The sequence below is a fragment of the Streptomyces sp. NPDC005574 genome, assembly GCF_040605435.1.
Taxonomy (GTDB): domain Bacteria; phylum Actinomycetota; class Actinomycetes; order Streptomycetales; family Streptomycetaceae; genus Streptomyces.
In genome coordinates, this window is the sequence record NZ_JBEXCW010000071.1 from 1 (window position 1) to 43,602 (window position 43,602).

The window sequence follows — 43,602 nt, forward strand, 5'->3', positions numbered from 1 at the left end:
CGGACGGCGGGGCCCGGGATCCACTCCCGGGCCCCGCCGTCCGCGTGCGCGACCACCCCGGTTCCGCCGCCGGACCCCGGCGCGATCCGGCCTGAGCGACCGGGCAGACCGAGCCGGACGGACGGCCGAACCGGACGGGCGGACGGGCGGACGGCCGAGCCGAGTCGGACGGACGGGCCGCGAGGCCGAGCCGGCCGGAATCGCCGGAACGGCTAGTGCCGTGACCGGGAAGGTTCACCGGCTCGCGACGCCCGGCACGGCACGGCACCTCGCCGCGCTGTCGCATCACCCGAGTACATCCAGTACGCGGGCGATGCTCCGCACCGGACGCCGCGAGCTTCCCGGCAAACCCTTCCGGTCACGGCACTAGAGGCGGCCCACCGCGGCCCTGACCCGCTCGTCCGTGGCCGTCAGCGCCACGCGGACGAACCGGTCTCCCGCCGTGCCGTAGAAGTCGCCGGGGGCCACCAGGATGCCGAGGTCGGCGAGGTGGGCGACCGTGCTCCAGCAGGACTCGTCCCGGGTGGCCCAGAGGTAGAGGCTGGCCTCGCTGTGCTCGATGCGGAAGCCGTGCCCGAGCAGGGCCTCGCGCAGGGCGCCGCGCCGGGCCGCGTACCGGTCGCGCTGCTCGCGCACGTGGGTGTCGTCGCCGAGGGCCGCGATCACGGCGGCCTGGGTCGGCGCCGACGTCATCATGCCGCCGTGCTTGCGGATCTCCAGCAGGGGGCCGAGGACCGCCGGGTCACCGGCCAGGAAGGCGGCGCGGTAGCCGGCGAGGTTCGAGCGCTTGGAGAGGGAGTGCACGGCCACGATGCCGTCGAAGGAGCCGCCGTTCACGTCGGGGTGCAGGACCGAGACGGGTTCGGCGTCCCAACCCAGCTCGAAGTAGCACTCGTCGGAGAAGAGCAGGACGCCGTGTTCGCGGGCCCAGGCGACGATCCGCGTCAGTTCCTCCCGGCCGAGCACCTTCCCGGTCGGGTTCGACGGCGAGTTGAGCCACAGCAGCTTCAGGCCGGCCGGGTCCAGGTCCGTCGGGTCGTCGTAGACCGCGTACTCCGCGCGCGCCAGCCGGGCGCCGACCTCGTAGGTCGGGTAGGCCAGCCGCGGGTGTGCGACCCGGTCGCCGGGGCCGAGGCCCAGCTGCGTGGGCAGCCAGGCGACCAGTTCCTTGGAGCCCACGATCGGCAGGACGTGCCGGTGCGTGACCCCGCGGGCCCCGAGCCGGCGCTCCACCCAGCCGGTGATCGCGTCCCGCAGTTCGGGCGTGCCCCAGACGGTCGGGTAGCCGGGCGAGTCGGCCGCGGCGATCAGCGCCTTCTGGACCAGCGCGGGGACCGGGTCGACCGGGGTGCCGACGGACAGGTCGACGATGCCGTCCGGGTGTGCCTCGGCCGTCGCCTTGTACGGCGCCAGCTTGTCCCAGGGGAAGGTGGGGAGACGGTCGGAGACTGCGGACACGGGATCGGGCTCACTTTCTCGTACGGACGCGTACGGACGTACGGACGGCAAACGCCTCGGCCCCGCGCGGCGATCGAAGGCGATCAGGCCGTACGGGACCGAGGCGACGAGGGCCCCCGGCTCGGGCTGGGCCCGGACACCGGGAAGGACGCGGGCCGGGCTTGCCGGGCTTACTGGTTCTGCGGCGGGAGCGCGGCGACGAAGGGGTGGTCGCGCTCGATCAGGCCCAGCTTGCTGGCGCCGCCGGGAGAGCCCAGCTCGTCGAAGAACTCGACGTTCGCCTTGTAGTAGTCCTTCCACTCCTCCGGAGTGTCGTCCTCGTAGAAGATCGCCTCGACCGGGCAGACCGGCTCACAGGCGCCGCAGTCGACGCATTCGTCCGGGTGGATGTACAAGGACCGCTGGCCCTCGTAGATGCAGTCGACCGGGCACTCCTCGATGCACGCCTTGTCCTTGACGTCGACACAAGGCTGCGCGATGACGTAGGTCACGCTGTCGTTCCTCCTCGATAGGGCGCTGGCGGGCCTCCACAGGCTCCGCCGCCTGGCGCGCTGGAGCGCGGCGTCGTCGATGCCCGCCTCTAGTATCTCCGTTCCGGGACATGATCCGAACAGGAGGGGTGAACCGACCTGTGGAAATCTCAGCGGCAGGCCGTCTCGAGGTCCGTGTCACCACTGCTGACGTGGGCAAACGAGTCTCCGTACGGTCCATGATCGAACATGCGGCGGCGGGTGAGAAGTTCACCGACACGGTCGGTGTTCTCACATCATGGGACAGGGGTGTGCTGCGGATCACACGCAAGGACGGCCGAAGCGTCCGCATTCCGGAATCGGCGCTGGTCGCGGGCAAGATCGTGCCGCCCGCACCGGCCCGCCGCCGTGGTCCCGCCGCCTCCTACGAGGAGCTGGCGCGGGTCTCCTCCCGCGCGTGGCGGCCACTGGAGAGCGAACGGCTCGGCGAGTGGGAGCTCCGGGCGGCCGGGGGGTTCACCCGGAGGGCGAACTCGGTGCTGCCGCTCGGCGACCCCGGGCTGCCGCTCGACGCGGCGCTGACCGCCGTACGGCGCTGGTACGGCGAGCGGGACCTGCCCGCCTACGTGCAGACCGCGACCGGCGCCGCGGGCACGCAGGAGCTGCTGAGCGCGGAGCTGGAGCGGCGCGGCTGGACGCGTGAGGTGACCGCCGAACTGTGGACCGGCGCGCTCGCGCCGGTGGCCGACCGGGACGAGACCGCGCAGGTCGCGCTGGACCGGACCGCGGACCAGGCGTGGCTCGCGCGCTACCGGCGCAAGGGGGTCGGCGAGGTGGCCCTGAGGGTGCTGGGCGGCGGCCCCTCCGTGTGGTTCGCGACCGTGCCGGGCGACCGGCCGGGCGCCGCGCCCGCCGCGATCGGGCGGTGCGTGGTCGACGGCCGGTGGGCGGGCTTCGCCGCCGTCGAGGTCGATCCCGCGCTACGGCGGCGGGGACTGGCCGGTGCCGTGATGACCGCGCTGGCGCGGCGCGCGCTGGCCGAGGGCGCGTCGGCGGGGTGGCTCCAGGTCGAGACGGACAACGTGGGGGCGCAGGCGCTGTACGACCAGCTGGGTTTCACGGCGCACCACGCGTACCACCACTACCGCGAACCGGTGGGCGCCGGACCCGGAAGTGCCGCCGGCGGCCGGTACCGATCGTCCTGAGGGGGCACGAGCCAGCTATGCGTCCTCCGTGTCCCCCGCCGCCCGAGCGCTCCGCCGAACTGCGGCAGCGGTTCGCCGAAGAGGCCCGGTCCGAGCGTCCCGACCTGTCCACGCTGTGCCTGCTGCTCGGCGCGCAGGCCGACGGGGAGCTCGACGACGCCGGTCTGGACACCGCCCAGATCGAGCTGGACAAGCTGGCCGGCCGGCTGCCCTTCCGGCCGGGCGGGCCGCGCTCCTGGGCGGTCGCGCTGCGGGAGCTGCTGGGCGAGCGGTGCGGGTTCCGCGGGCTGCCCGCGGACTACCAGCGGCTGGAGTCGTCGCTGCTGCACCAGGTGCTGGCCCGGCGGCGGGGGCTGCCGATCCTGCTGTCGGTGCTGTGGATGGAGGTCGCGAGACGGGCCGGGGCGCCGGTGTACGGGGTGGCTCTGCCAGGGCACTTCGTGGTCGGGTTCGGCACCCAGGATCAGGTGCTCGCCGACCCGTTCGACGGGGGGCGGGTGCTCAGCGGGTCCGACGCCGAGTTGCTCGTGGCGGGCGCGACGGGGGCTCCGCTGCACCCCTCGATGCTCGGTCCCGCGGAGCCGCTGGAGGTGGTGGTGCGCATCCTGAACAACGTCCGGGCGTGGGCCGCGGCCCGGCCGGAGCGCTCCGACGTGTCGCTGTGGGCCGTCGACCTGTCGCTGCTGCTGCCCTCGCATCCGGCGCGTCTGCGCTACGAACGGGCCCAGTTGCTCGTGCAGCGCGGCGAGTTCGTCGAGGGGGCTGCCGAACTCGACGCCTACGCCGAGGTGGTGGGCGCGGTGGACCAGCCGGCCGCGGCGCGCGTCCGCGACCAGGCGCACGCCGCCCGCGCGATGCTGAACTGACCGGCCGGCGCCGGGAATCCCGCCTCGGGCGGGGTCACAGCCAGCCCTTCTCGCGGGCCGTGCGGACCGCTTCGGCACGGTTGCGGACGGCCAGTTTCTGGATCGCCGTGGAGAGGTAGTTGCGGACCGTGCCCTGCGACAGGTGCAGGGCCGCGGCGAGTTCGGCGTTGGTGGAGCCGTCCGCCGCCGCTCTGAGGACCTCGCGTTCGCGGTCCGTCAGGGGGTTGGCGCCCTCCGCGAGGGCCGCCGCGGCGAGCGTGGGGTCGATGACCCGTTCGCCGGCCAGCACCCGGCGTACAGCAGCGGCGAGTTGGGCGGCGGGGGCGTCCTTGACGAGGAACGCGTCGGCGCCGGCCTCCATCGCGCTGCGGAGGTAGCCGGGCCGGCCGAAGGTGGTGAGGACGACCAGCTTCACGCCGGGAAGCGCGCGGTGCACCTGCCCCGCCGCCTCGATGCCGGTCGCGCCCGGCATCTCGATGTCCAGCAGGGCCACGTCCACGTCGTGGGCGCGGGCGGCGGCCAGCACCTCGTCGCCGCGCGCCACCTGCACGACCACCTCGATGTCGTCCTCCAGGCCGAGCAGGGCGGCGAGCGCCTCGCGGACCATCGACTGGTCCTCGGCGAGCAGGACCTTGATCGTGCGGCTCATGCGCCGGATCCTACGTCGGCCCGGTCGCCGGCCGGCACGCGGGCGACGAGCCGGAAGCCGTGCCTGGTGCGGCCCGCCTCCAGGGAGCCGCCCGCCTTCTCCAGTCGCTCGGTGAGGCCGGTGAGACCGTTGCCGGGCCCCTTCCCGGCGCCACCGGAGCCGTCGTCCTCGACGGAGAGTTCGCACACCCGCCCGTCGAGGGTCTGGCGGTGCAGCAGTTCGACCGTGCAGCGCCCCGCGCCGCTGTGCCGTACGACGTTGGTGACGGCCTCGCGCAGCGACCAGGCGAGGGCCGACTCGCTCTCCTCCGGGACGCCGGTGAGGTCCGGTTCCGCGGGCAGCGCGGCCGTGACGCCTGCCGCCGTCAACGCGACCTGGGCGCCCGCGAGTTCCTCACGCAGGCGCGGGCGGCGGTAGCCGCTGACGGCCTCGCGGACGTCGACGAGGGCCTGGCGGCTGACCTGTTCGATGTCGGCGACCTGCTGGGCCGCCTTGTCGGGGTGGCCGGGGAGCATCCGGCCGGCGAGTTCGCTCTTCAGCGTGATCAGGGACAGCGAGTGGCCGAGCAGGTCGTGCAGGTCGCGGGCCAGCCGCAGCCGTTCCTCGTTGGCGGCGAGTTGGGCGACGGTGGCCCGGGCCTTGCGCAACTCTATGGTCGTCCGCACGAGTTGGCCGACGCCGGACATCGCGAACCCGATCAGCAGCACCAGCACGACCAGGTCCATGGCGTCCCGCTCGCCGACCCGCAGACCGGCGAGCAGCATGACGGCGGCGGTCAACGGGATGGTCCAGTACGCCATGCGCAGCGGCAGCGCGGCCCCGCAGGCGACGGAGACGTACACGTAGAGGCCGAGCCACTCCCCGCCGAGCGTCAGGCACAGCACGGTGCCGACGACCGCGAGGCCCAGGATCAGGGCGCCGAGGGTCCGCCCGGAGTACGCCCGGCCGCCCATGTTCCTGAAGACCAGCGTCAGGTAGACCGCGACGAAGACGAGCAGGCCCAGCCAGCCGGCCACGGTGGCGCCCGTGGTGTGGTTCCCGGACGCCAGGTCGTGGACCGGCGAGCTGAGGAAGACGAGCCAGACGGCTATCCACCCGGTCTTGCGCAGCCCCTCGCGGAGGTTGCGGGGTGCCTGCCCCAGGCGTGTCAGCGGAGCCGGCCGGGCCGTGTCGGGGTTGCAGCTCACGCTTTCAGCGTGTCCTTCCGGTACAGACAGGCCGCGCCGCCCGCGAAGAGGGCGAAGAACACGGCCAGGATGGCGATGTCCTTGGCGTGCGGGGCCTGACTCTGCTCGATCGCCCGCCCCAGGGCAGCGTACGCGTGCGTGGGCAGCCACTGGGCGATGTCCTGGAGCCACTGCGGGAACGTGGTCGACGGCATCCAGAGGCCGCCGAGCATCGACAGGCCGAAGTAGGTGATCATCGTGATCGGGCGGACAGCGTCCCCGGACGCCAGGTAGCCGATGGCGACGCCGAGCGCGGCGAAGACGAGGCTGCCGGCCCAGATCGCGCCGGTGAGGGCGAACCACTGCCAGGCGTCCAGCCGTACGTCCTTCACCACCGCCGCCACGACGAACACGATGACGATGGAGGGCAGGCTGACCACGGCGGCGCTCGCGGTCTTCGCGAGGACGTAACCGCGGCCCGGCAGGGGCGTGAGCCGCAACTGCCGTACCCAGCCGCTCTCCCGCTCCTTGGCTATCCGCTCGCTGTTGCCCATCAGAACGGCCGTCAGGGCGCCGAAGGAGGCCATGGAGACCATCATGTACGTCGGGATGGTCAGGCCCGTGCCGTCGACCCTGGTGGTGGCGTCGGCGTTGCCCGCGATGAGCAGGAACAGGGCCGAGGGGTAGATCACCGAGAAGAACAGGAACTTGCGGTTGCGCAGGGCACGGACCAGTTCCAGCTTGATGAGGCTGTTCACAGCGACTTCGCCTCCTCGGCGGACGTGATGGCGACGAACGCCTGCTCCAGACCGAGCCCGGCGACCTCCAGGTTGCGGGGGTAGACGCCGAGGCCGTAGAGGGCGTGCACGGTCGCGTCGGCGTCGGTGGACTGGATGCGGACGGTCTGCCCGGACACGTCGATCGTGGTGAGGAACGGCAGGGCGCGCAGCGCGGTGTCGTCGACCGGGTCCGCCAGGTCGAAGGAGATCCGGCGGGCGCCGGCCTTCGCCTTGATCTCGGCGGCGGTGCCGTCGGCGAGGAGCCGGCCCCGGTGCAGGACGAGCACGCGGTCGGCGATGGCGTCGGCCTCTTCGAGGTAGTGGGTGGCGAACAGCACCGTACGGCCCTGGTCGGCCTGTTCGCGCATGGTGGCCCAGAACGCCTGGCGGGCGGAGACGTCCATGCCGGTCGTCGGTTCGTCCAGGACGATCAGGTCGCTGTCCCCGGCGGTGGCCAGGGCGAAGCGGACGCGCTGGGCCTGGCCGCCGGAGAGCTTGTTGACCTTGCGGCCGGCGATCTGGGTGACGCCGGCCCGGGCCAGCACGTCGGTCACCGGGTAGGCCCTGGGGTGCAGCGAGCAGGCCAGCGTGACCAGTTCGCGGACGGTGACCTCGTCCATCAGGCCGCCGCTCTGCAGCATGGCGCCGACGCGTCCGGCGACGATCGCCTCGCGCGGGCCGGTGCCGAAGATCCGTACGGTGCCGCTGTCGGCCTGCTTGAGGCCGAGCAGCAGGTCCAGTGTGGTCGACTTGCCGGCCCCGTTGGGGCCCAGCAGTGCCACGGTCTCCCCCGGGTGCAGGCGCAGCGTCAGACCGTCCACGGCCCGGACGTCCCCGTAGCTCTTGCTCACCTGCTCGAACCCGACCACCTCGGTGGTGGCCGTCGTTGTCGTCGTCATGCGCACCATCGTGGCGGGCCGGGCCCGCCGCCCGGCAGTGTCAGCGGTCCTGAGGGGCGCATGACAGATGTCATACGGGAGGGGCGGCCCGCTACGAGAAGGGGGAACCCGGCGTGTGCCGGGTTCCCCCTTCTCGGTCGAGCTTGGCGCGACTAGCTCGGGTCGGTGTCGATGACGGCCACCCGGTTCGTCGAGCTCATCAGGGCCAGCCGCAGGGCGCCGTAGACGTCCTGGACGGTGACGGCCGTCTTCTGCCCGGTGCCCCGGGTGATCAGCACGCCGTCGAAGGTCTGGCCGTAGAGCGTCTTGAGCGCGGCCGGGTCGTAGGAGTCGACCAGTTTGCCGTCGACGGCCTTCACCTTGAGGAACTTCCACAGGGACTTCTGCGGACTGAAGGCGACCGAGTGCACGGCGTCCGTCTGCACGGTGACGTTGGCCGACATGGCGGGCTCGGCGAACTTCTTCATCATCCGGTCGACCTCGGCGTCGGAGACCGTCGGCTTCCTGGTGGTCGTCGCGACCGCCACCGGCGTGGAGGCGTCGGTCTTCACCTGGGTGCGGTAGGCCTCCTCGACCGCGAGGGTCGACTTGCCGACGTCGATGGTCTTGCCCGCCTTGCCGTACACGGCGACGGCCTTGCCGGACTTGAACTCGATCGTGCCGTCCGTCGCCGAGCCGGAGCCGCCGGCGGCGTCCTCCAGGGCGGCGTGCAACTTCTCCTCGTCGACCGGCATGACCGGGTCGACGACCCGGTGGTTGCCGAACAGCGAGCCAATGACGGAGACGGGGTTGTAGTCGCTCTGCGCGGCCGCCCGCACGGTGGCCTGGGTGTCGAACTGGAGGCCCGCCTGGTCCGGCTTGAGGGCGACGGTGTCGCCGTCGACGGACAGCTTCAGCGCCTTGTTCACCCGGCCGCCGAAGGCGTCGTCGAGCTTCTTGACCGCGTCGTCGCGGGTGCCGCCGCCGATGTCGACGCCGAGCACGGTGGTGCCCTTGGGCACGTCGGAGTGGTTCATCAGCAGCCCGGCGCCGTAGGCGAGGCCGCCGATGACGAACACGGCCACGAGGAGCAGCACCAGCTTGCTGCGGCCCTTCTTCTTTTTCTTCTTGGACGAGGTGGCCGCGGGCCTGTTCGGGGTGACCGGTTCGGGCAGCTTGGGGGGCGTGTGCGGCAGCGGCCCGTCGGTGTGGGCGCCCGGACCGAACGGCGCGTTCTGGCCGGCCGGCGGCACGACGGGGATACCGCTGGTGACGGTGTGTCCGGAGACGTTGTCCATCGGGCGGTGGCCGGGCGTGCCGGGTCCGGGGGCCTGCTTCTGCGGGGTCAGGATCGCGGTGTCGTCGCTCAGGCCGCCGCCGGGGGCTCCGGGGCCGCGGCCGGTGCGGGGGGCGCCGGGGGCACCGCCGGCCGGCGGCACCAGGGGGCCGTCTCCGGTGACCGGGCCACCGGTCGGGCCCGCGGGGCCCTGCGGTCCGCCCGGGCGTCCCTGGCCGTTCGGCCCGTTGAAGCCGCCCTGACCGTTGGGACCGCCGGGACCGCTCTGGCCGCCGGGGCCGTTGGGACCGCCGTAGCCGCTCTGTCCGTTGGGGCCGCTCTGGCCGCCGGGGCCGGTCGGACCGGCGAGGCCCTTGCGGGCTCCGGGGCCCTTCTGCCCGCCGGGACCGCTCTGGCCGCCAGGACCTTTCGGGGTGCCGGTGCCGTTCTCCGCGAAGTACGGCAGGTCGTCGCGGCGCGGTTCGCCGCCGCCCGCGGCGGCCAGGGCCTCGGTGACGTCGAAGGAACCGGTGCCGCCGCCGTGACCGGGGGCCACGGGCCCGCCGGTGGCGCCGCTCGGCAGTCCGGCCCCGTTCGTACCGCCCGGACGGGAGCCGGCCGGGATGCCCATGGAGCCGACCACGCCGCCGGGACGGCCGGCGTTCGGGCGGGCGGCCTCGGGGCGTGCGGCGCCGGAGGAGGCCGGAGCGCCCGCGCCGCCGGGTGCGGCGGGCGCCCCCGAAGCGCCGAAAAGTCCGGCCCCGTTGGAGGCACCGCCGCCCGGACCGGGGCCGCCCGGACCGGACTTGCGCGGCGCGAACCATTCGCTCGTCTTCTCACCCGGTCCGGGGGCGTCCCCGGGCGCGGGTTCGGCGGGCGGCTCGGCCGGGCCGGCGGACGCGGGCACCGGCATGCCGGACGACGTCGTCTCGCTGTCGGCGGGGCCGTCGGAGCCCTCGGTGTCCGCGACGGGTGTGCGGACGACGACCGGCGGAATCGGCCGTGATCCGGGGATGTTGATCCGGATGCGGGTCGTCAGCGTGGTCTCGGTCTTGCGTTCCTCCGGCTGCGCGGCCGAACGGGCAGCTTGCGCACCGTCGTCGGAAGCCATGGGGGTTCCGTACGGCGGCGTCCCCGAAGGGTAGGCGGCTCCGCCGCGCCCGTTGGGCCCGGAGGACGGAGTGTCAGTTTCACGACTCAAGGCAGGTTCTCCCGGTTGGCTCCGCCGCCCGCGGTACGACCTCTCTCGGGCGGCTCGGCGGCGCGCACCACCATACTGGCCACTTCAGGCGTGTATCCCACGACCGCCGGGGAAACCCACACCGGACTCGCACGCGTGAGATCCGGCGAAGTGGTACGTCACTTGCGAAGTCGGGCGGCGTCGCCGCCCGGTTGCCGCCCCGGCCCAAGGGTGGCGCAGATCACAGCCACGGCCATACCGCCGAGCAGGAAGAGGTAGGAGCCCGCTCCCGCGGCGAACAGGAAGTCGCCCTCGGGCCGGCTGGCCGTGAGCAGGACGACGGCGATCATCCAGCCGGCGGCGGAGGCCACGCCGGCGGCCCGGCTGCCTGCGGCCCGCGCCGCGCCCAGGCACAGCCCGGCCTCACCGGCGAGAGCGAGCAGCAGTCCGCCGGGGAACCAGGCGGCCTGCACCAGCGCCCCGGCCACGCCGACCAGCGCGCCGAGCACCAGGAGTCCCAGGTAGGCGCCGGCCCGGCCCGGAGAGGGCCTTTGCAGCGGTTGGGCGAGCAGCGGGGTCCGGTCGTTCACGGCGTCTCCTCGATCCCGGCGAACAGGTCCGTCTCCCGCGGGCCGGGAGCGCGCGCGGGGCGCACCAGCTCGTAGTACTCGCATGTGAACAGGGGTTGGGCGCGTTCGTTGGAGAGCGCGAAGTACGGCCGGCCGGGGGCCACGTCGATCTGGGTGGCGTGCGCGCGCATCGCGGCGGTCTTGGCGGCGGCGTGAGCGGTGCCGTCGATCTCGGTGGTGATCCGCTCGTCGTCCACCACGCCCGGTACGTCGTCCAGGGCGGCCGCCTCGGTGAAGGGCAGCCCCGGGAGGTCCGTGTGGAGCTGGGCGAAGCTCTTCTCGCCGACCGAGCGCGGGACGCGGTTCCAGTAGGTTCTGGCGATCTCCCAGCCCGCCCCGGCGGCCAGTTCGGCGGCGCGCATGGCCACGCGGTGGGCCTGGATGTGGTCGGGGTGGCCGTAGCCGCCGTCGGGGTCGTAGGTGACGAGGACCTGGGGGCGTACGTCGAGGATCACGTCCACGAGGGGCTGGGCGGCCTCGTCCACGTCGGCCTGCCAGAAGCAGGCGGGGTCGTCGTTGTCGGCGAGGCCCATCATCCCGGAGTCCCGGTAACGGCCCGCGCCGCCGAGCAGACGGAAGTCCTCGACGCCGAGCTCGCGCATGGCGGCTGTGAGTTCGGTCAGGCGGTGCGCGCCGAGGGCGGCACCGGTCAGATGCCGCAACCCGGGCGGAATGACCTCGCCGAGCTCACCGAGGGTGCAGGTGACCAGTGTCACCCGGGCGCCCTCGGCCGCGTACCTGGCCATGGTGGCGCCGTTGTTGATCGACTCGTCGTCCGGGTGCGCGTGCACCAGCAGCAGACGACGGCCGGGCAGTTCCGTCATGGGATCACCCTACGAGGCCGCGACCACCCCCGGCCCACCTGCCCGCCCGCCTTCTGGGGCTGCGGGTCGGTGAGGGGGTCGGTGGCACGCCGACGGCCCCCGCCGCCGGCTTTCGCCGGGGCGCGGGCCGTGTTCGTGCCGTACGCACCGTGGGACGGCCCGGTGAACGGGCCGCCCGGTTCAGAACTTGAGGTCGCCGATCATGCCCGCGATGTTCGTCGTCAGGTCGCTGATCGTCGGAGCGATCGTCGACGAGGCCAGATAGAAGCCGAGGAGGATGCACACAACGGCGTGTCCACCCTTCAACCCTGACTTCTTGACCAGCAGGAAGACGATGATCGCCAGCAGCACCACCGCCGAAATCGAGAGTGCCACGGCGGCTCACCTCCAAAGATCCCAGGAGCACGGGGGGTCGGACCGAGGGGTCGGATAAATCCATACAGCAGCCAGCGGGTTCATACCCACCATGCGGTAGTGATCATAACTATCCGCACTCGCGCATCGCTCGGCGCACGGCCGCACAAGGGGGCGCATGGCCAATATGGTCGGGGCATGACGACGACGTCCGACTCCTTCCCCCGCCGGCACGCCCGCACCCAGCGCTTCACCCTGGGGGCGCCGCGCGCGTTCACCGTGGCGCCAGACGGCTCCCGTGTCGTGTTCCTGCGCTCCGCTTCCGGTACGGACCGGGCGAACGCCCTGTGGGTGCTCGACCCGGAGGCGGCCAAAGAGCGCGTGGCGGCCGACCCGCGCGCCCTGCTGGGCGGTGCCGTGGAGCACCTCTCGCCGGAGGAGCGGGCCCGCCGGGAACGCAGCCGTGAGGGTGGCGCGGGCATCGTCGGCTACGCCACCGACGCGGCCGTCGAGTTGGCCTCTTTCGCGTTGTCGGGGCGGCTTTTCACGGCGGAGCTGCGGGCCGGCACGGCACGTGAACTCCCCACGCCGGGACCGGTGATCGACCCGCGCCCCTCCCCCGACGGCCGGCAGGTCGCGTATGTGGCGCGGGGCGCCCTGCGGGTGGTGGGCGCCGACGGCGAGGACGACCGGGCGCTGGCCGTGCCGGAGGCAGCGACGGGTGCGGGCGAGGTCACCTACGGTCTGGCGGAGTTCGTCGCGGCCGAGGAGATGGGCCGCTCGCGGGGCTTCTGGTGGGCTCCGGAGTCGGACCGGCTGCTGGTCGCGCGGGTGGACGACAGCCCGGTGCGGCGCTGGTGGATCTCCGACCCGGCCCACCCGGAGCGTGACCCACAACACGTCCCGTATCCGGCGGCGGGCACGGCGAACGCGGAGGTGCGGCTGTTCGTGTTCGGCCTGGACGGGGCGCGCACCGAGGTGGTCTGGGACCGGGCGCGCTTTCCGTATCTGGCGCATGTGCACTGGTCAGCGGCGGGCGCCCCGCTGCTGCTCGTGCAGGCGCGTGACCAGCGCAGCCAGCTGTTCCTGGCCGTCGACCCGGAGACGGGGGCGACCCGGATGGTGCACGCCGACGAAGATCCAACTTGGCTGGAACTGTTCGCCGGTGTGCCGTGCTGGAGCCCTTCCGGACAGCTCGTGCGGATCGCCGACGAGGGCGGCGCGCGCGTCCTCGCGGTGGGCGAACGGCCGCTGACGGGACGGCAGTTGCACATCCGTGCGGTGCTGGACGTGGGCGCCGACGACGTGTTGGTCTCGGCGTCCGCGGGTGAGGGCGCGGCGGAGGTGGAGACCGGCGAGGTGCATGTGTATCGCGTCAACGAGCTCGGCGTGGAGCGCGTCTCGCAGGAGCCGGGCGTGCACTCGGCGGTGCGCGCGGGGGGCGTGACGGTGCTGGTCTCCGCCACCCTCGACCAGCCGGGCACGCGGGCGCGGGTGCTGCGCGGCGGTAGGCCGGCGGCGACTGTCACCTCGTACGCCGAAGATCCCGGTTTGTCCCCGCGCGTGACGCTCACCCAGGGGGGCGCACGCCGAATCCCGTGCGCCCTGCTTATGCCTGCGGACTACTCCGGCGACACGCCCCTGCCCGTTCTGATGGATCCCTACGGCGGGCCGCACGGTCCGCGGGTGGTCGCCGCGCACAACGCGCACCTGACCTCGCAGTGGTTCGCCGACCAGGGTTTCGCGGTGGTCGTCGCCGACGGCCGCGGCACCCCCGGCCGCTCCCCCGCCTGGGAGAAGGCCGTGCACCACGACCTCACGGTCTCCCTGGACGACCAGGTCGAGGCCCTCCAGGGCCTCGCGAAGGACCATCCCCTCGACCTCTCCCGGGTGGCGATCCGCGGCTGGTCCTACGGGGGCTGGCTCGCGGCGCTCGCGGTGCTGCGCCGGCCGGACGTCTTCCACGCGGGCATCGCCGGCGCCCCGGTCACCGACTGGCGGCTGTACGACACGCACTACACGGAGCGGTACCTGGGCGACCCGGCCGCCGACCCGGCGTCGTACGCGAGGAGTTCACTGGTCACCGACGACGGCCTGGTCTCCCCCGCCGAGCCGCACCGCCCGCTGATGATCGTGCACGGGCTGGCCGACGACAACGTGGTGGTCGCGCACTCCCTGCGGCTGTCCTCCGCCCTGCTGTCCGCGGGCCGCCCGCACGAGGTCCTCCCCCTGTCCGGGGTGACCCACATGACCCCCCAGGAACAGGTCGCGGAGAACCTTTTGCTGCTCCAGGTCGACTTCCTCCGCCGCGCCCTCCGCCTGCCCTGAGCGCCACCACCCACGGAGACCACCGCGACCATCGATTGAGCAACCCCGACGAAGCCCAGCCCGCTCCGCGAGAGCGGCGCCGATCCAGGCGCAAAAAACGGGCAACGGGCCGGGAGACATGGCGCTCCCGGCCCGTTTACGGCACCCGCACGGCCGTACGTCGTTCAGACTGGCCTGTCCGTATATCGAGACCGGGTCGGCCGAGTTGCCTGCGTGTAAACGCGGTTGATGTGTGTTTGTACGGCTATGCCATGCCCCCGGGATGATCGTCCGTGGTGTCCTCGGGCGGTACGACCTGCTTCTCCTCCGCGAAGTGGCAGGCCGAGTCGTGTGCGGCGGGGCCCGGCACGAGCCGGAACTCGGCGGGTACCGCGAGCTGCGGCACCTCCAGCGCGCAGCGCTCCCGCGCCTTCCAGCAGCGGGTGCGGAAGCGGCAGCCGGAGGGGATGTTCGTCGGGGACGGCACGTCGCCGGCGAGGATGATCCGCTCCCGGTGCTCGCGCGCCTCCGGGTCGGGCACCGGCACCGCCGACAGCAGCGCCTGGGTGTAGGGGTGCGTGGGGTGGTCGTAGATCTCGGCGTCGCGGCCGACCTCCACGATCCGGCCGAGGTACATCACCCCGACCCGGTCCGAGATGTGCCGCACGATCGACAGGTCGTGCGCGATGAAGATGTACGACAGGTCGAACTCGCCCTGGAGCCGGTCCATGAGGTTGATCACCTGGGCCTGCACGGACACGTCGAGCGCGGAGACCGGCTCGTCGGCGACGATGATCTCGGGGCGCAGCGCGAGACCCCGGGCGATGCCGATGCGCTGGCGCTGGCCGCCGGAGAACTGGTGCGGATAGCGGTTGATGTACTCGGGGTTGAGGCCGACGACGTCGAGGAGTTCCCGCACCCGCTTGCGCCGGTCCCCCTTGGGGGCCACCTCGGGGTGGATGTCGTACGGCTCCCCGATGATGTCGCCGACCGTCATCCGCGGGTTGAGGGAGGTGTACGGGTCCTGGAAGACCATCTGGATGTTGCGCCGTACGGCCTTCAGGGCGCGGCCGGACAGCGCGGTGATGTCGTCGCCCTTGTACCTGATCACCCCGGCCGTCGGCCGCTCCAGGTTGACCAGCATCTTGGCGACGGTCGACTTGCCGCAGCCGGACTCGCCGACGATGCCGAGGGTCTCGCCCCGCGCGAGGCTGAAGTCGACCCCGTCGACGGCCTTCACCGCCCCGATCTGCTTCTTGAACAGGATGCCCCGGGTGAGCGGGTAGTGCTTGACCAGCCCGCTCACCTCGAGAATCGGCTCAGCCATGCAGGCACTCCCTCCAGAAGTGGCAGGCGCTGCGACGGTCCTCGTCCACCTCGTACAGGGGCGGTACGTCGGTGCGGCACACGTCCTGGGCCATCGGGCAGCGCGGGTTGAAGGCGCAGCCCGGCGGGATGTTCGTGAGGTTGGGGGGCAGGCCCTTGATGGCGTAGAGCTCGCGGCCCTTCTGGTCCAGGCGCGGGATCGACTTCAGCAGGCCCTTGGTGTACGGGTGGGCGGGCGCCTTGTAGATGTCGTGCACGGGCGCGGACTCGACGATCCGGCCCGCGTACATGACCGCGATCCGGTCCGCCACGTCGGCGACCACGCCCAGGTCGTGGGTGATGAGGATGAGCCCCATGCTGAGTTCGCGCTGCAACTCCGCGAGCAGGTCCATGACCTGGGCCTGGACGGTGACGTCGAGCGCGGTGGTCGGTTCGTCGGCGATGATCAGCGCCGGTTCGAGGGCCAGCGCCATCGCGATCATGATGCGCTGCCGCATGCCGCCGGAGAACTGGTGCGGGTAGTCCCGCACGCGCTGCGCGGCGGCCGGGATACGGACGTGGTCCATCAGCTCGACGGCCCTGGTCCGGGCGTCCTTCCTGGACATGCCGCGGTGCACCACGAACATCTCGCCGAGCTGGTCGCCGACGGACAGCACCGGGTTCAGGGACGACAGCGCGTCCTGGAAGATCATCGCCATCTCGGCGCCGCGGACCCTGCGCCGCTCCTCCTCCTTGAGCTTCAGCAGGTCCCGGCCCTGGAAGAGGATCTCGCCGCCGGTGATCCGGCCGGGCGGGATGTCGAGGATGCCCATCACCGCCTGCGCGGTCACCGACTTGCCCGAGCCGGACTCGCCGAGCACCGCGAGGGTCTCGCCCTCGTCCACGGCGTAGTTGACGCCGTTGACGGCCTTGGCGACGCCGTCCCGGGTCCGGAACTCCACGTGCAGGTCACGCACTTCGAGCAGCATGACGGGGGGTTCACCTCAGCTTCGGGTCGAGGGCGTCGCGCACCGCGTCGCCGAGCATGATGAACGCGAGCACGGTCAGCGCCAGCGCCCCGGCCGGCCACAGCAGCATGTGCGGCGCCTGCCGGATGTACGGGGACGCGGCGGAGATCGCGATGCCCCAGCTGATCGTCGGCGGCTTCAGACCGACGCCGAGGTACGACAGGGTCGCCTCCAGCGCGATGTACGTGCCGAGCGCGATGGTCGCCACCACGATCACCGGCGCGACCGCGTTGGGCGTGATGTGGCGCAGCATCAGCCGCGAGTTGGAGGCGCCGAGCGCCCGCGCGGCCTGGACGTAGTCGTTCTGCTTCGCGGTGATGACCGAGCCGCGGGCGATGCGGGAGATCTGCGGCCAGCCGAGCAGCACCATGAACCCGATGACCGGCCAGACGGTGTTGGTGGTCACCACGGACAGCAGGACCAGGCCGCCGAGGACGACCGGGATGGCGAAGAAGACGTCGGTGATCCGGGACAGGATCGAGTCCCAGAACCCGGCGAAGAAGCCCGCCAGGCCGCCCAGGACGGACCCGAGGATCGCCACACCGAGCGTGGCGCACACGCCGACCGTGACGGACGTACGGGCGCCGTAGACGGTCCGTGTGTAGACGTCGCAGCCCTGGCCGTCGAAGCCGAAGGGATGGCCGGGCTGCGAGCCCTCCTGGGCCTTGGCGAGGTCGCACTTGAGGGGGTTCTGGGTGGCGATCAGGGACGGCCAGATCGAGATCACGACGAGGAAGAGGATCACCAGCGTCGAGATGATGAAGACGGGGTTGCGGCGGAGGTCGCGCCAGGCGTCGGACCAGAGGGACCGGGGCTTGCCCTGGGGGTCGGTGCCGTCCGGGCCCGGGGTCCGCTCCAGTGTCTCGCCCTCGCTCGTGGCGAGGTCCATCGCCCCGCCCATGCCGGTGTCGGCGATGACGCCGTCCTCCGGGGTGCGTCCCGGGCCCGGCAGGTGCCGCTCCGGCGGCTGCGGTTCAGGCATAGCGGATCCTGGGGTCGAGGACGGCGTACAGCAGGTCGACGAGCAGGTTGGCGACCAGGAACACCAGGACGAGCACCGTCACGAAGCCGACGACCGTCTGGGTGTTCTGGCGCAGGATGCCCTGGTAGAGCTGGAAGCCGACGCCGTGGATGTTGAAGATCCGCTCGGTGACGATGGCGCCGCCCATCAGGGCCCCGATGTCCGTGCCGATGAACGTGACCACGGGGATCAGCGAGTTGCGCAGCAGGTGCCGGGTGATGACCCGGCGTCGCGGCAGCCCCTTGGCGATGGCCGTACGGACGTAGTCGGAGCGCTTGTTCTCGGCGATGGAGGTGCGGGTCAGCCGGGTCACGTAGGCGAGCGAGACCGAGGCGAGGACCAGACCCGGCACGATCAGCTCGCCGAACGTGGCGTCCGTCGACACCGACGGTTTGATCCAGCCCCACTCGACGCCGAGCAGGAGCTGGAGCAGCAGACCGGTGACGAAGGTGGGGACGGAGATCACGACGAGGGTCAGCAGCAGCACGCTCGTGTCGACCGGCCGGCCGCGGCGCAGGCCGGTGACGACGCCCAGCGTGATGCCGATGACGATCTCGAAGAGGATCGCCACGATCGTCAGCCGGATGGTGACCGGGAAGGACGACGCCATCAGTTCGGTGACCTTCTGCCCGTTGAACGCGGTGCCGAAGTCGCCGGTGAAGACGTTGCCCATGTAGGTCAGGTACTGCTGCCACACCGGCTTGTCGAGGCCGAACTCCTTCTCCAGCTGGGCGGCCGTGGCCGGGTCGCACTGCCGGTCGCCGCACAGCCCCGCGATGGGGTCGCCCATCACGTTCACCATGAGGAAGATCAGCAGCGTGGCGCCGATGAAGACCGGGATCATCTGGAGCAGGCGCCGCAGGACGTAGCGTCCCATGGCGCTCAGCCCACCTTGATCTCGTTGTAGACGGGGACGCTGAACGGGTTGAGCTTGACCGCGGAGAGCCGCGAGGAGTATCCGGCACTGCCGTTCTGGTACCAGAGCGGGATGGCGGCCATGTTGTCCCGGACGACGCCCTCGGCCTTCTGGAACGTCTGGACCGCCTTGGCGGTGTCGGTCTCGGCGTTGGCCTGGTTGACGAGCGTGTCGAAGTCCTTGTTGGACCACTTGCCGTCGTTGGAGGAGGCGTTGGTGTAGTACAGCGGCTGGAGGAAGTTCTGGATCAGGGGGTAGTCCATCTGCCAGCCGGCCCGGAACGGCCCGCTCATCTTCTTCTCGGTGATCTGGTTGCGGAAGTCGGCGAAGGTGCCGACCGGGTTGCCGACGCACGCCTTGTCGTTGCCGAGCGCGTTGTTGATGGAGTTGCACACCGCGTCGACCCACTCCTTGTGCGAGCCGGTGTCCGCGTTGTACGTGATCTTCACCTGGCCGCCGGGCAGGCCGCCGCCCTCCTGGACGAGCTTCTTGGCCTCGGTCGGGTTGTAGTCGCAGCCGTCACCGCACAGGCCGTCCTGGAAGCCGCCCTCCTTGCCGAGTACCGGGGAGGTCCAGTCGGTGGCCGGGGTACGGGTCTTCTGGAAGATCGTCTCGGTGATCTGCTTGCGGTTGATCGCCATCGACAGGCCCTTGCGGACCTTCACCGAGCCGGACTTGTTCCACCGGGCGTCGTAGAACGGGAAGGCCAGGGTCTGGATGATGCCGGCGGGCGTGTTGATGTAGCGGTCGCCCAGGTCGCTCTTGACGTTCTTCAGCTGGGCGGCCGGGATGTCGTCGACGAGGTCGAGGTTGCCGGCCAGCAGGTCGGTGTAGGCGGTGTTGTTGTCGGTGTAGACCTTGAGGGTCACCCCGCCGTTCTGCGCCTTGTCCGAGCCGGGGTAGGCGTCCCACTTCTTCAGGACCATCTGCGAGCCCTTGGTGTACGAGTCGATGGCGTACGGCCCGTTGCCGACGGGCTTCTTCACCCAGGCGTCGTGGTTGGAGAAGAACGCCTTCGGCAGCGGGGCGAAGGCGGGGTAGCCGAGGGTGTCCGGGAAGGTCGAGAACTTCTGGCTCAGCTTGACGGTGAAGGTCTTGGAGTTGACGACCTTGAGCCCGGAGAGGGTGTCGGCGGTCTGGCTGCCGGTGTCCGGGTGCGTCTTGGCGTAGCCGTCGATGTAGCCGAAGAAGTAGGCGTTCTTCTGGTTGTTCTTCAGGCTGGCGCCGTAGTTCCAGGCGTCCACGAAGGACTGGGCGGTGACCGCCTCGCCGTTGCTGAACTTCCAGCCGCCCTTGATGGTGATCGTGAAGTTCTGCGAGTCCGTGGTGTCGATCTTGTCGGCCAGCATGTCCTCGGCGGCGCCCGTCTCCGGGTTGTACCGCTTGAGGCTGCGGAAGATCATGTCGAGGACCTTGCCGCCCTGCACCTCGTTGGTGTTGGCGGGTTCGAGCGGGTTCTGCGGATCTCCCCAGGAGGCGCTGACCACCGCGCTGCCGTCACCGCCGCTGCCGCTGTCGCTCCCCCCGCCTCCGCAGGCCGTGGCCGCGAGGGCTGTGGCCGCCGCGCAGGCGGCCCATTTGGCGTGCGTGGCTCCGCGCATGGGGTTCCTCCTCGTGAGTGCGCTGCACCGCCAGCGCCGAGGCGCTGATCCGTCAAGGGTCAATATCAACCCAAAAGGCGCACAACGCACTGGCGCCCCACTCTTTCGAGTGGCAGAACCCACCCACGACTCCCCCGGTCGGTCCACCCCCGCCGCACCGGCCGGCCCGCGCACCGTCCGGCGCCGCACCTGCCCGAACGCACGCGACCGGGGCGGGGGCGTGTGCCCCCGCCCCGGTCGGGCGGTTCGTCCGGCGGCCCTGGGCGGGCCGGGCCGGGGTTACTCCTTCGGTGCGGACACGGAGTCCGTGTTCGCCTCCAGGGCCTTCAGGGCCGGGTCGAGGACGACGTCCTCGTCGCGGGCCTCGGTGGTCGGGTCCTCCGGGAAGTGGCAGGCCGTGAGGTGACCCGCGCGGTTGCCGGAGATCTGGACCAGCGGCGGCTCCTCCGACGCGCACTTGTCCTGCGCCTTCCAGCACCGGGTGCGGAAGCGGCAGCCGGACGGCGGCATGATCGGCGAGGGCACGTCACCGGAGAGCCGGATGCGCTCCCGGTCGCTGCCCGTGCCGTCGATGTCGACCTCGGGCACCGCGGACAGCAGGGCGTGCGTGTACGGGTGCCGCGGGCGGTCGTAGATCGCCTCCCGGTCGCCGACCTCGACCACCTTGCCGAGGTACATCACCGCGACGCGCTGCGAGAAGTGCCGTACGACGGCCAGGTCGTGGGCGATGAAGAGGAAGGCGATGCCCAGCTCCTGCTGCACCGTCTTCAGCAGGTTGACGACCTGCGCCTGGATCGACACGTCGAGGGCGGAGACCGGCTCGTCCGCCACGATCAGCTTCGGCTGGAGGGCCAGGGCGCGGGCCACACCGATGCGCTGGCGCTGACCGCCGGAGAACTCGTGCGGGAAGCGGTTGTAGTGCTCGGGGTTGAGGCCGACGAGCTCCAGGAGCTCCCGGACCTTCTTCTCCCGGCCGCCCGCGGGCTCGATCCCGTTGACCTCCATCGGCGACTTTATGATCGAGCCGACGGTCTGCCGCGGGTTCAGCGAGGAGTACGGGTCCTGGAAGATCATCTGGATCTCGGACCGCACCGGCGCGAGCTGCCGCCGCGAGGCCCGGGTGATGTCCTGGCCCGCGTACGTGATGGTGCCGCCGGTCGGCTCCAGCAGGCGGGTGATGAGCCGCCCGGTGGTCGACTTGCCGCAGCCGGACTCGCCGACCAGGCCGACGCTCTCGGCGACGCCGACCGTCAGGTCGACCCCGTCGACGGCCTGCACGGCACCGACCTTGCGTTTGATCGGGAAGCCGCCGTAGATCGGGAAGTGCTTGGTCAGCCCCTCCACCTTGAGGAGCGCCTCGGCGGACGTACCGGTGGAACCCTGCTGGGCGGGGAGTGTGAGGTTGTCGCTCATGTCTCGGATCTCCCTAGCGCAGCCGGGGCTGGATCTTGTCGATGAAGATGGTCTGCTTCTGCTCGGGCGTCAGGTGGCACGCGGAGGCGCGCCCCTCGCCCAGCGGCGGCCGGACGTCGGTGCACAGGGTCCCCGGCACCTCGCCCTTGAAGACGCACCGCGGGTGGAACGGGCAGCCGGAGGGCGGGTTGAGCAGCGAGGGCGGCGAGCCGGGGATCGGCTCCAGCACCTCGTTGATGTCGCCGTCGAGGCGGGGCATCGAGCTCAGCAGACCCCAGGTGTACGGGTGCTTGGGCTGGCCAAGGACCTCCCGCACGGAGCCGCGTTCCACGGCCCGGCCGGCGTACATCACCAGCAGGTCGTCGGCCACGTTGGAGATGACGCCGAGGTCGTGGGTGATGAAGACGATCGCGGAACCGAACTCCTGCTGGAGGTCCTTGAGCAGGTCGAGGATCTGCGCCTGCACGGTCACGTCGAGCGCGGTGGTCGGCTCGTCGGCGATCAGCAGGTCGGGGTCGCACATCAGCGCCATGGCGATCATCGCGCGCTGGCGCATGCCGCCGGAGAACTGGTGCGGGTAGTCGTCGAAGCGCGTCTTGGGCTGCGGGATGCCGACCTTCTCCAGCAACTGGACGGCACGGTCCTTCGCCTCCTTCTTGGAGGCGCCGCGGTGCTTCATGAACGGCTCGGACAGCTGCCGGCCCACCGTGTAGAACGGCGAGAGGGCGGTCAGCGGGTCCTGGAAGATCATCGCCATCTTGTTGCCGCGGAGCTGCTCCAGCTCCCGCTCGGTGGCGGTGACGAGTTCCTTGCCGTCGAGGACGATCTCGCCGTCGACGGTGGTGTTCCGCGGGTTGTGCAGGCCGAGGACGGTCAGGTTGGTGACCGACTTGCCGGATCCCGACTCGCCGACGATGCCCAGGGTCTTGCCGCGCTCGACGTCGAAGGAGAGGCCGTCGACCGCCTTGACGATGCCGTCCTCGGTGGAGAACTGCACCTTCAGATCACGCACCGAGAGGAAGCTCTCCGGACCGGTCGGGGCCGGCGCGTCCTCGGTCTTGGTCAGTGTGGTCACGGTGGTTCGTTCTTCCTAGGAGAGCCGGACGCGCGGGTCGATGTAGGCGTACGCGATGTCGGTGAGGATGTTGACGATCAGGATGAAGAAGGCACCGAACAACATGACGCCCATGGTGAGCGGCAGGTCCTTGTGGACCGCGCCGTCCACGGCGAGACGGCCGATTCCCTGGAGCGAGAAGGTGAGCTCGGTGACCACGGCGCCGCCGAGCATGGAACTGATGTCGATGCCCAGGACGGTGACGATCGGGATCAGCGAGCCGCGCCAGGCGTAACGGAAGAACACGTACTTCCGCGACATGCCCTTGGCCCGGGCGGTGCGCACGTGCTCCTCGGCGAGCTGCTCGATCATCGAGGAGCGCGCCATACGGGTGTACTGCGCGGTGAAGATGGTGGCCATCACCAGCACGGGCAGCAGCATGCCCGTGAACCAGGTCCAGGGGTCCTCGGTGATCGGGTGGTACTGGGGGTTCTCCATCCAGCCAGTGCTGTAGACGAAGATCAACAGGGCGATCGGGCCGAGCACGTAGATCTGGAACGAGCTGAGCACCATCGACACACCGGTGGCGACCTTGTCGATCATCGTCCCGCGCCGGTACGCGGCGATCATGCCGGCGCCGACACCGACGACGATGAACACGACCGCGCCACCCGCGGTGAGCGTGAGGGTGGTCGGGAAGCGGTCCATGATGGTCGACCAGACCATGTCGCCCGAGTAGAACGACTGGCCGAGGCAGGGCGCGCTGCAGTGCCCGGTGGGGTAGTCACGGCCCATCACGATGCCGGACATGAAGTCCCAGAACTGCTGGTGCAGGGGGAGGTTCAGGCCGAGGGCCTGGCGGATGTCCTCCAGTCTCGTGGGCGAGCAGTCCTTGCCACAGGCCAGCGAGGCGTAGTCGGAGGGCGCGGCGACGAACAGGAAGAACGTGGCGGCGCCGAGGAGGAACAGGGTGACGACGGCACCGACCGAGCGCCGAAGAATGAACTGAAGCATGGCGGGAGGGCTGCTCTCTGCGGAGACGGTGGGAGGTTGCACGGAGGTGCGGGGGTGCGCTCCGCCTGGTGCGCACCCCCGCGATCAGCCGTAGAGAGTTACGACTTCACGTACAGGCGGGTGATGTCGAGGAGGCTGGACACCGAGCCGTAGCGGGTGCCACCGATGTTGGAGCCGGAGAGCTGGAACTGCTTCGTGTACCACAGCGGAGCGGCCGGGACGACCTTCTCCAGCAGGTAGTGCTCGGCTTCCTTCCACGTCTTGGCGGCCGCGGTCGGGTCCTCGCTCAGCGCCTTCTTGATGAGGGCGTCGACCTTCGGGTCCTTGACGTGGGAGTAGTTCGGCGCACCGTCGGCGACCTGGTCACCGTCGTAGACCGGCGTGACGACCGTGGACGGCGACGGCCAGTCCTGGCCCCAGCCCGAGATGTAGATGTCGTACGGGTTGTCGAGCTTGCCGATCTGCTCGTAGTAGCTCGCCGCGTCGACCTCCTTGGAGACCACGTCGAAGCCGACCTTGGTGAGGGCGTCCTCGATGGCGACCTTGCGCTTCTGGCCGTTCTCGCTGTTGGCGTACGCGAAGACGACCTTCTTCTCGGCGGCCGGGACGCCCGCGAGGAGCTCCTTGGCCTTCGCGATGTTGCCCTGCGGCGCCTTCAGACGGCCGTAGGGGTCGTACTTGGCCTCGTAGCCCGGCAGGGTCGGGGCGAAGTAGTTCGGGGCCACGTCGCCGCCGTAGACACCGCCCTCACCGGCGATGAGCGACTTGGAGTTCACCGCGTAGGTGATGGCCTGACGGACCTTGAGGTCCTTGACGCGGTCCAGGTTGAACGTCAGCTGCATGACGTAGGGCTGGTAGCCCTTGACCGTGCGGCTGCTGACCTTCGGGTTGCCGATGACGTCCTGGATCTGCGTGGCCTCGACGCCGCCCGTGAGCTGGATGGCGTTCTTGTCCTTGCCCTGGTCGGCGATCAGACGCTTGGTCTGGGTCGACTCGGTGACGCCGAACTGGAAGTCGAAGCCGTCCGCGTACTGGTGGCGCACGGAGTCGGTCTTCGGGTCCCAGTTCGTGTTCTTCTCGAGGACCAGCTCCTTGCCGACCTTGTTCGAGGTGATCTTGTACGGGCCGGTGGCGACCGGGGCCTTGTCGTACTTCTCCTTCGTGTCCGTCTTCGCCGGGACGATGGCGTAGCCGGCCATGGCCAGCGTCTGCGGCAGGTCCGGGCGCGCGGTGTCGAAGTGGAAGACGACCGTCTTGGCGTCCGGGGTGTCCAGGACCGAGGCCGGCAGGTGCTTCTTGCCGAAGCCGCCGTCCGGCAGCGCCTTGCGGTAGTCGGCGCCGCTCAGCCAGGTCTGCAGGTAGCTGGGGCCGTCGAAGATGAACTTCGCGTAGAGGCGCTCGACGGTGTGACGGACGTCGGCGGACGTGATGGCCGCGCCCTTCTCGTCCTTGATGCCGTCCTTCAGCGTGAAGGTCCAGGTCTTGCCGCCGTCCGAGGACTTGCCCGCGTCGGTCGCGAGGTCACCCACGACCGAGACGCCGCCCTTGCCGTCCTCCTTGAACTGGGTCAGGCGGCGGAAGAGCAGGTTCGCGACCTGGCCGGCGTCGGAGACGTAGATCTGGCCCGGGTCCAGGTGGGAGAGGCCCGCCTCCTGGTACACGGCGATGGTGCCGCCGGGCTTGGCACCGGTGACCTCCTCGGCGGGACCGGTGGAGCCCGCGGCGTCGGCGTAGGTGACCGCCTTCGACTGGACCGAAGCCTGCTTCTGGTCCTTCCCGGAGTCCTCGTCGGACTTGCCGCCCTCGTTCTTCGAGCAGGCCGTGAGCGCGAGGGAACCGGCTGCGAGCGCTATGACGATGGAGCGCGCTCTGCGCGAGCTGATGGACTTCATGTGGCGAATACCTACCTGTCGGTTGTTATCCATGAGTACTGCCTGACGCGGCTGGTAGGCCGACGCGGGGGCGGCAGCCACCCCCCACCAATGGACGGTTCAGCGCCCGGACTTGGGGTCGAACGCGTCCCGGACCGAGTCTCCGAGGAGGTTGAAGGCCAGGACGAAGATCACCAGCGCCAGACCGGGGAAGAAGAGGAACGCCGGGTCCTGCTCGGTGTACTTGGCGGCGGCGGCGAACAGTCGCCCCCAGTCCGGGGTGGGTTCGACGAACCCGACGCCGGCGAAGGAGAGGAAGGCGATGGTGAGGATGGTGCTGGGCAGCGAGTACGTGAACTGCACCAGGATCGGCGTCACCACGTTCGGCAGGATCTCCTTGCGGACGATCCGCGCCGGGGAGGCGCCGGAGACCTTGGCGGCCTCGACGAACTCCCGCTCACGCAGGGACAGCACGGTCGAGCGCACCAGCCGGGCCATGCCCATCCAGCCCAGCAGCCACAGCACGATCAGCATCGCCAGGGCGCGGAAGTACGTGGGGGTCTCCTCCCGCGGGTCGACGAAGAACGCGGTGACCACGGGCATGAAGGCGATGAAGAACAGCTGCTGCGGGAACGAGAGGAAGAAGTCGGTGACCCGGCCGATCCAGTAGTCGGTCCGGCCGCCGAAGTAACCACCGATCAGGCCGATGATCACGCCGGTGACCATCAGCAGGACCGTCACACCGAGCGCCATGAACAGCGACGTCCGCATGCCGTACATGAGCATGGCGAACAGGTCACGGCCGTACTGGGGCTCGACGCCGAACCAGTGGTCCCCCGAGACACCGCCGAAGTAGCCGAGCGGCAGGCCGAACTGGTCGAGGACGGGCTTGTCCGCGTAGGTCGGGTCCTGCCCGTACAGCGTGTACGGATCGGTCCCGCTCAGCTTGACCAGCAGCGGCGCGAGCAGCGACACGACGAAGTACAAAATCACTACCACGGCGCAGATGACACCGGTACGGTCACGCTTGAAGCGCTGCCACATCAACTGCCCGGGAGAACGGCCCTCGAGCTTCTTCTCGCCCTTGGCGGGCTCGGCGTTCGTCTCGAGCTCGGGGTCCAAGGCGATCGACGGCCCGGCGCCCTCAGCCTTGGCTGGACTGGTCATGTTTGTTCTTCCCCCGGGGGGTTGAGAGTCGTGCGCAGCACAGATACCGGCAGGTTCTGTGGTTTGGGGGAACTTTCGCCAAGCGAGTCAACGCGCGTCAAGGGCGGAAGACACAGGGATCTCCCTACGGTCCATATTTTGAGCAAAAATTGCAAAGATTGACATCTGTACGCGCTTGACACGAGCCGCGGCAACCCGTCAAATCGGGCATTCAGGAAGACATTTCTGTTTACATGTCCGAAACTTGATCGCTGGATCACCGATTACCGAACAGCCCGTGAGGCCCCTGTGAGCCGGCGCGGAAACACCCCTCGCCAGACCCTCCCGCACCCGGACCGGGTGAAAATACTCACCCTCCACGAGCACGCCGAAAGCCCGGCCGTCCGCTCAGCGGACGGCCGGGTCGGCAGGGTCTGTCCGGCGGCCTTCCTGAGGCCGGATCAGGCGTTCTTGGCGCGGCTGGCGGCGCGGGCGCGCTCGCGGCCGTCCAGGTTCACCTTGCGGATGCGAACCGCCTCCGGGGTCACCTCGACGCACTCGTCGTCACGGCAGAACTCCAGCGACTGCTCCAGCGACAGCTTGCGCGGCGGCACGATCGCCTCGAACGAGTCGGCCGAGGACGACCGCATGTTCGTGAGCTTCTTCTCCTTGGTGATGTTCACGTCCATGTCGTCGGAGCGAGAGTTCTCGCCGACGATCATGCCCTCGTACACCTCGGTGCCGGGGTCGGTGAACAGCACACCGCGCTCCTGGAGGTTCGTCATCGCGAACGCGGTGACGGCGCCGGCCCGGTCGGCCACCAGCGAGCCGTTGTTACGGGTCGTCAGCGTGCCGAACCACGGCTCGTGGCCCTCGTGGATGGAGTGGGCGATGCCAGTGCCGCGCGTGCCGGTCAGGAACTCGGTACGGAAGCCGATGAGACCGCGGGAGGGCACGACGAACTCCATGCGGACCCAGCCGGAGCCGTGGTTCGACATGTTGTCCATCCGGCCCTTGCGGACGCCCATGAGCTGCGTGACCGCGCCCATGTGCTCCTCGGGCACGTCGATCGTCATGCGCTCGACCGGCTCGTAGACCTTGCCCTCGACGGTCTTGGTGACCACCTGCGGCTTGCCGATGGTCAGCTCGAAGCCCTCACGGCGCATCTGCTCGACCAGGATGGCCAGCGCCAGCTCACCGCGGCCCTGCACCTCCCAGGCGTCGGGACGCTCGGTGTCCAGGACGCGCAGCGAGACGTTGCCGACCAGTTCGCGGTCCAGCCGGTCCTTGACCTGACGGGCGGTGACCTTGCGGTCCTTGACCGCGGCCTTGTTCTCCGCGCCCTTGCCCGTGCCGCCCCGGCCGACCAGCGGCGAGGTGTTGGTGCCGATGGTCATCGAGATCGCCGGCTCGTCGACCGTGATCAGCGGCAGCGGGATCGGGTTCTCCGGGTCGGCGAGCGTCTCACCGATCATGATGTCCGGGATACCGGCGACCGCGCAGATGTCACCGGGGCCCGCCTTCTCCGCGGGCTTGCGGGTGAGTGCCTCGGTCATCAGCAGCTCGGTGATGCGCACGTTGGACATCGTGCCGTCGCGCTTGATCCACGTGACGGTCTGGCCCTTGCGCAGCTCACCCTGCTCGACGCGCAGCAGCGCGATACGGCCGAGGAAGTTGTCGGCGTCCAGGTTGGTGACGTGCGCCTGGAGCGGGGCGGCCTCGTCGAACTCGGGGGCCGGGACGTGCGAGAGGATCGTGGAGAAGAACGGCTCCAGGCTGTCGCTGTCGGCCGGGACCGTGCCGTCCTCCGGCTTGGTCAGCGAGGCGACGCCGTCACGCGCACACGCGTAGACGATCGGGAACTCGATCTGCTCCTCGTCGGCGTCGAGGTCGAGGAAGAGGTCGTACGCCTCGTTCACGACCTCGTCGATGCGCGAGTCGGGGCGGTCCGTCTTGTTGATGCACAGGATGACGGGCAGGCGGGCCTGCAGCGCCTTGCGCAGCACGAAGCGGGTCTGCGGCAGCGGGCCCTCGGAGGCGTCCACCAGCAGCACGACCGCGTCCACCATCGACAGACCGCGCTCGACCTCACCACCGAAGTCGGCGTGGCCGGGGGTGTCGATGATGTTGATCGTGATGACGTCGCCGCCATCCTTGGGGTGGTACTTCACGGCCGTGTTCTTGGCCAGGATCGTGATGCCCTTCTCACGCTCCAGGTCGTTCGAGTCCATCATGCGGTCGTCGAGCGACTCGGCGGCGTGCGCGGCGAAGGCACCGGCCTGCTTGAGCATGGCGTCGACCAGGGTGGTCTTGCCGTGGTCGACGTGGGCGACGATGGCGACGTTGCGGATGTCGTGGCGCGTGGCCATATTGAGGCGCTTCTCCCGAAGTGAGTGGACGGCCTGCGCGTACGTCAGTGCTACGCGGACCCTGCCGGGCTGGACACGCCACGGCCTCACCCCATCGTACGGGGCCGCCGACACTGGGGCGCGCCGGGCTTCGGCGGCGCGGGCCCGCGCACCGCGTCACCCCCGGTCAGACGTCTCCCGGTACCCGGAAACCCGCCCGGGCACAGCGGTGCGGCCGCCCCCCGCGCGACGCGGGCGGCGGCCGCCACCACCTGGAATCCGGCCGGTCAGCTCACCGACGGGCTCGCCGAGGGCTTCGCGCCCTTCCTCAGGAAGCCCATGTCCTCGTACACCGGTGTCTGGAAACCGAAGGCACCCGCGTTGACCACGGTCTTTCGGACGGCCGTCAGCTGAGGGCGCTGGTAGAGCGGGATGGAGCCGGCCGCCGCCCAGATGCGCGAGTCCGCCTTGCGGATCAGGCTGCGGTTCTCGCCCTCGTCGAGCGTGCCCAGCGCCCGGTCGAACAGCTGGTCGACCTGGTCGGTGCCGACCCGGGTGTAGTTCTGCTCGACGTTCAGCGAACCGTCGGCGGCCGGGACCGGCTTGGCGTAGACGGGCCGGGCGTCGGTGGCGGGGAAGGCCGACGCGGGCCAGGAGTACAGCGCGAGGTCGTACTGACCGGCCGCGATGTGGTCCTTGAAGTAGCTCTCGTCGGAGACCTTGGTGATCTCGGTGCGGATGCCGACCCGCTCCAGCATCCGGCTGACGCGGTCGGCCACCGCGCGCAGCGAGTCCGAGCCGGGGCCCGAGGGGAGCACGAAACGGAGCGTCAGCGGCTTGCCGTCCTTGGCGAGCGGCCCGGCCACGGCGCCCACCGGTACGGCGGTGCCCTTCGGGGCGTAGGCGCCCGCCGGCACCAGGGGCTTGTACTGCCCGGCGTCCTGCGCGAGGTGGCGCGCGCCCTCCTCGCTCGTCCCGCCGGCCCGCTCGGTCGTCTGCCGGTGCTTGTTCGCGTGGTCCCCCGGCTCCTTGCCCTGCTCCCCGAGGGCCTCGCCGCGCGCCTTGTCGTCCTCGCCGACGATGTACGTACCGTCGTCGCCGTCCGAGGAGTCGTCCCCGGCGTCGTCGCCCTCGGCCTTCTCGCTCTTGGCCTTCTCGCTCTTGGTCTTCTCACCCTTCGTCTTCTCGCCCTTGGCGCCGGCCGCCTTCTCGCCCTTCTTCTTCTGCTCCTTGAGCGGGCCGCCGGGCACCCAGCCGGCGTCGGCGAGCAGGGCCTGCGCCTCCGCGGTGTCCTGGCCGCCCAGCGCACCGCTGCCGTCGGCGTACGCGGCCTGCCCGGAGAGCGCGAGGTGGCTGCCGACGGGCACGGCGGGCAGACCGAGCGGCTTCAGCACGATCCGGGCCAGTTCCGCGCGGTCCAGGGCGCGGGCCACGGCCCGGCGGACCCGCTCGTCGGCGAGCGGACCACCGGCGCCGTTGAGGGCGAGCTGGGTGTAGGCGGGTTCCAGCGACTTGCGGACCTCGAAGTCCCGCAGCTCCTTCCGGAGGCGCGCGGCTTTGGTGAGGGGCTCCACCTTTTCGCCCTTTTCGCCCTTTTCGGTTTTCTTGGTCGTCTTGGATTTCCCGGCACCCTCGGCCTTCTCGGCCTTTTCCGCCTTTTCGGCGTTCTCGGCCTTCCCGGCCCGCTGGTGACCCGGGCCCTGGAGCGGGGTGCTCGTGCCGCTGCCGCCGGCCCGTCCGGCCAGGGCGATGGTCCGGGCCTCGGTGGGGTCGACGTCCGCCATGTCGACGGTGCCCGCGGCCAGCGCGGCGGTCCGGTTGTCGCGCGGTACGGCCCGCAGCACGATCTCGGACAGCTTGGCGGGCCGGCCCCACCAGCGGGGGTTGCGGACCAGGGTGATCAGCCCCGCCTTGCGGTCGACCTTCTTCACCGCGAACGGCCCGGCGGTGGTCTTCAGCTTCCGCCGGGCCCCGTCGTTGAAGGAGTCGGGGGTGCCCATGACGTCCTTCGGGTACAGCGGCGAGAACAGCGAACGCCAGTCGGCGTACGGCCGTTTGAAGGTGACCCTGACCTCCAGGTCGTTGGCGCCGCGCTCGACCTTCTCGATCCGGTCGTAACCGGCGTTGCGCGCCGTCCAGTAGGCGCTGTCCTTCCCGGACAGGGCCCGCCACTGCGCGGCGAAGTCGGCGGCGCCGATCTCGCGGCCGTCGCTCCAGACGGCCTGCTGGTCGAGCTTGTACAGGACGACCTGCTTCGGCTCGGTGTCGACGACCTTCGCCGACTCCAGGTACGCCGGGTTGGGCTGCGGCCGGCCGCTCGCGTCGAGCCGGTACAGCGAGGGCAGCACCGCCTGCGCGACCCGGCTGGTGGCCGCGTCGGCGTCCGACTGGAAGGTGTTCAGCGTCTCGGGTACGTCGTCCACCGCCCAGGTGAGGGTGCCGCCGTCGGCGACCAGGTCACGCGCGGCGGGCGCGAGGTCCTGTGCGGCGAGCGGCCTGCCCGCCTCGTCCTTCGTGCTGCAGGCCGCCAGCAGGGGCACCGCGAGCGCGCCCGCGGTGAGGAAGGCGACCGAGCGCATGACCGCGCGCAGTCCGACGCCGTCGTGGGACATCCCGTCTACCTCCGGTGATGGGCCGCCGGTTTGGATCACGTTTGGCGGTATATGGAGCTGATCAGATGTATGCGGCCACTGAAGAGGAAAGGGTTCAGCAGCGAGCGGCGACACGACGGCGACGGGCCCGAAACCCACCCGTGCGGCGCAACGGGGGCGGCCGGGAGGCGTGCGGGAGCGGGCATACGGGCGGAGCGCGCAGGGGGCGCGCGGCTCGTCGTACGACCGCTCCGCGCAGATCCGCCACGGGCCCACCGGGCGGGACCCGGGCCGGGGCGGGGAACGCCTCGCGCGACACCCGGGAACCGGCGGGGAACGCACCGCGTGACACCCGGGCCCCGGCGCGCGCAGGAGTGCGGGCGGGGCGCCCGGACGGTCACGATCCGCCAATCCGTGCACACGGGTTCCCACCGGCAGGTGTGACGCGCAACACTCGCAGGCGCATGAACGTTGCCACCCAAGGGCCGACGGCCCACGGAAGCGAGGTCACGTCATGTCCGTGCACGACGACCTGACATCAGTCCAGCGCTGCCTCGAGGACCTGAACCGGTCCGTGAAGCGCCTGGAGCAGCAGCTCGGCCGGGGCGGCCTGGAGATGCGCCGCGTCCGCGCCGACACCGACCACCTGCGCGAGAGCGTCGCGCTGCTGCGCGAGGCCGCTCCCGCGCTCGGCGGACCCCGGCGGCCGGACCTCGTCTCCATCCCCGACACCCCGTACGACAACAGCCTGTGGACGGACTCGGACGACGAGGGTCTCGGCGCCCGCGACCGGCACGCACCCTGACCCGACCGGAGTCATGACTTGGCCACTGGTACGGAACCCCCCGGCACGGAGTCCCATCCGCCCAGCGGCGGCGTACGCACCGGTACGCGCGCCGCGATCGACGCACCGCACCTGCGCACCGACCGCTGGTGGCTGGCGCCGGCCGCCACCGCCGCCGGCCTGCTCGCCTTCATCGTGTACTCGACCTGGCGGGCCTTCGCCGACACGGACTACTACGCGGCGCCGTACGTCTCGCCGTTCTACTCGCCGTGTCTCGCGGAGCGCTGCCGCACCATGCACGCCGGCCCCAACTGGGACCTGTTCGGCAGCTGGTGGGGCATCTCCCCCGCGATCATCATCCTGATCTTCCCGCTGGGCTTCCGCCTGACCTGCTACTACTACCGCAAGGCCTACTACCGGGGCTTCTGGGCCTCGCCCCCGGCCTGCGCGGTGGCCGAGCCGCACCGGAAGTACACCGGCGAGACCCGCTTCCCGCTGATCCTGCAGAACGTCCACCGGTACTTCTTCTACGCGGCGCTCCTGGTCGCCGGTGTGCTGACCTACGACACCGTGCTCTCCTTCCGCGACGAGCACTACCACTGGGGCCACATGGGCCTCGGCACCCTCGTCTTCCTGGTCAACATCGGACTGATCTGGGCGTACACCCTCTCCTGCCACTCCTGCCGGCACATCGTCGGCGGCAAGCTCAAGCACTTCTCCAGACACCCCGTGCGCTACCGGATGTGGCAGTGGGTCGGCCGGCTGAACGCCCGTCACATGGCGCTGGCCTGGGCCTCGCTGGTGAGCGTGGCGGCCGCCGACTTCTACGTCTTCCTGGTGGCGTCCGGTGCCTTCGACGATCCGCGCTTCTTCTAGATTGGGTGGGGTCCTCTGATGTCCGTGGTGGATCGGCAGGAGTGGGACGTCGTCGTGGTGGGGGCCGGCGGCGCCGGGCTGCGCGCCGCGATCGAGGCGCGCGAGCGGGGCGCCCGTACGGCGGTGATCTGCAAGTCGCTGTTCGGCAAGGCGCACACCGTGATGGCCGAGGGCGGCATCGCGGCCGCGATGGGCAACGTGAACTCCGGTGACAACTGGGAGGTCCACTTCCGCGACACCATGCGCGGCGGCAAGTTCCTCAACCAGTGGCGGATGGCCGAACTGCACGCCCGGGAGGCCCCGGACCGGGTGTGGGAACTGGAGACCTGGGGCGCGCTGTTCGACCGCACGAAGGACGGCCGGATCTCCCAGCGCAACTTCGGCGGCCACGAGTACCCGCGTCTCGCGCACGTCGGCGACCGCACGGGCCTGGAACTCATCCGGACCCTCCAGCAGAAGATCGTCTCGCTGCAGCAGGAGGACTACCGGGAGACCGGGGACTACGAGTCGAGGCTGAAGGTCTACCAGGAGTGCACGGTCACCCGGGTCCTCAAGGACTCGGCGTCCGGCGGCCCCGGCGCGGGCCGGGTGAGCGGGGTCTTCACCTACGAGCGCGAGTCGGGCCGCTTCTTCGTCCTGGAGGCGCCGGCCGTGGTGATCGCGACCGGCGGCATCGGCAAGTCCTTCAAGGTGACGTCGAACTCGTGGGAGTACACGGGCGACGGGCACGCGCTGGCGCTGCTTGCCGGGGCGCCCCTGGTGAACATGGAGTTCGTGCAGTTCCACCCGACCGGCATGGTCTGGCCGCCGTCGGTGAAGGGCATCCTCGTCACGGAGTCGGTGCGCGGCGACGGCGGGGTGCTGCGGAACTCCGACGGGAAACGCTTCATGTTCGACTACGTCCCCGACGTCTTCAAGGAGAAGTACGCGCAGTCGGAGGAGGAGGGCGACCGCTGGTACGAGGACCCGGACCACAACCGGCGTCCACCGGAACTGCTCCCCCGTGACGAGGTCGCCCGCGCGATCAACTCCGAGGTGAAGGCGGGCCGCGGCTCCCCCCACGGCGGCGTCTTCCTCGACGTGTCGACGCGCATGCCCGCCGAGGTCATCCGGCGCCGACTGCCGTCGATGTACCACCAGTTCAAGGAGCTGGCCGACGTCGACATCACGGCGGAGGCGATGGAGGTCGGCCCTACCTGTCACTACGTGATGGGAGGTATCGCGGTCGACTCGGAGTCGGCGGCGGCCCGCGGGGTGCCCGGACTGTTCGCGGCCGGCGAGGTCGCCGGCGGCATGCACGGCTCCAACCGCCTGGGCGGCAACTCGCTCTCCGACCTGCTGGTGTTCGGCCGGCGCGCGGGCCGGCACGCGGCGCAGTACGCGACCGGCGCGGCGGGCGGCCGGCCCGCGGTGGACGACATCGAGGTCGACGCGGCCGCCGCCGAGGCCCTGCGCCCCTTCTCCGCGGAGGGCCCGGCGCCCGGCGCGGACGGGGGACACCCGCCGGAGAACCCGTACACCCTCCACCAGGAGCTCCAGCAGGCGATGAACGACCTCGTCGGGATCATCCGCCGTGAGGCCGAGATGGAGCAGGCGCTGGAGAAGCTGGCGGAGCTGCGGGTACGGGCCCGGCGGGCCGGCGTCGAGGGCCACCGGCAGTTCAACCCCGGCTGGCACCTGGCCCTGGACCTGCGGAACATGCTGCTGGTCAGCGAGTGCGTGGCGCGGGCCGCGCTGGAGCGCACCGAGTCGCGTGGCGGCCACACGCGCGAGGACCATCCGTCGATGGACCGCGCGTGGCGCCGCGTCAACCTGCTGTGCCGGCTGGTCGAGCCCGAGGTCGAGCCGACCGCGACGGACCCGGTGCGCGGCCAGATCGACCTCTCCCGTGAGACCACCGAACCCGTCCGCCCGGACCTGCTCGCCCTCTTCGAGAAGGAGGAGCTGGTCAAGTACCTCGCCGAAGAGGAGCTCTACGAGTGAGCAGCTACGAGGCCCGCTTCAAGGTGTGGCGCGGCGACGTCGAGGGCGGCGGCCTGGAGGACTTCGAGGTCGAGGTGAACGACGGTGAGGTCGTCCTCGACATCATCCACCGCCTCCAGGCCACCCAGGCGCCGGATCTCGCCGTGCGCTGGAACTGCAAGGCCGGCAAGTGCGGTTCCTGCTCCGCGGAGATCAACGGACGGCCCCGGCTGCTGTGCATGACCCGTATGTCGGTGTTCGACCGGGCGGAGACCATCACGGTCACCCCGCTGCGGGCCTTCCCGGTGATCCGCGACCTGGTGACGAACGTCGGCTTCAACTACCAGAAGGCCAGGGAGGTCCCGGCGTTCGTGCCGCCGGAGGGTGTGGGCCCCGGCGAGTACCGCATGATGCAGGAGGACGTGGACCGTCCGCAGGAGTTCCGCAAGTGCATCGAGTGCTTCCTGTGCCAGGACACCTGCCATGTGGTGCGCGACCACGAGGAGAACAAACCGGCGTTCGCCGGCCCGCGCTTCCTCATGCGGGTCGCGGAACTCGACATGCATCCGCTGGACGCCGCCGACGCGTCGGGCCTGGACCGCAAACGCACGGCGCAGGACGAACACGGCCTCGGCTACTGCAACATCACCAAGTGCTGCACCGAGGTCTGCCCCGAGGGCATCAGGATCACGGACAACGCGCTGATCCCGCTGAAGGAACGAGCGGTCGACCGCAAGTACGACCCCCTGGTGTGGCTGGGGTCGAAGATCGGCAGGCGGCGCCCCTAAGGGCCGTCGCCGGCGGACGGCTCCTGCCCGGGGGGAGCCGTCCGCGTGGTGCGGCCGGGGCGCTCCCCGAGCATCTGGAGCGCGAGCCCCGCCATGAACGCCACCCAGCCGACGACCGGCGCGGCGCCGAAGGAACCGTGCGGCCCGTCGAGCGGCCCCGCGAACAGGAACACGGCGCCGCCGGCCGCCGAGAGGACCATGCCGTACCCCCACAGCCTCGGCCGCGCGACCCGGCGCGCCCGCCACGGCGGCACCCGGCCCGCCACCCCCGCGACCCCACCGGCCGCCAGCACGGTCAGCAGCAGCGCGCCCAGGACCACCAGCGTCAGATGCATGCCGGTCATCGTCCCACCGACTCCAGTGCGCGGCACAGGTTGTACTCGGCGATGCCCCGCATCACCGCCGGCTCCGGGAAGTCGCCGTCGAGGAGGCGCAGGGGGCCGGCGACGAGGCCGAGGTGCATCACCAGCCGGTACAGGCGCAGCCGGTCCTCGTCCAGTCCGGGGACGCGCAGCACGTCGTACCACCGGCCGAACCGAAGCTCCAGGAACACGTGCTCCCACTCCGCGTCGAAGTACATGAGCCCCTCGATGTCGATCAGCGCGGGCCGGCCGTCGCCGCTCAGGAGGACGTGGTCGGGGCCCAGTTCGCCGTGGATGAGGGTGAGGTGGTCGCGCGGGCGGACCCGGGCCGCCAGGCGGTGGACCGCTCCTTCGAGGTCCGCGCGGGCGGCGGCGACCCGCTCGTCCCGTACGGCGACCGCCGCGATGTCGCGCAGCGCGCCCTCGGTGACCCGCCGCTCGCAGGAACCCCCGGACGACACACCGCCGTTGTCGACGAGCGCGACCTTCCCGAAGGCCGGCCCCCGCTCGGCGTGCAGGACGGCGAGCGCGTCGGCCAGCCGCTCCAGAGGGGCCCGTGCCGCGTCCTCGTCGCGCCGCAGCGCCCCTTCCAGGCTGCCTCCGGGCAGATCCTCGACGACCGCGGCCGCCGCGGCCAGGTGGCGCCCCGAGCGGTCCGCGTACAGCAGGCGGGGCGTGGGGACGCCGAGGCCGGACAGCCGGTCGTGGGCCGCCGTGAAGAGGTCCAACCCCGAGGCGTGGCCGAACGGGTCGTGCGGGTCGCCGGGCCCGGCGTCCCAGAAGTCCTCGTCCGGCGACCAGACGTAGGCCACGGCCGTCGTCCCGTCGTCGAGGGTGAGCCGGTAGACGCCCTTCTTGGAGCCACCGCGCAGCCGGGCGACTCCGGCGAGGGAGCGCCCCGGCCCGGCGGCCGCCCGGGCGAGCGGGGAGAGTTCGGCACGGGTGAGGGGCGCTCGGGTGGAGGTCACCCGCCGGATCCTCGCACCCCGCCCCAGCCGCCGTCAGGCGGATTTCAGCGCACCCAACCCTCCCGGTACGCCGTCCAGTCCGCCTCCGTGGCGGCGAAGTCCACGTACAGGGCGACGCCGAAGCGGGCGCGGCCGGGGTCCGTGCGGGACAGGCCGAGGCGGACGCCTCGGACGGCGGCGGGCACGGTCTCGGCGTTCCCGTGGTGGTCCATGTTGTCCTCGTAGTAGAAGGGCAGGCCCATCAGCAGGTCGGTCGACGGCGGGGTGACCTCCAGGGCCAGGGAGGTCTGCTCGGCGACGTAGCCGCCGTACAGGCTCTCCAACGGCAGGGCCGTGTCGTACGACATGACGGCGATCTGGTCGACGCGGCGCGCGACCTGGCCGAAGAACGCCTGCGACCACCACTTGGGGTGCGCGGTGATCGCGCCCGCGAGGGAGTGGAACGCCGGGAGCGGGTCGATCTGGTGGGCCGCCACCGACAGCGGGACGCCGTGCGCCTTCGTCACGCGGTGCAGGGAGTCGAGGAGCGTGAGGTAGTCGCGGTCGTCGGAGTGCAGCGGCTCCAGGTCGAAGTGGGCGCCGCCGAAGCCGGCGGCGAGGATCTGGCGCGTGGAGGTGACGACGGCCGCGCGGGTCGCGGCGCGTTCGAGGTGCATGCCGGCGGGGCCCTCCGTCGCGAGCACGTCGCCCAGCCACGCCTGCACCCGGACGCCGGGCAGCTCCCGGCGCACTCCGTCGATGAACCAACGGGCGTTCTTGTACGCCGACTTGGGCAGGGTGCCGTCGTCCTCCAGCGGGCCCGCGTGGACGTACAGGTCGTGGATGCCGGTGTCGCCGAGCCGGCGGGCCAGCGCCGCGAGGTCCGCGTCCTTCTTCCGCCCGTCGACCCAGGCGTGCCCGAGCCAGAGCGCGTCCCGGTCACGGGTGTACGTCCCCTCGGCCGGGTCCCCCGCGTAGTTCACCCGGAGGGCGACGGCCCCGGCGAGCGCCGGCAGCAGGAGGACCAGGACCAGCACGAGACCGGCACGGCGGAGACGGCGGGGCCAGGGGGTGCGGGGACGGGGGCGGGGGCGGGGGGTTTCGCCGGTTTCGGGGTCAAGGGTCTTGCGGTCGGGGGTCTCCCGGTCGGGGGCATCGGGGTCAGGGGTCTCCCGGTCAGGGGCATCGGGGTCAGGCTTCCGGGCGTCCGGCCCGTGCGGGTCCGCGTGCCGCGTGGCCGCCGTCCCGCCCGCCCCTGCGCCGGTCGCCGCTGTGCGTTCCGCCCCCACGCCGCCCCCTCCCACGCCGTCCCGCCCCACGCCGTTTCCTCCCACGTCGTCCCCTCCCGTGCCCTCATGCCCCGCGCACCCCACCCCGGACGCGCCCCGGTCGCGCCGGCGCATTCCTGCTCATACGCTCCGAAACGTGACGTCATCCTTGAGCCGGGGCCGCCCACGGCGCGCGAACACGCACATATCCGTGCGGGTGGCGCACGCCCTGCTCGGCGCCGTGGCCGGGGTCGTGTGGCTGGTGCTGCCCTTGATGACGATCAGTACCGACACCCCGGTTGCGACCGTACGGGCCACGCCGACCCCGGTGGCCGCCGCGGCCGGCAAGGACGAGACGTCCGCGGCCTCGCTCGTCCTGCCCCTGGTCGTGGTCGCGGCGGTCGGCGCGCTCGCCGGTTACGGCTACCTGCGGCGCACCCGGCGGGCCCGCACCCGTACGACTCCGGGCGCCGCCCCCGCCGTACCGCCCTCCTCGCCGCTCGACGACCTCGACGCCCGCACCCTCGCGCTGCTCGCCGAGGCCGACGACTGCCTGCGCACCAGCCGTGAGGAACTCGGCTTCGCCCAGGCCCGTTCGGGGACGCCCTCAGCGGCCCCCTTCGCCCGAGCCCTGCGGGAGGCGAAGGCCGAACTGTTGGCCGCCTTCCGGATGCGCCGGCAGTACGACGAAGGGGTCCCCGCGGACGAGCCGTCCCGGCGGCACGCGCTCACCGGGATCGTCGGGCGGTGCCAGGAGGCTGGGCGGCGGCTGGACGCGGAGGCCGCCGACTTCGACCGCCTGCGCGACCTGGAACGTTCGGCCGGCCCGGCCCTGGAGGCCGCCGAGGCCCGCTTCCGGGAGCTGGCGGGCCGCACCGGGGCCGCGGACGCCGTTCTCGCCGAGCTGGGTGACCGGTTCACCCCCGCCGCCACCGTCCACGTGACCGGATATGTCGAACAGGCCCGGGACCGCCTGGTGTTCGCGACCTTCCGGCTCAACCGGGCCCGGCAGGCCGCCGATCTGGGCGAGCCCGCCGACGCCGCCCGGCAGGTGCGCGCCGCCGAGGGAGCCGTGGCGCAGGCCGCCGTGTTCCTGGACGGCATCGACCGGCTCACCGCCGAACTGACGGCCGCCGCACGGCTGGTGCCGGCCGCGCTCACGGGCGCGGAAGCGGAGATCGCGGGTGCCCGGGAGGGGTCGATGCCGGCGGCCGGCGCTCCCGGCACGCCGGGCGGGGCCGCCGGTGCGGCCGACGGCGACACGGACCCGCCCGTCTCGCGGCTGCGCTCCCGGGTGCTGCACGCGGACGCGGTCCTGGCCGCCGTACGGGAGGAGCTGACCGCCGGGCCCTACGACCCGCTCGACGCGCTCCGGCGGATCGAACGGGCGGTCGCGCCGGTGGGCACCGGCCGGACCGGGGTGCTGGCGGCGGCCGCCGCTCTGACGGCCCGCAGTGCCACCGACCTCGCGGCCGGGTTCGTCGGGACGCACCGGGGTGCGGTGGGCGGCGCGGCCCGCACCCTGCTGGCGGAGGCGGAACGGCTGCTCGCGCTCCCGGCCCCCGCGGCGCCGTACGGCCGGGCCGGCGCGGAGGAGTCCGAGCGGTGCCCGACGGCGGACGCCCTCGCCCGGCGGGCCCGTGAACTCGCCGGGCAGGACGTCCGGGTGCACGGCACCCCGGCCGTCGGCGCGGCGGAGCACACCACCGGGGCGGGCGGCGCGGTGCTCGGCGGCATCCTCCTCGGCGGGCACCCGGACGGCGGCCCACCCGCGAGCTACGGCGGCCCCGCCACCCGGGCTCGCCGCGGCCCCACCGACCACCAACCCCCGAGATCGCCGGAGCCGTTGGCGGACCCGGGAGGCGCGGGGGCGGCGGGGCGTGCGGGGGGTGCGGGGGGTGCGGGGACCCAAGAGGGTGCCGGAGGCCCGGAAGGTGCGCAGACCCAGGAGGGTCCCGGAGGCCCGGAGGGCGCCGGGGTCCCGGAGAGTCCCGGGGTCCCGGAGAGTCCCGGAGCCCCGGAGCGCGCCGGAGACCCGGAGCGCGCCAGGACCCCGGGCAGTTCCGAAGCCCCGAAGGGCGCCGAAGGCCCGGAGAGCGCGGAGACCCCGGAGAACGCCGGAAGCTCGAAAGGCGCCGGAGCCCCGGAGCGCGCCGAGACCCCGGAGAGTCCCGGAGACCCGGAGCGCGCCGGAGGCTCGGAGCGCGCCGGGACCCCGGGGAGTCCCGGAGCCCCGAACGGCGCCGAAGGCCCGGAGGGTGCGCGGACCCCGGAAAACGCCGGAAGCCCGAAAGGCGCCGGAGACCCGGAGCGCGCCGAGACCTCGGGGACGGCGGAGCCTGTCCGGCCGGTGGCGCCGAACGACGCCGACGGCGACGGAACCGGACCCACGCCGGCTCCGGACGCGCCGGACGGCCCGGGGCCGGTGCCGTGACGCGCGTCGGCCGGCCGCGCGCCGTCCCTTCCCGACCCTCGTCGTACGGCTCGTTCAGAACAGGCTCAGCAACGCCTCCGCCGGGTCCGCCAGGCCGTTCTCGCCGTCGGGCAGGGGGAGTTCGAACCAGACCGTCTTGCCGCGCGGTGTGCGGCGCGAGCCCCAGGCCGCGCTGAGCAGACCGACCAGTTGCAGGCCGCGGCCGCCCTCGTCCGTGTCGCGGGCGCGACGGCGGCGCGGCTGGACCAGGCCCGAGTCCCAGACCTCGCACACCAGCGTGCGGTCCAGCAGCAGCCGTAGCCTGATCTCGCCCTCGCCGTACCGCAGCGCGTTCGTCACCAGCTCGCTGACCAGGAGTTCCGTCGTGTCGACGAGGGGTTCCAGGTCCCATTCGAGCAGCTGCCGGCGGGCCTGTTCGCGGGCGCGCCCCACGCTGCGTGGCTCGCGCGGCAGCGTCCAGTCGCCGACGGACCCGGCGGGCAGCCCCTGGACGCGGGCCATCAGCAGGGCGATGTCGTCCTCGCCGTGGTGGGTGTCGAGGGTGTTGAGGACGTGGTCGCAGACGTCCTCCAGCGGGGCGGAGGGATCGGTGAGGGCGCCGACGAACGCCTGGAGGCCCTCGTCGAGCGGGTGGTCGCGCGACTCGACCAGTCCATCCGTGTAGAGCGCCAGCAGGGCGCCCTCGGGCAGTTCGACCTCCACCTCCTCGAACGGCTCGCCGCCGACGCCGAGCGGCATGCCCGGCGGCACGTCCAGCATCAGCGCGTCCTCGCCGGGTTCGACCAGGACGGGCGGCAGGTGGCCGGCGTTGGCGAAGGTGCACCTGCGGGTCACCGAGTCGTAGACGGCGTACACGCAGGTCGCGAGGTACACCTCCAGCAGGTCCGCCTCGCGCGGCCGGCGGGCCGAGCGGGTGGCCTGCTGGACGCCTCCGGGGGCGCCGAGTCCACGCGCGATCTCGTCCAACGCGGAGAGCACCTCGGCCGGTTCGAGGTCGAGCAGGGCCAGCGTGCGGACGGCGGACCGCAGTTCACCCATGGCGACCGCCGCACGCAGCCCGCGGCCCATGACGTCGCCGACGACCAACGCCGTGCGGTGTCCGGGCAGTTCGATGACGTCGAACCAGTCGCCGCCGACCTCGCTGGGCCGGTCGGAGGAGGAGTTGCCGGGCAGGTAGCGGCAGGCGATGTCCAGGCCGGAGGCGACCGGGTCGCCCGGCGGGAGCAGGGACCGCTGGAGGATCAGCGCCCGTTCGTGCTCGCGCCGGTACAGGCGGGCGTTGTCGATACAGACGGCGGCCCGCGCGGCCAGCTCCACCGCGAGGTCGCGGTCCCGGTCGCCGAACGGCTCGCTGCCCTTCGTCCGCGCGAACTGCGCCAGTCCTACGACGGTGTCGTGGGCGACCATCGGCACGGCCAGCGTGGACTGCACGAGCCCGCCCTCCTCCGCGGGGACGAACTGCGGCCGGGCGGTGCGCAGGGCGTCCGCGCAGGAGGAGTTGAAGGGATAGTGGTGGACGGCGCCGACCGCGACGGGCGGGCCGCCGCCGACGAAGGGCGCGTCCGAAACGGCGCTGGCGAAGGCGACGCGGCGCAGTTCGGCGCTGCCGTCGGCGAGGCCCGGCGGGGTCTCGTCACCGGCCAGCAGCCCTTGGTAGAGGTCGACGGTGGCGAGGTCGCAGAAGCCGGGCACCACGACGTCGAGGAGTTCGCGGGCGGTGGTCTCCAGGTCGAGGGAGTTGCCGATGCGGGCCCCGGCGTCGTTCAGCAGGGCGAGGTTGCGCCGGGCGGCGGCGGCCTCGCGGGCGGCGGCGCGGCGGGCGGTGATGTCCGTCCCGAGCCAGGCGACCCCGATGGGGCGGCCGGTGCCGCTGTGCACGCGGTAGAGGTTGACGGACCAGTGCCGGCGCTCCTCGGAGCCCGGCACGAAGCCCGTGACGTGCATGTCCGTGATGGAGTCGCCGGTCTCCAGGACCCGGCGCAGGGTCGCGGCGACCCGCTCGGCCTCGGAGCGCGGCAGGTAGTCGTGGACCCCGCGGCCGCGGTGGTCGTCGGGCGTGCCGCCGAAGATCGACGCGAACCGCTGGTTGGCACGGCGCACCCGCAGATCGGGGTCGATCAGCAGGAAGCCGAAGGGAGATTGACCGAATATCGCCTGCGAGGCGGCGAGGTCCGTCTCGATGCTGCGCAGGGTGCGGACGTCGACGACGATACAGACGGCGGCCTTCTCGCCCTCCTCCGTCCGCGTCGGCATGACGTACACCTCGGCGAGGCCCTCGTGACCGGGCTCGCCCCCGGGGGTGTCCGGCAGCCGGAAGGGCACCACGCCGGTCCACTCGCGGCCGTCGAGGATCTCGGCCATCTTGCGCTGGCCCTCCTCGCGGCGGTCCGGGTCGATGAACGCCTCGATGGGGTCCATGCCGACCGCGTGCCCGGCGGGGATGCCGAAGAGCTGCTCGGCGCGCAGGCTCCACTGGTCGACGAGCCCGTCGGGCCCGATGGAGAAGGACGCGACCTTGATGTAGTCGTAGATCGAGCCGGGTGGGCTGCTCTGCCACAGGGCGTCGCCGGGCGGCGTCTCGCCGGGGCGGACTCCCATCGCGGCAGCATCCACGACCTCCGCTCCAGCACCGCCCGACGGGTCCTCGGACTCCGTGGCCTTCGCTGGTATCTCGCTCACGCGAACCGTCCCCTCCAGCTCACCGCGTCCGGCACCGGTCACCGGCGGCGGCTGCCCACAGTATCCAGCACTACGGCTCCGCACAACACGGTGTTCACGATCACAGCACGGTCCCGATGGTTTTCGGTCCGAGCCGCGACAACACTTCCAGTC

Annotated in this window: 33 protein-coding genes and 1 pseudogene; 8 read left to right on the forward strand and 26 right to left on the reverse strand. The window is 71.7% G+C overall.

Annotation, left to right across the window (positions count from 1 at the left end; translation table 11 throughout):
- Window positions 1–366 precede the first annotated feature (366 nt).
- Entirely contained in the window at window positions 367–1,458 is a 1,092-nt protein-coding gene (locus ABZT03_RS31895; RefSeq protein ID WP_356045874.1) for a bifunctional succinyldiaminopimelate transaminase/glutamate-prephenate aminotransferase, read from the reverse strand.
- Between the two features lie 170 nt (window positions 1,459–1,628).
- Window positions 1,629–1,949 carry a ferredoxin gene (gene fdxA, locus ABZT03_RS31900; protein ID WP_003973842.1) on the reverse strand — a complete coding sequence of 107 codons (321 nt, stop codon included), beginning with the start codon at window positions 1,947–1,949 and terminating at the stop codon, window positions 1,629–1,631.
- Between the two features lie 140 nt (window positions 1,950–2,089).
- Here fdxA and ABZT03_RS31905 point away from each other — a divergent pair, with 140 nt between their 5' ends.
- A complete protein-coding gene (locus ABZT03_RS31905; RefSeq protein WP_356045875.1) occupies window positions 2,090–3,133 on the forward strand; it encodes a GNAT family N-acetyltransferase in 1,044 nt (347 codons plus the stop codon).
- 17 nt (window positions 3,134–3,150) lie between these two features.
- Window positions 3,151–3,999, forward strand: coding sequence for a transglutaminase-like domain-containing protein (locus ABZT03_RS31910; protein WP_356045876.1), 849 nt, complete (start codon window positions 3,151–3,153; stop codon window positions 3,997–3,999).
- Window positions 4,000–4,033: 34 nt separating this feature from the next.
- On the opposite strand, the gene ABZT03_RS31915 is transcribed toward ABZT03_RS31910, so the two are convergent.
- The 8 genes from ABZT03_RS31915 to ABZT03_RS31950 form a co-directional block, all read right to left on the reverse strand.
- Window positions 4,034–4,648, reverse strand: coding sequence for a response regulator transcription factor (locus ABZT03_RS31915; protein ID WP_356045877.1), 615 nt, complete (start codon window positions 4,646–4,648; stop codon window positions 4,034–4,036).
- Window positions 4,645–5,835 carry a histidine kinase gene (locus ABZT03_RS31920; protein ID WP_356045879.1) on the reverse strand — a complete coding sequence of 397 codons (1,191 nt, stop codon included), beginning with the start codon at window positions 5,833–5,835 and terminating at the stop codon, window positions 4,645–4,647. Before ABZT03_RS31920 ends, ABZT03_RS31915 begins: the two co-directional genes overlap by 4 nt.
- Window positions 5,832–6,572, reverse strand: coding sequence for an ABC transporter permease (locus tag ABZT03_RS31925; RefSeq protein ID WP_356045881.1), 741 nt, complete (start codon window positions 6,570–6,572; stop codon window positions 5,832–5,834). Before ABZT03_RS31925 ends, ABZT03_RS31920 begins: the two co-directional genes overlap by 4 nt.
- The gene (locus ABZT03_RS31930) at window positions 6,569–7,501 is read right to left on the reverse strand and encodes an ABC transporter ATP-binding protein (RefSeq protein ID WP_356045883.1); all 933 of its coding nucleotides are present in this window, start codon (window positions 7,499–7,501) and stop codon (window positions 6,569–6,571) included. Before ABZT03_RS31930 ends, ABZT03_RS31925 begins: the two co-directional genes overlap by 4 nt.
- 143 nt (window positions 7,502–7,644) lie before the next feature.
- On the reverse strand, window positions 7,645–9,948 hold the full coding sequence (locus ABZT03_RS31935; protein WP_356045885.1) for a hypothetical protein: 2,304 nt from the start codon (window positions 9,946–9,948) through the stop codon (window positions 7,645–7,647).
- Between the two features lie 158 nt (window positions 9,949–10,106).
- Window positions 10,107–10,517 (reverse strand): DUF6113 family protein, encoded by a 411-nt coding sequence (locus tag ABZT03_RS31940; RefSeq protein ID WP_356045887.1) that lies wholly within the window; start codon window positions 10,515–10,517, stop codon window positions 10,107–10,109.
- Window positions 10,514–11,380 (reverse strand): N-acetyl-1-D-myo-inositol-2-amino-2-deoxy-alpha-D-glucopyranoside deacetylase, encoded by an 867-nt coding sequence (gene mshB, locus ABZT03_RS31945; RefSeq protein ID WP_356045888.1) that lies wholly within the window; start codon window positions 11,378–11,380, stop codon window positions 10,514–10,516. The genes ABZT03_RS31940 and mshB overlap by 4 nt, the downstream gene beginning before the upstream one ends.
- Before the next feature lie 180 nt (window positions 11,381–11,560).
- Entirely contained in the window at window positions 11,561–11,755 is a 195-nt protein-coding gene (locus ABZT03_RS31950) for a hypothetical protein (protein WP_356045890.1), read from the reverse strand.
- Between the two features lie 177 nt (window positions 11,756–11,932).
- On the opposite strand from ABZT03_RS31950, the gene ABZT03_RS31955 reads away from it, so the two are divergent.
- A complete protein-coding gene (locus ABZT03_RS31955; protein ID WP_356045891.1) occupies window positions 11,933–14,062 on the forward strand; it encodes a prolyl oligopeptidase family serine peptidase in 2,130 nt (709 codons plus the stop codon).
- Between the two features lie 244 nt (window positions 14,063–14,306).
- On the opposite strand, the gene ABZT03_RS31960 is transcribed toward ABZT03_RS31955, so the two are convergent.
- The 12 genes from ABZT03_RS31960 to ABZT03_RS32015 all read right to left on the reverse strand — a co-directional run bounded on the left by ABZT03_RS31960 (window position 14,307) and on the right by ABZT03_RS32015 (window position 31,370).
- Window positions 14,307–15,368 (reverse strand): dipeptide ABC transporter ATP-binding protein, encoded by a 1,062-nt coding sequence (locus tag ABZT03_RS31960; protein WP_356045893.1) that lies wholly within the window; start codon window positions 15,366–15,368, stop codon window positions 14,307–14,309.
- On the reverse strand, window positions 15,361–16,335 hold the full coding sequence (locus ABZT03_RS31965) for an ABC transporter ATP-binding protein (protein ID WP_356045895.1): 975 nt from the start codon (window positions 16,333–16,335) through the stop codon (window positions 15,361–15,363). The genes ABZT03_RS31960 and ABZT03_RS31965 overlap by 8 nt, the downstream gene beginning before the upstream one ends.
- 10 nt (window positions 16,336–16,345) lie before the next feature.
- Window positions 16,346–17,356: an ABC transporter permease gene (locus ABZT03_RS31970; protein WP_356045897.1), complete on the reverse strand. Its 1,011-nt coding sequence runs from the start codon at window positions 17,354–17,356 to the stop codon at window positions 16,346–16,348.
- Complete coding sequence (locus ABZT03_RS31975; protein WP_356045899.1) at window positions 17,349–18,272, reverse strand: ABC transporter permease; 924 nt, start codon at window positions 18,270–18,272, stop codon at window positions 17,349–17,351. The genes ABZT03_RS31970 and ABZT03_RS31975 overlap by 8 nt, the downstream gene beginning before the upstream one ends.
- A gap of 5 nt (window positions 18,273–18,277) precedes the next feature.
- Entirely contained in the window at window positions 18,278–19,912 is a 1,635-nt protein-coding gene (locus ABZT03_RS31980; RefSeq protein WP_356045901.1) for an ABC transporter substrate-binding protein, read from the reverse strand.
- A gap of 279 nt (window positions 19,913–20,191) precedes the next feature.
- Complete coding sequence (locus ABZT03_RS31985; protein WP_356045903.1) at window positions 20,192–21,325, reverse strand: dipeptide ABC transporter ATP-binding protein; 1,134 nt, start codon at window positions 21,323–21,325, stop codon at window positions 20,192–20,194.
- Between the two features lie 13 nt (window positions 21,326–21,338).
- Window positions 21,339–22,400, reverse strand: a complete 1,062-nt coding sequence (locus tag ABZT03_RS31990) for an ABC transporter ATP-binding protein (protein WP_356045905.1) — start codon at window positions 22,398–22,400, stop codon at window positions 21,339–21,341.
- Window positions 22,401–22,415: 15 nt separating this feature from the next.
- Window positions 22,416–23,393, reverse strand: coding sequence for an ABC transporter permease (locus ABZT03_RS31995; RefSeq protein ID WP_356045907.1), 978 nt, complete (start codon window positions 23,391–23,393; stop codon window positions 22,416–22,418).
- A gap of 98 nt (window positions 23,394–23,491) precedes the next feature.
- On the reverse strand, window positions 23,492–25,285 hold the full coding sequence (locus ABZT03_RS32000) for an ABC transporter substrate-binding protein (RefSeq protein WP_356045909.1): 1,794 nt from the start codon (window positions 25,283–25,285) through the stop codon (window positions 23,492–23,494).
- A gap of 99 nt (window positions 25,286–25,384) precedes the next feature.
- Window positions 25,385–26,431, reverse strand: a complete 1,047-nt coding sequence (locus ABZT03_RS32005; protein ID WP_356045911.1) for an ABC transporter permease — start codon at window positions 26,429–26,431, stop codon at window positions 25,385–25,387.
- A 440-nt stretch (window positions 26,432–26,871) separates the two neighbouring features.
- Window positions 26,872–28,779: a translational GTPase TypA gene (typA, locus tag ABZT03_RS32010; RefSeq protein WP_356045913.1), complete on the reverse strand. Its 1,908-nt coding sequence runs from the start codon at window positions 28,777–28,779 to the stop codon at window positions 26,872–26,874.
- A 266-nt stretch (window positions 28,780–29,045) separates the two neighbouring features.
- Entirely contained in the window at window positions 29,046–31,370 is a 2,325-nt protein-coding gene (locus ABZT03_RS32015) for an ABC transporter family substrate-binding protein (protein WP_356045915.1), read from the reverse strand.
- 493 nt (window positions 31,371–31,863) lie between these two features.
- Between ABZT03_RS32015 and ABZT03_RS32020 the strand changes: the two genes are divergently transcribed.
- The 4 genes from ABZT03_RS32020 to ABZT03_RS32035 are packed head-to-tail and all read left to right on the forward strand — an operon-like array spanning window position 31,864 to window position 35,759.
- Window positions 31,864–32,154, forward strand: a complete 291-nt coding sequence (locus tag ABZT03_RS32020) for a hypothetical protein (RefSeq protein ID WP_356045917.1) — start codon at window positions 31,864–31,866, stop codon at window positions 32,152–32,154.
- An 18-nt stretch (window positions 32,155–32,172) separates the two neighbouring features.
- Complete coding sequence (locus tag ABZT03_RS32025; protein WP_356045919.1) at window positions 32,173–33,009, forward strand: hypothetical protein; 837 nt, start codon at window positions 32,173–32,175, stop codon at window positions 33,007–33,009.
- 18 nt (window positions 33,010–33,027) lie between these two features.
- Entirely contained in the window at window positions 33,028–34,992 is a 1,965-nt protein-coding gene (locus ABZT03_RS32030) for a fumarate reductase/succinate dehydrogenase flavoprotein subunit (protein ID WP_356045921.1), read from the forward strand.
- Window positions 34,989–35,759, forward strand: coding sequence for a succinate dehydrogenase/fumarate reductase iron-sulfur subunit (locus ABZT03_RS32035; RefSeq protein WP_356045923.1), 771 nt, complete (start codon window positions 34,989–34,991; stop codon window positions 35,757–35,759). The genes ABZT03_RS32030 and ABZT03_RS32035 overlap by 4 nt, the downstream gene beginning before the upstream one ends.
- Here the strand turns inward: ABZT03_RS32035 and ABZT03_RS32040 are convergent.
- The 3 genes and pseudogenes from ABZT03_RS32040 to ABZT03_RS32050 all read right to left on the reverse strand — a co-directional run.
- Window positions 35,756–36,094 carry a hypothetical protein gene (locus ABZT03_RS32040; RefSeq protein ID WP_356045925.1) on the reverse strand — a complete coding sequence of 113 codons (339 nt, stop codon included), beginning with the start codon at window positions 36,092–36,094 and terminating at the stop codon, window positions 35,756–35,758. The two genes, ABZT03_RS32035 and ABZT03_RS32040, sit on opposite strands and share 4 nt — an antisense overlap.
- 5 nt (window positions 36,095–36,099) lie before the next feature.
- Window positions 36,100–37,089: a phosphotransferase gene (locus tag ABZT03_RS32045; RefSeq protein WP_356045927.1), complete on the reverse strand. Its 990-nt coding sequence runs from the start codon at window positions 37,087–37,089 to the stop codon at window positions 36,100–36,102.
- A gap of 44 nt (window positions 37,090–37,133) precedes the next feature.
- A pseudogene (locus ABZT03_RS32050) lies at window positions 37,134–38,135 on the reverse strand (hypothetical protein); the annotation flags it as partial.
- A 358-nt stretch (window positions 38,136–38,493) separates the two neighbouring features.
- Between ABZT03_RS32050 and ABZT03_RS32055 the strand changes: the two are divergent.
- The gene (locus ABZT03_RS32055; protein WP_356045929.1) at window positions 38,494–40,770 is read left to right on the forward strand and encodes a hypothetical protein; all 2,277 of its coding nucleotides are present in this window, start codon (window positions 38,494–38,496) and stop codon (window positions 40,768–40,770) included.
- A 54-nt stretch (window positions 40,771–40,824) separates the two neighbouring features.
- Here the strand turns inward: ABZT03_RS32055 and ABZT03_RS32060 are convergent, their stop codons facing one another.
- A complete protein-coding gene (locus ABZT03_RS32060) occupies window positions 40,825–43,449 on the reverse strand; it encodes a SpoIIE family protein phosphatase (RefSeq protein WP_356045930.1) in 2,625 nt (874 codons plus the stop codon).
- Window positions 43,450–43,602: the final 153 nt, after the last annotated feature.

Excerpts from the sequence above, each read along its gene's own strand:
- ABZT03_RS31985 (WP_356045903.1), bottom strand. The coding sequence starts at position 21,325 with ATGAGCGACAACCTCACACTCCCCGCCCAGCAGGGTTCCACCGGTACG.
- typA (WP_356045913.1), bottom strand. The coding sequence starts at position 28,779 with ATGGCCACGCGCCACGACATCCGCAACGTCGCCATCGTCGCCCACGTC.
- ABZT03_RS31910 (WP_356045876.1), top strand. The coding sequence starts at position 3,151 with ATGCGTCCTCCGTGTCCCCCGCCGCCCGAGCGCTCCGCCGAACTGCGG.
- ABZT03_RS31995 (WP_356045907.1), bottom strand. The coding sequence starts at position 23,393 with ATGCTTCAGTTCATTCTTCGGCGCTCGGTCGGTGCCGTCGTCACCCTG.
- ABZT03_RS31975 (WP_356045899.1), bottom strand. The coding sequence starts at position 18,272 with ATGGGACGCTACGTCCTGCGGCGCCTGCTCCAGATGATCCCGGTCTTC.
- ABZT03_RS32000 (WP_356045909.1), bottom strand. The coding sequence starts at position 25,285 with ATGAAGTCCATCAGCTCGCGCAGAGCGCGCTCCATCGTCATAGCGCTC.
- ABZT03_RS32040 (WP_356045925.1), bottom strand. The coding sequence starts at position 36,094 with ATGCATCTGACGCTGGTGGTCCTGGGCGCGCTGCTGCTGACCGTGCTG.
- ABZT03_RS31930 (WP_356045883.1), bottom strand. The coding sequence starts at position 7,501 with ATGGTGCGCATGACGACGACAACGACGGCCACCACCGAGGTGGTCGGG.
- ABZT03_RS31965 (WP_356045895.1), bottom strand. The coding sequence starts at position 16,335 with ATGCTGCTCGAAGTGCGTGACCTGCACGTGGAGTTCCGGACCCGGGAC.
- ABZT03_RS31960 (WP_356045893.1), bottom strand. The coding sequence starts at position 15,368 with ATGGCTGAGCCGATTCTCGAGGTGAGCGGGCTGGTCAAGCACTACCCG.
- ABZT03_RS31970 (WP_356045897.1), bottom strand. The coding sequence starts at position 17,356 with ATGCCTGAACCGCAGCCGCCGGAGCGGCACCTGCCGGGCCCGGGACGC.
- ABZT03_RS32030 (WP_356045921.1), top strand. The coding sequence starts at position 33,028 with ATGTCCGTGGTGGATCGGCAGGAGTGGGACGTCGTCGTGGTGGGGGCC.
- ABZT03_RS32005 (WP_356045911.1), bottom strand. The coding sequence starts at position 26,431 with ATGACCAGTCCAGCCAAGGCTGAGGGCGCCGGGCCGTCGATCGCCTTG.
- ABZT03_RS32020 (WP_356045917.1), top strand. The coding sequence starts at position 31,864 with ATGTCCGTGCACGACGACCTGACATCAGTCCAGCGCTGCCTCGAGGAC.
- ABZT03_RS31980 (WP_356045901.1), bottom strand. The coding sequence starts at position 19,912 with ATGCGCGGAGCCACGCACGCCAAATGGGCCGCCTGCGCGGCGGCCACA.
- ABZT03_RS31955 (WP_356045891.1), top strand. The coding sequence starts at position 11,933 with ATGACGACGACGTCCGACTCCTTCCCCCGCCGGCACGCCCGCACCCAG.
- ABZT03_RS32015 (WP_356045915.1), bottom strand. The coding sequence starts at position 31,370 with ATGTCCCACGACGGCGTCGGACTGCGCGCGGTCATGCGCTCGGTCGCC.
- mshB (WP_356045888.1), bottom strand. The coding sequence starts at position 11,380 with ATGACGGAACTGCCCGGCCGTCGTCTGCTGCTGGTGCACGCGCACCCG.
- ABZT03_RS31915 (WP_356045877.1), bottom strand. The coding sequence starts at position 4,648 with ATGAGCCGCACGATCAAGGTCCTGCTCGCCGAGGACCAGTCGATGGTC.